Here is a 51,489-nt window from a genome sequence, read left to right as displayed (position 1 = left end):
CATTTTGTACCTTATTTAAAGACAAGGTACCAATTCTGGCTCATCAATTACTGACTTAAATTTCGCTCAAATAAACTTCGAGTAATTTAAACCAATCAATCAATGAAAATTATTTCGATTAATCAATCAGTAAAAATCCACACAAGTTGTTCTTCAATTCTCTTAATGATTTTTCTGCTCTTCGTCAGAGACAGAATTCAACGCAATACTAAGCTTTCATCTTAACCCTGTAAGCTAAGATATTCTCGTGTATCGCGTCGGGATGAGTGCATTATAGGGAAAAAAAACTGGTACGCAAGCACTTTTATAAATATGTACGTTCGACCGGTTCTTTTTCAGCCAAAAAAAATCTCAAAAATACACAAATATATGATTTTTATGATTAATTTATTTTTGAAGAGTTTTAAACTTTATATCTACTATCTTTATAGACTGTTTTGGTACGTTTTGATGCATGCCATAGTTTGATGTAGGGACCTGAACAATACGGTCAACCACATCCATTCCTTTAATTACTTTTCCAAAAACTGCATAACCAGGATTACCCGGAGAGCGATTTAAAAAATTATTATCTGCAACGTTTATGAAAAACTGACTAGTAGCTGAGTCAGGATTTGCTGTACGGGCCATTGCCAAAGTTCCTCGTGTGTTAGCAATTCCATTCCCAGCTTCATTTTTGATAGGTGCTCGCGTAGTCTTTTCCTGCATATTTGCAGTAAGTCCACCGCCCTGCACCATAAAACCAGGAATTACACGGTGAAATATTGTATCTTTATAAAAGCCTGACTTTATATAGTCTTTAAAATTCTTCACACTGTTTGGTGCTTTATCATCATAAAGTTGTATTTCAACATTACCCAAATTCGTTTGCATTTCAACTAAGGTGTCAGCCCATACTGAATGACTGCTTATACCCAAACAACATAACATTAATAATTTTTTCATATCTTCCTACAACAAAATGCCAAACTTAATAAATGATAAATTTAATCATCTATATAAAAGAATTCTAGTGAGTATTTATTATCTTTTATTTAGTGCTTTATATTTTGGATTAAAGTATTAGTCCACGTTCCACGTGAAACATGGACTAAGCTTTTGTTTAACTATTTTTATCCCAGAACTTTCTGAAGTTCTTACTGATCTCGATAGTATATCTTTTTGCCTTTTTAGAAATAGGTGTCAAATTTATAAAACCATGGGTTTGATCTGGATATTCTTCATAATGCATTTTGACGCCATTTTGTCTTAGCTTATAGCTATAAATTTTCGCTTCATCATGCAATACGTCATGACCAGCCGTAATCACGAAAGCTGGCGGGTTCTTTTTCAAATTACCATAGGTTGGAGAAATAATCGGATCGTCTAATTCTACATTATGCTGAGTTGCATAATATTGAGTGACATAATTAATATCGCTATCCGTCAAAACTAATCCTTCGTTATAAGCATAAAAAGAAGGATGTCGGCTTTTAAAATCAACTGTAGGGTAAATGAGAAGCTGTGCTTGTGGAGCATAAGGTTTATTTACTGATCGTTGAGCCACAACCGTACTGATATTGCCGCCTGCACTATCCCCTGCTACAGCAATACGATTTTTTAATATTTTTAGTTGTCTGCGATTTTGATATACCCAAGCTAATGCATCTTCACATGATTGGATTAAATGTTGAGGTGAGACCTCAGGTGCAAGTGGATAATCAATACTGAGTACTTGTACTTTTGCATATTTTGCCAATATACGACAAACCTCATCATGAGTATCTAAACCACCTACAACGAACCCTCCCCCGTGGTAGAAAACAATCAGAGGTAATTTTTTATTCGGTGAAGGATGATAGTGTCTTGCGAAAACAGTTCCACTTTGAAGCGGCAAACGAATGTCTTCTACTGAATCAATTTCAGTTGATTTCTGGCGTATAGCCAACATTTGTGTATCAAACTGCCGTCTAGACTCAATAGGATCTGAACCAATGAAACCAATACGTCCCTGTTTAATTTGTACGGCCATCATACATTTAGTAAACGAGTCGAGCTCTGGGTATTGGTAGGCATATCCAAGGATTTTGGCAAGTGATTCTTGGGCTAATCGAGGTAACTTATCAAGAGCTCGAGCAGCAGGCCCTTGGCACTTATCTAGCAATGTTTGAATTTTTTGATTAAATGCTGTCATGCCTATCTCCATGAATTCCTCTTATCCTTCATATTTTCTACAGAATTCTTTGTTGTTTGACTATATTCGCATACAACTCATGTAATCAAGATACAAAGGTAAAAACCAATCTACGCTAATCTGATTTATAGCAAATGTCATTAACAAATCTGTCGTTTAAAACAGGACTTTTTTGCCAATTATTGTTAACAGACAAAAGGAGATTGTGCTATGTCAGCAAAACTAGTTGTTACTTTATTAGCAACAAGTCTTTTAACTGTAGGTTGTGTTGCTTATACAGATGATCCTTATTACCGCGGTGGTTATGGTTACCATGATCATGATGATGATCGCTATGACCGCAATGATGGACGTCGCTATAGTGACTGGGAAAGAAAACGTTGGGAAGAGCGTAAGAGAATATACGAACAACAACGTAAAGATGCTCGCGAACAGGATAGAAATCGTCGTGAGTGGGAAAAAAGACACCGTGAATGGGAGAAGAAAAGATTAGAAGATCGTGATCACAATCATAGAGATTATCATGATGATGACTAAAATCTATTAGAATATGGAAGCCCCAAAGAAAAAATCTCTTGGGGCTTTTTTGTTGATAAATCCACATTCTCTTGACTATAGAATAATGAGTAGCAGCTCATTTCATATATAAATCGGCATCTTGAATATATGTACTCTATAATCTTTTAACTGTTCTTATCGCTAAGAATTACTGAGCAGTTGCAGAACCTGAAACAGAACCAGAAGCACCAGCATCAACTTGACCTGGTTGTGCTTGACCAGAAACACCTGCATCTACACCAACACCAGCTTGTACGCCAGATGGGCTAGCGCTAGTTTGAGCTGAACCTGATGCATTTAAGCCAGCTTCAGATGCACAACCAACAGCTGTAAAAGCAACACCAGCAAGTACTACAGAGATAAGACCTAATTTTTTCATAATCACTTTCCTTTCATTACGACAAACATTTAAATGCAAAGTTCATCTTCGCGCTGCCTATAATTCACAATTTTTTTTTCTGGCGTGCGTATCATTGGTTGTCTTTTGTAGTAATAGAAGTACAAATTGTGCAATTTTTTATTAAAACCTCTTCCTTAGCCTCACCTCTACCTTTTATATAGAAGCTATAACTTAAGCTTTTGTTTATTTTTATCAATTTCTAATTTTTATCTTAGCCTTTTACTCTCGTTAAAAATTTTCTCTTCATAGAAACGCTATATAAGGCACGTAGAATGTTACAGAGACTTTTTACTTGAAAATACCTTATTTCATAAAAAAAGCCGGGGATAGACCACGGCTTTTTTAAAAATTTATAGTGTTTCGATTTTAATTATGGCCATTGCATCTCGCCTTTTACAACTTTTGCACCTAGCTCTAGGCTATCTACACTCTTTAATGTTGGATATTGTTTCTGCATGAGCTGACTTAGCTCACTCGCATTTTTACTTACTTTGACCGCTTTCTCATAGCTCTTGAGATAGTCGATAGAGAAGTTAACCGCATCCAAACCTTGTGGAGCTCCCTCAACCATATGAGCGGGAACAACAGTTTGAGGTTGGAGTGATTTAATACTTTCTAAAGCTTGAATCACTTCATTGCGATCTTTAACTTTTGGTGTATCTGCCATCCATAAATGAATACCTGAAGATACTGGAATACCGCCTACAACAGCTTTCGAAGAAGGAATCCATAAATAAGTAAGTTCTTTCTTACCTTTAATCTCGATTGACTCATTCTCTAGTTTTAAAGTTTTAGCAGCATAAGCTTGAGGCACAATAATTTGGCTAGGCGCATTTGCACCCATTTGTGGGCTCCAGTATTTTACTTTAAGCGCTTGAGTATCTTGGATATGTTTAACAGTTTTTGGTGTTGCAATGATTTGTACATTTGGGAAGTATTGTTTAAATACATCTAAGCCAAAGTAATAGTCCGGATCGCCATAACTTACGAAAATTGTCTTTAGTGTTTTACCGCTATCGAGAATATCGGCAGCAATACGTAATGCTTCAGATTTTGAGAATTGTGCATTCACCAACAGAACTTCTTTATCGCCTTCAATTAAAGTAGAAGTCACGCCGAAATGTTCGGGTTTAGCCAGAAAACTTTGGATCTTCAAATCTTGCGCAAAAGCTGAGGAAGCTACCGTTAAAGCAGTGGCAGTTGCTAGGGCTGAAGCAGTTAATTTAAAAAATTTCATTATGTATTCTCCAAATTCATGAGAAATACTTTAAATTGCAATTCTTGTAAGGTAAATGCACTAAATTAAGATAAACTGTTGCACATATTGTAACAATGATAAAGTATATGGACACATTAAAAGCCATACACGTCTTTGTTTCTATTGCTCAGCATGGCAATTTAACCAAAGCCGCAGAACACCTAAATTATTCCCGTGCCATGGTTTCACGCTATCTTGAGCACCTAGAGCACACATTCTCAACTCGACTATTTCAAAGAAATACACGAAAAATATCTCTCACACCAGCAGGTGAAAAAGCCCTACTCTACTGTGAGAATATTTTACAACAACAGCAACTTTTACAAGAGCTAGCTGCACCTGAACAACATAATGGTACGATTCGTTTTACCTGTGGTTTATTTTTATTTCAATTAGGGGTTGGAGAATGTATTCGCCAATTTAAACAGCAACATCCACATATTCAATTTGATGTATATCTGACTGAAAATACAATGGACTTAATTGATGCACAGGTCGATTTAGCTTTACGTATAACGCAAAAAGTTGCAGATGGTTTAATTGCGAGACCAGTTTGTCAAATCGAGTCTGTTTTCTGTGCTCATCCTGATTATTTAAAACAGCACAGTCCCCTCTCCCATCCAAGACAACTAATTCAACATGAATGTTTAGCTCACCATAGCCAACATCAATTTTGGACACTTTTTGATACTGAACAGCAACCTCAGAATTATCCTTTGAACGTCACCTTTAAAAGTAATGATGTAAATGCTGTTTATGACATGTGTTTACATGCTCAAGGTGTGGCAATGTTACCGACTTTATTAGTTAAAAAAGATTTAAAAGAAAAACGATTGGTTCCTTTATTTAAAAACTATTCGGCTCCCGAATTAAGTTTGTCGGTGGTATATGCTTCAAGACAACATTTACCCAAAATAACTCAGGAATTTATTGCTTTTATGATCGAAAATTTAGATTTTTACTTAAAACCGCAAAATTAAAAGTTTTAAATTGCCGTGTACGCTTGAATTTTTAGGCAATGCCCATACTTCATCCCTATTAATGAATTACAGCATATGCATGGCAGTTCAGGTTTTACCCAGTAAATGCTGATGCCAAAAGGACTGTACATGTTTAAAAACCCATTTAAACGGAGATCATCAATGGCTAATGAGCAAAATGAGCAAGCTCAAGACATTCAACACGAGCAAGCAGAGCAATCTAATGAGCAAACTCAGGCTGAAGGTGTAGAGCAAGCAAACGACGTTACCGTTGAATCTTTACAAGCGCAAATCACCAAATTAGAAGAAAGCCTAAAACTTGAAAAAGCACGTACTGCAAATGCAGTTTACGAAGCACAAAAAAGTGTAGAGCGTATTCAACGTGAGTCTGACAAGCATAAAGAGACTGTGCTTGAAAAATTTGCAAAAGAGTTACTAGATTCTGTTGATAATTTAGAGCGTGCAATTCAAGCGGCTGGTGATGAAGAAACACCAGTACTTGAAGGTATTAAACTGACCTTGAAGTCGCTGTTAACCACACTTGAAAAATTTGGTGTTGTAGAAGCTGATACGAAAAATGGCTTCAATGCGGATTTACATCAAGCTGTAGGTATTGACCCAAATGCTAAAGCGAATGAAATCGGTAGCGTTTTACAAAAGGGCTATACGTTAAATGGTCGCTTATTGCGCCCTGCTATGGTTATGGTTGGTCAATAAATAATTTTTTGAGAGTTTTTAGATTTTTTTTCGCTAAAACGCTTGAAAAAAATAGATTCACTCTCATATCGGATAACAAGCAAAAACATTGCAAAAGAATTTTTGAGGAAAACGTCACATGGCAAAAATTATTGGTATTGACTTAGGTACTACCAACTCATGCGTTGCTGTACTTGAAGGCGATAAAGTAAAAGTAATCGAAAACGCTGAAGGCGCACGTACAACTCCATCGATCATTGCTTATAAAGATGGCGAGATCTTAGTAGGTCAAAGTGCTAAGCGTCAGGCAGTAACTAACCCGAAAAATACATTATTCGCTATCAAGCGTTTAATCGGTCGTCGTTATGAAGATCAAGCGGTACAAAAAGATATCGGTCTTGTACCTTATAAAATCATCAAAGCAGACAATGGCGATGCTTGGGTTGAAGTAAACGATAAAAAATTAGCGCCTCAACAGGTTTCTGCTGAAATCTTGAAAAAGATGAAGAAAACTGCAGAAGACTATTTAGGTGAAACAGTTACTGAAGCAGTTATTACTGTTCCTGCTTACTTTAACGATGCTCAACGTCAAGCAACTAAAGATGCGGGTAAAATCGCTGGTTTAGACGTTAAACGTATCATTAACGAACCAACTGCTGCTGCACTTGCGTTCGGTATGGACAAAAAAGAAGGCGACCGTAAAGTTGCAGTTTACGACTTAGGTGGTGGTACTTTTGACGTATCAATCATTGAAATCGCAGACCTTGATGGCGACCAACAAATCGAAGTGTTATCAACAAACGGTGATACTTTCCTTGGTGGTGAAGACTTTGATAACGCCTTAATTGAATTCTTAGTTGAAGAATTTAAGAAAGAACAAAGTGTGAACTTGAAAAATGATCCACTTGCGTTACAACGTTTGAAAGAAGCTGCTGAAAAAGCAAAAATCGAGCTTTCTTCATCAAATGCAACTGAAATCAACCTTCCATACATCACTGCAGATGCAACTGGTCCTAAACACTTAGTGATCAATGTAACACGTGCGAAACTTGAAGGTTTAGTTGCTGATTTAGTTGCTCGCACTATTGAGCCTTGTAAAATCGCACTTAAAGATGCTGGTCTTTCGACTTCAGACATCTCTGACGTGATCTTGGTTGGTGGTCAGTCTCGTATGCCACTTGTACAACAAAAAGTACAAGAATTCTTTGGTAAAGAGCCACGTAAAGACGTGAACCCTGACGAAGCAGTTGCAATCGGTGCTGCGATTCAAGGTGCGGTATTGTCTGGTGACAAAACTGACGTTCTTTTATTAGACGTAACACCATTAACTTTAGGTATTGAAACAATGGGTGGTGTATTAACACCAATCATTGAAAAAAACACGACGATTCCTGCGAAGAAATCACAAGTGTTCTCTACTGCTGCTGACAACCAGCCTGCTGTAGACATTTCTGTTTACCAAGGTGAACGTAAGATGGCTCAACAAAACAAATTGTTGGGTAACTTCCAATTAGGCGATATTCCACCTGCTCCACGTGGTGTGCCACAAATTGAAGTATCTTTCGACATCAATGCTGATGGTATCTTGAAAGTATCTGCTAAAGATAAGAGCACTGGTAAAGAGCAATCGATCCAGATTAAAGCGAACTCAGGTTTGTCTGATGCTGAAATCGAAGCAATGATTAAAGATGCTGAAGCGAATGCTGAAGAAGATCGTAAGTTTGAAGAACTTGCAAAAGCTCGTAACGAAGCTGATGCATTAATTTCAAGCTCGAACAAAGCTGTTAAAGATCTTGGTGATAAAGTTACTGAAGATGAAAAAACAGCTGTAAGCACTGCTGTTTCTGAACTTGAAGCAGCAACAAAAGAAAATGATGTAGAAGATATCAAAGCGAAAACTGAAGCTTTACAAAACATCTTGATGCCTATCACTCAACGTGCTTATGAACAAGCGCAACAAGCTGGTGGTGCTGAAGGCTTTGATCCAAATGCATTCCAAGGTGGTGATGCGGGTCAACAAAAAGCAGATGATGGTGTTGTAGACGCTGAGTTCACTGAAGTTAAAGATGACAAAAAATAATTTGTTTCTTTAACAAAAAACCGCGCTTAGGCGCGGTTTTTTATTATTTACAAAAAGTAACAATAAGTTTTTTAATAATATTATTCAAAAATTTCTGTCAGAAAGATCAATGATAAAAACTAAATATTTAATTTTAAATAATATTTTTTTGTTAAAAAACCACTGTTATTTACTACATTAATTATTTGATTATTGCCAAGTCTGAGAACATCTTTTTTAATTTTTCGACGAATATCACAAACGCTACCTAATCTATTGAGATTTTTATCATTTTGACGAATTAAATTAAGTAGCTAACAATAAGATTTATTTATATTTTTTTATTTTGCCATGAAAAAATTTCTATGGTGGGGATTGAGCTTATGCTTATGCATGGGCTTACAAACAACACTTTTTGCTCAAAGCAATCTGCCAATTAATTCATCTCATCAGCCTTTAAAATACCGAATTGCTTTTATTGATCCGCGATTTCAACTCACTAAAGAACAATTAGTTGAGGTAAGCCAACAAGCTGCTGAAATCTGGCAAAAAGAAACTGGGAAGACCTATTTTATTTACGATTCACAGGCTCAATTGTCAATTAACTTAATTTATGATGACCATCAAATGATTAAAGATGAGCAACAAAACAATTTGGATGCACTTTTGCAAAAGCAGGAAGCTTTGCGCATTAAAAATGAAGAAATTGTTCTAAACAAACAGCAAGTTACTCAACTATCAACTGATTTGAACAAGAAAAAGGTCAGTCTAAAAGTTGAGTTTGAACAATATCAACAAGAGGTAACGCGCTTTAATCAAGGAGAACATCTGTACTCTAGTGCCAATAATTTAAAAGAATGGCAAAAACAACTAGAGCAAAAATCGGAAGATTTACAAAATGAATCCAATAGTCTAAATTTTAAAATTCAAGCACTTAACTTAAAGATTAAAGAGCTAAATCGAGAGCAAAGTGATTTAAGCGCTTTAAAAACACAATTCAAGCTAGACCAGAAATCGAGTATTCAACCCTTCCATAAAGGATTATTCAGTCAAAACCAAATCCAGATTTACGGCTATGCTTCTTTAAATGACTTACGTTTGACCCTTGCTCATGAACTTGGGCATGCTTTAGGTCTAAAACATACTACCAACCCAAAATCTTTAATGTATCCCTATTTAAAAGAGCAAGATATTCATAACTTTAAATTAACAGATTCAGATTTAGATTTATTAGGTTCAATTTATAGACCAAATTAAGGAAAAATCATTAAAGTTAAATGATTAAAAAAGCTAAATAAAAAGAAATATATTAAATTTTTTCTAAAAAATAATTTGGCATTTGGTAAAAAATAATGAGACTAAAGTCTCATTTATTTATCCAAATCGTACATTTTTTGATTGATTTTTCATTTTATATTCTTATAATACGTTTTTTTTAAAATCTCCCCCCCCTTCGATTATGCGTTTAACATCTTTGTTATTAGGCGTAGCCTTTGCTTTTTCTAATTTTCAGGCTAATGCTAATCTTGCAACTCCAGCTCATACTCAAATCCAGCAAACAACAGGTCAACATTTGACTTATAAAATTGCTGATATTGATCCACGTTTTGGTTTAAGCCAAGACCAGTTGATTCAAATTAGTCAACAAGCTGCGGACATTTGGAAACAAGGCACTGGACATGATTATTTTACTTATGATCCAAATGCAAAGTTAGAAATTCGCTTAGTTTACGATAATAGCCAAAGCCGTTCTGAACAGCGTCAAAAAATCGCAACTCAGTTCCAACAAGAACAGCAACGTGTAATTGATGAACAGCAACAAATTAAGCAATTGAAGCAAACTTTAAGTCAAACTCAGTCTAACCTTGAAAGTAAAAAGCAGATTTTGAACGAAAAATTGAAAAATTTTGACCAGCAAATGATGCAACTTAACCAAGGAAAATTAGCACCTGAATATAGTGCCAAATCTTTGGCTAAAACTCAAAAAGATTTGCAAAAACAAACTGTTGCTTTAAAGAAAGAAATTGCTGCATATAATCAGCAAGCTAAAGACTTAAATGTCAAAGTTACTCATTTTAATCAGATTAATAATGAGTTTAATAATTCATTGAACCAATTTAAGCAAAATGCTCAAGCGGATGTCTTTAAAAAAGGTATCTACAACGGCAAACAAATTGTGATTTATGAGTTTAAGTCTATTGATGATTTACGCTTAACGATTGCTCATGAGTTAGGACATGCACTTGGTTTAAAACATAGTGATCAACCAAATGCATTGATGTACTCAGTACGTAAAGATGGTGACAAAAAAATCACTGGACTTACTGATGCTGACCGTGATCTATTAAGTGCTTTACCTCAGTAATTAAAAGCTTGATATAAAATGATGTATCTATTTCTAGGTAGATACATCGAAATTGATATCAAAGTCATGTTATTGTGGTCATAAGAGCTAACGAAAATAGAATGGAGATCAAGATGAGTTATTATCATATCCTGATTGAAGTAAATGATCATATCAGCACAATTGAACAGACTCGCGATATTGAACTGTTTGATATTATTGAAATTAAACCATATCTCCATTCTATTCTAATTCCCTTTTTCAATGAGCATGAAATCGAGCTTGAGGATGAAAATATCGAATATAAAGATATTCTTCATCTTGAAGTAAAACAGACTCTGTTACCGATTGAACATTTAATTGAAGAAGAGCAAAAGCAATTACCAAGTGATACTGATGTCACGATCACTGCGTATGAAATCTTTAATGATCGTGATTTAAGCCAAGATGTTACGTCAGTTATTTTTGATATTTTGGAAGCAGTTAAATTAGAGTAATCATCTTATATAAGTACCTATAAAAAAGGTCTGCATAAGCAGACCTTTTTTTATTATTTTCAGCTTATTGCATCATTTTCTGAGCTTGTTCTTGACGGAATGCACGTAAAATTTGTTGCCCTGCCCGTCCCGTTGGATTTAAACCTAAACGAGTTTGCTCCTGACGAATAGCTACGCGGGTTTTATCTCCAATAAGGCCGTCAACTGCACCAATATCATAGCCACGATTAATCAAAAACTGTTGGATTTCACGACGTTCTGCACGTGAAGTTCCCGGATCATCGGTTGGCCAAGACGCAACAAATGGACCAGCACCTTTTAAACGATCAGATAGATGTGCAATGGCAAGTCCATAGCTTTCCGCAGCGTTATAGCTGTAGATAGCATCAAAATTTTTAAATACTAAAAATACTGGACCATTTACACCTGCAGGTGCCATTAAACCCGCTGAAGTATTGCCAGATAAAGCTCCTTGAACAAGTGGAGAACCATCAATTCGGGTTACCCCTCGTGCACTCCAGCTACTTAAAGCTTTCTTTGAACGTCGCCCTTCTCCATCAATTGACATACCTTGGGGAACTTTGACTTCAAAACCCCACGGCATTCCTGTTTGCCAACCTGCTTTATTTAAGAAATTAGCCGTTGAAGCCAGTGCATCAGCTGTGCTGGAAACTAAATCTCGACGGCCATCGCCATCAAAATCAACAGCTAAACGCTCATAGGTAGATGGCATAAATTGGGTGTGTCCAAATGCTCCAGCCCATGAACCTTTCAGTTGATCTTCGGTTAAATCACCACGTTGTAAAATACGCATAGTGGCAAAAAACTCAGTGCGGAAATAACTTTGTCGACGACCTTCACAACTTAAAGTCCCGAGTGCTTGCAATAAAGGATATTTTCCAGAAATATCACCAAAATTACTTTCAACACCCCACACCGCTACAATTGTTTCCGGCGGCACACCGTAGGTTTGAGAAGCACGGTTTAAAACATCTCGATGTTGCGCCAGTTTTTGTTTACCAAGCTCAACGCGCTCTTCATCAACTAGACCAGAAAGATAATCCCAAATTGGTGTCGAAAATTCTGGTTGATAGTTTAATTTATCAATAACTGAATAATCTGGGGTCAAGTTTTGGGTATAACGATCATAAGTTGTACCCGATACTCCAGCAGCAATTGCTTGAGAACGTAAATTTGCCAAACAGCTTTGGAAATTATTATTAGGCGTATAATCTTCGCTCGTCACTACTGGAACAGTAGCACTGCTAGATATTGTAGAACCATTAATTACGAGCTCTGCTTGAGCCTGAGTCATCGCCAAAAATACAGAGCCAACAATACAAGAAAAACGTCGCATATTATCCTAGTTCGATTTTTAAATTTAAATTTGTAAGTACCATACCATTATGAGTCCAAAATTTCAGAGAGAAAACGTAAATTTGAATTCATAATCTCTACTTTAAATTCATTTCCCATGTTTTAAATTCAAATTTCTACTTTATTTTTGAATTTAAAATTCTCTAGATCCAAATTATTAGTTTTAAATTCAAAACCAATACTCAAGTTTAAATTCAAAAGTAACTCTTTAAATTTAAACTACAAGCCCCTCTTTATTGTGGATAACTTTATCCACAACAGAGCAAAAACACTTCTATTTCTTAATCCTATTCTATATCACCTTATTTTTTATTATAGGTTGGAGCCAATCACCACAGAAATCCGTATTTTTTTAAATTTAAAGATCAGCCAAAAATTTTAAATTCAAAACCCCATACCAATAGACTTCTATTTTTGAATTTAAAAAGGCACATCCAACCCTATCATTTAAATTTAAAAATACTTCTATGGATAACTAATTTTAAATTCAAAATCCCCAAAACAGTCATTTATAGTTTTAAATTCAAATTACAGTAACTTTTTTTAAATTCAAAAGTTTAAATCAGAGTTATCCACAAACATAAAATATGCATGTTCTATTATTTTTTAAATTTAAAAGATAAAAAAAGCGATCTGAAGATCGCTTTTTAGAGTATTAAATATACTTTTAGAGGGTCATATCTGCCTTTAAAGCGAGTGGTTCTGGCAAAATTTCTGCCAATTGACGGCATAAATTCGTCAATTCATTACTATCCACGGGCATTAAAGTGATATGGCCTAATTTGCGGCCAGCACGTTCAGACTTGTTATAAAGATGTAGATGAGCACCATTTAAGACAAGTACATCTTCAGTTTTAGGATGCTGACCGATGATATTGATCATGACCGTTGGACGAACAACGTCTGTTGAACCCAATGGAAGACCTGCAACAGCTCGAATATGGTTTTCAAACTGGGAACAGACCGCGCCTTCAATTGACCAGTGGCCTGAGTTATGCACACGTGGTGCCATCTCATTTGCACACAAACCTTGTTCTGTTACAAATAGCTCTAGAGTCAGCACGCCAACATAGTTGAGATGATTCAGCAAACGTGTAATGTAGTCTTGAGCAACAGGTTGCAAAGCTTCACTATTTGGTGCCGGAACAATTGAATGCGATAAAATACCATTATGATGATGGTTTTCAGCCAATGGCCAAGTTTTTACTTCACCATTTTGGCCGCGCACCGCAATAATTGAAACTTCACGAGAGAATTTAACAAAGCTTTCAGCAACCAGACTTTTTGCAGGACCAAGTTCAGCCCAAGCAGTATCAATCTGGTCTTCTGAACGAAGTACAAACTGACCTTTACCGTCATATCCACCAGTTGCAGTCTTAAGTACAATCGGTAAACCAAGCTCAGCAACAGCCTTTTTCAAGCTTTCTAAGCTATCTACAGCACGATACGGCGCAACAGGAATAGTAAGCTCATCAAACAGTGCTTTTTCTGACAAACGATTTTGCGCAGTCGCTAAAGCAACACGGGGAGGGTGCAATGTTTTGGTTTGTGTTAAAACATCCACATCTTCAACGGGTGTATTTTCAAACTCAAGACTGAAAACATCAGCACTTTCAATAAACTGCTTTAAGCCTTGCTCATCTTGGCTAGAAAAGACTTGGCCTAAAACACCTGCTGGACAATCTGTATTTGCTTCAAAAAAAGTACATTGAATATTTAATGGTAACGCTGCTTGAGCCATCATACGGCCCAGTTGTCCACCACCAAAAATACCGATAGTTTTATCCATCTCAGCCTCTTACACCTGACCCGGAATATTTTTGCTTGCAACTTTATCAGTTTGCGCAGCACGGAAATCAGCAACATTTTTTGCGATTTCAGGACGAGTTAAACCTAAGATTTGTGCAGCCATAATTGCCGCATTCGTTGCACCAGCTGGACCAATCGCTAAAGTACCAACTGCAATACCTGCTGGCATTTGTACAATTGAAAGCAAAGAGTCTACGCCATTTAAAATTGATGATTTAACTGGCACACCTAAAACAGGTAAATCAGTTTTTGCGGCACACATTCCAGGTAAATGCGCTGCACCGCCTGCACCAGCAATAATCACTTGAATACCGCGATCACGTGCAGTTTCTGCATATTCAAATAAACGATCTGGAGTACGATGAGCAGATACCACTTCCGCTTCAAATGGGACACCAAGCTGTTTAAGCATATTGGCTGTGTTTTCGAGAGTTGCCCAATCAGATTGAGAACCCATAATAATTCCAACGAGAGGTTGAGCGTCTTGTGCTGCGGCCGCATTCATTGCTAATGTTCCAGAGACAAAAGTAAAAGAAGATAAATCTCGACGAGAGCCAAGTTTTAAATGGTTCGGAAGCCCATTATTATAGACTGATTTTTCATCTCACGAAAATTTAACTGACTAGCTCTGTGAATATTTTTAATATCATCAAAAAATGTCATGGTTTAACAGTGACACATTCTCAATTTTTATTAATATAACGCGCTTAATCAAATCAATAAGAGCTTAATAATGAAAAAATTTCTTGGAGCCCTAACACTCACACTTTGCACAACAACGGGTTACGCGGCTTTAGTAAATTTAAACATCGATGAATTTCAAAAAACCATTAAAACTTTAAATAAAGAAAAAGGTTATAACGGAGAAATCAAAAGTGGAGCATTAACTGGTAAAGTCCAAGAGAAATTTATTGTTACTGGAACATCTGCTACTGATGAGAGAGAACCAGTTCTGATGACTGGTTATTATCTTGGAGCAACTGAGGTAGGAAATTTATATTCAATTACTGAATATCGCATTTACTGTGACGATCAGACCTATGGTTTTGCCATGTCTAATTTTGAGCCTGATGGCGCCTTAAGTTTAACTACAACAGACAGTAATTATGCTTTTGACTATGAAGACCCAACGCCAAGAGATCAGCAATTTTCTAAAATTCTAAAAAAAGCATGTAAGTATTCAGCTAAATAAATAGTTATGTCTACTAACTATGGCTTGTTATTAAATAGAATAAATCATTTAATTCACAAGCCATAGGAGCTTACTGGCTTCTAAATACGAAATAAACACAACCAAATAGACATAACATCGCCCATAAGTAATCGAGTTTAAAGGGTTGCTTAAACAAGAAAATCATAAAAGGTACAAACACGACCAATGTAACCACTTCCTGAGTGATCTTCATTTCACCGAGTAACCAGCCTTGTGCACTTAGCATACGAGTGGCTGGAATCATAAAACTGTATTCAAGTAAGGCAATAATCCAACCGAATAGAATCGCTTGCCAAAGTGGGGCATGGTGCAAAAATTTAAGATGCCCATACCATGCAAGTGTCATAAAGCAGTTAGAAATAATTAATAGCGTAAAAGCTAAAACCGTTGGGCTCAAAGGCACATCCTTCATCATCACGATGATTTAAGTATTTTAACGATACAAAACATTATAAAAGATAAAACTGTAATTCAGCTTAAATCTAAAAAATAAAGCTGTAGTTTTATTAGGGTCTCAAACACATAGAACAACAACGATTTTTGACTATCTTTTCGAGTTTAGCCTTGCTATCGTTGCTGGCAAATTTATCAATAATGCACACACAGCAATTCATTTTAATGTTGTGTACAAAAGCAGTGGAGAAGGCGAGCAATGCATCTGCATATCTTGGGTATTTGTGGCACTTTTATGGGCTCTTTAGCACTTTTGGCTCGTGATTTAGGACATAAGGTAACTGGTTCCGATTTAAACGTTTACCCACCAATGTCTACCCAGTTAGAAAATGCAGGCATTACACTCATGCAAGGCTATGACCGTAGTCATTTACAGCCTCATCCGGACTTGGTTATTGTCGGCAATGCCATGAAACGTGGTATTGATGCAGTCGAATATATGCTGAACGAAGGCCTACCATATATTTCTGGTCCACAATTCCTTGCCGATCATGTTTTACAAGGTAAACATGTACTTGGTGTAGCAGGTACTCACGGGAAAACAACAACTACGACCATGTTGGCTTGGGTACTTGATCAAGCTGGTTTAAATCCGGGCTTTTTAATTGGTGGTGTTCCACTTGGTTTTAGTGAAAGTGCTCGTTTAGGCGGTGGTAAATACTTCTGTGTTGAAGCCGATGAATATGACTCTGCTTTCTTTGATAAACGTTCTAAGTTTGTTCACTATCACCCAAAAACGGCGATTTTAAATAACCTTGAATTTGACCATGCCGATATTTTTGATGACCTAGCAGCAATTCAAAAACAGTTCCATCATCTTGTGCGTACCATTCCAAGTGAAGGCCGTATTATTGCGCCAATTACTGAAACGCATATTGATGAAGTGCTTGAAATGGGTTGCTGGACACCAGTGATTCGTACAGGTTTAGAGACAAATGAAAAAGCTGCTTTATCTGCTGAATTAATTTCAATTGATGGCAGCCATTTTAAAGTACTCGAAAATGGCAATGCCGTTGGCGAAGTGAAATGGAGCATGACAGGGCAACATAGCGTAGCGAATGCTTTAGCAACGATTGCAGCCGCTCAACATGTAGGTGTTGCGCTTGATCAAGCTTGTGAAGCTTTGTCTAACTTTGGTGGCGTGAAACGTCGTATGGAGTTACTCGGCACAGTCAATGGCATTGAGGTTTATGACGACTTCGCGCACCATCCAACAGCAATTGACACAACTTTAGATGGCGCACGCAAACGCTTAGGTGAACGCCGTTTATGGGCCATTATTGAACCACGTTCAAACACGATGCGTATGGGCAGTCACAAAGATGGCTTGGCACATTCAGCACGCTTAGCAGACGAAGTGATCTGGTATCAGCCAGAAGGCTTAGATTGGGATTTACAACCTGTGATTGAAGCTGCTTCTAACCATGCTCAAGTGAGCCGTTCACTTGATGAAATTATTGAGCGTATTGTCAATGAAGCAGGTGAGGGCGATGCCGTTGTGATTATGTCTAATGGTGGTTTCGGTGGCTTACATCAAAAATTAATGAGCGCATTAAAAGCAAAAGCTGCTTAAATTTCGCTTTAGATGATTCAATAAAAAATGGGTTTCAAATTGAAACCCATTTTTTATCAGTGACTTTTAAAGCTTTTCTGGCTCTATATTGGCCATAAATTTATTAGAAACCATTAAACGTAAACTATAGACAATGCCCATCGCAAAAACGCTATATCCCACGTTATTACAAATAAACGGAATACATAAAATAATGAGCGCTGTGATTGGATAAAACCATTTCGTGATTCCAGATAAGCATTGGAACTCATAAAGTATCCAAATACAGGTGGTATAAAGCACTACACTCACCGCAACAACTATTCCCATATATAAATCAGAAATATGCGCATGATGGGTTGTAACATCAACGGCAGCAGCAAGCGCAGCACCTACCGCAGCAATACTGACAAAAACAAAATAATGACCGTATCCCCAAACAAATGGGCGCACACCTTTAACATGATGGTGTTGTTCGCTACGGTCAAAATAAGCCCACCACATTGCGAACATCAACATCAATCCGCCGACCATTAAGAAAATGGCAGGGATATTCATTGACTGAGCGGCTAAAGCATCACGTATGGCATTAAAACTACCGACAATCGACTCACCCAACACAATAATTGTGAGTAGGGCATAACGTTCTACAATATGATGAGGATGCCACGGCGTTGGAGAATATTTTTCTGCATAGATTGGAACAAATAATTCCACTACAACCAGAAATAAAAATAGAGGTATTGAAAGTACATGAGCAAAGTTAGCCACAAGCCAGCCAATTTGTACTAAGACTATACCTATTGCATAGCGATAAGCCGTAACTCGCCGTTCAGGATCATGTTTTGCTGCTCTGAGCCACTGAGTCACTAAGGCCATGCGCATGATCACATAACCGATAATGATTACATCAAAATCCTGACTACGAAATACATCAGGGATACCCGCTGCCATGACCAATGACCCTACAATCTGTACAAAGGTAAGGCACCGATACAATGCATCATCGTTATCGTAAGCAGAAGCAAACCATGAAAAATTCATCCATGCCCACCACAGCGCAAAAAATACCATCAAGTAGCTTGGTAATGCATGCCAGAGGTGATTTTCAATAATTGCATGATGTAACTGCTGACCCGCTGTTGCAATCGCGACCACAAAAATTAAATCGAACAATAATTCGAGTGGAGTCGCTGCTCTATGCTGCTGATCAGGATCTCTTGGGGATAGGGGCCTCAAGCTTAATTTTTTCTGTTTTTCTTGAGTAGTCATAAAATAACGTTCTCGAATAAAGTGCCAACACGTTAACACTTTAATATTAACGCCCAGAACACGCATTAAAAAATATCTAGACCTGCTGTTTAATCTTTACTCACAAACAAACTATATTTCATTTTTGTGACAATTCTTTATCAAGATAACAGGCTTAATTCTTTATCATAGCCCACGTTTTTTGTTCTTGTTTGGAATATGAATGTCTTTAGAAACACTCAACCTTAGCTTATTCCATGTGATTAATGGGGCTCAGGATGCGAGTCAATTTATCATTCGTCTTGCTATCTTTTTTGCTAATGATCTCCTCTATATTCTCTTATTCATCCTTACATTTTTATGGTTTTATGGCGATCAAGATTTAAAAAATAGGGTCATTAAATCTGTCTTTTTAACCTGCGTATCACTTTTAGTCGGTTACGTTATTTCTCTGTTTTACCATCACTCAAGACCGTTTGTCATGGGTGTGGGTACTACGTTTATTGAACATGCGCCAACAGCATCTTTTCCAAGTAATCATATGCTGATTTTCAGCACCATTGCTTTATCTTATTTGTTTGCTCAGCGCAAAATAATTGGAATTATCCTTTTATTTTTATCATTTGTAGTGGCGTGGTCACGTATTTATTTAGGTGTGCATTTCCCTTTAGACATGTTAGGGGCTTTTATTGTCGCACTACTAGTCAATACAGCAGGTTATTACTTCTGGAATGCTTACGGTACAAGTTTGACGGCATTCTGTATTCACCTTTATCAAATTATATGCAAACCACTTTTAGACCGCGGTTTGATTAAATAACCTATAGATCTTTTTTGCATTCAAACCACGACATTAAGTTCAGTTGCGTAATACAAAAAAATCTGCCATTCTATGTGGACTTGGATATGTTTTATCCAAAATAGAATTTAGTTTGACAAGGGGAGTAGCCTCCTCCAAACATAACAGCAATGTTATGTGTCAGGTATCGTCAATACACTTTTATTAAAAAGTCGGTATCTGAGCATCGTGAAATTCATGATGTAGGCAAGACCTTGATCATGTTGATACAGATGTTTATTCATCTGGCAACTGGTCGAGGTTTTTTTATGCCCAATTGCCGGATGTATGGAGGATTTATGGAAACAATCGGTAATTTATGGCTGTACATAGCATTCTTTGGCATTGTCATTGTCATGCTCCTGATTGACTTTTTAGGCTTTAAACAAAAGCAAGGTCAGGATGTCTCAATTAAGCAAGCTGCTTACTGGAGTGTAGCGTGGGTAAGCGTCGCAGCCCTATTTGGTGGTGGTTTATGGCTTTACCTACAACAAACAGTTGGGGTGACCTTAGCAAACCAAAAAACCATGGAATACTTTGCAGGTTACTTACTCGAAAAGTCCCTCGCAATTGACAACGTTTTCGTCTGGTTAATGATTTTCGCAGCGTTTGCTATTCCAGCTGCACTACAACGTAAAATTTTGCTCTACGGCGTATTAGGCGCAATCGTACTGCGTACCCTCTTTATTTTTATTGGTGCATGGTTCGTTCAAGAGTTTTCTTGGGTACTTTATATCTTCGGTGCGTTCTTGGTATATACAGGCTTTAAGTTCTTAAAAGGCCAAGATGAAGAAACCAATATTGAAGATATCAAGCTCTTAAAATGGTTACGTAACCATATGCGTATTACACCACAGCTTGAAGGTGACAAATTCTTTGTACGTCAAAACGGTTTATTGTGGGCAACGCCGTTATTTCTAGTTTTGATTTTGGTTGAAGCTTCAGACGTGATTTTCGCAGTAGATTCTATTCCTGCTATTTTCGCGGTAACTAGCGACCCGTTTATTGTTTTAACGGCGAACTTAATGGCAATTTTAGGTTTACGCGCAATGTTCTTCTTACTTGCTGGCGCTGCAACTAAGTTGCATTACTTACCGTATGGCTTAGGCATCATCTTATTGTTCATTGGTGCAAAAATGTTGCTGCTTGATGTATTCCACATGCCAATCTGGATCTCATTAAGCTTTATCGTCATAGTGTTAGCAATCACTGCTTACCTCTCTTTACGACACAACAAAAAGCAATTACAGTCTTAATTCATCACAACAAGGCATCTACACGTGAGATGCCTTGTTATCTAAATTTTCAAAATAGACTGTACTTTAAAAAAACAGATTAATATCATATGCCAACTTAAAATTTATCTTTCCTAATCAGAAACATAATAGATAACAGCTATTCGGTATTTTATGCCGAACATACTTATTAAAATGTGTGGAGTCTCATGCGTTCTAAAAAAATTAATCTTGTCGTTGTCCCTCTATTACTCACGGCATGTAGCCATAATGATGGTCCTTTAGTACAAGACGTATATAACAACCAATATGACTGTGCTCGCGACTGGAATAATGAAACATGTAAACAAGAAAATAGCTCCAGTGGACATGGTTCTAGCTATATTGGTAGTCGCTATTTAGGGCCTGCGTATTATCGAAATAATCGGGAAGTTTCTTACCACGGCAATACCTTACATCCTTACAGCAATTTGAGTGTAGGCCGACCAATTATTTCAAGTACGGCGAAAAGCGCTTCTTCTTCATCCCCAATTCGTGGTGGTTTTGGTCGTAGCGGTTTTTCTTTTGGCGGCTAAGTCTTTAGGCATTCACTTAATATGAAAAGAAAAATATTTACTCCACGACCAGACTGGCAAGTGGAACATCAAAATATTGGTTTTGATTATTTTAATTTACCTTCTCTTGATGGCTCAATTTACTGGTCTGAAGGAGTTGCTTACGAGTTTACCCTTAAACAGATTGAACAACTTGAGGATGCAGCAAATGAACTGCATCAGATGTGTTTAGCAGTAGTAGGAGAACTCATTCAACGGGGAAACTATCCAGCTTATTTTCAAATTCCTGAAGTCGCCATAAACCATATTGAACATTCGTGGAAACAAAATGCTCCCATGCTCTATGGCCGCTTTGATTTCGCTTACGATGGGCGAAATATCAAAATGCTGGAATATAACGCCGACACACCGACTGGCTTACTTGAAGCTTCTGTCGCGCAGTGGCTGTGGATAGAACAAGTCTCGGGCATTGCAAACCGAGACCAGTTCAATAGCATTCATGAAGATCTGATTAAACGCTGGAAGACTATTTTACCGCGTGGTAGCCATGTACATTTTGCTGCCTGTCAGGAAGCCGGAAGGGAAGACTGGGGTAATTTAGAGTACTTAATGGATACCGCTTATCAAGCTCATCTACAAGTTTCCGAGCTTTCTATGGAGAACATAGGCTGGAACGGGCAAGATTTTGTTGATCTCCATAATCAGCCCATTCAAAACATATTTAAGCTCTACCCATGGGAATGGATCTGGGAAGAAGCATTTTCTCAATATATCCACCCACAAACACAGTGGATTGAACCCTGCTGGAAAATGTTACTTTCAAATAAAGCGATTTTGGTTGAGCTTTGGAAGCGATATCCAAATCATCCCTTATTAGTCGAAACCCATACGTATGACCAGCAACAAGTTTTGTCTGGCAAATGGGTGAAAAAGCCGATTTTGGCAAGGGAAGGAGCCAATATTCGAGTTTTACAAGACGGCCATGACCAAGGCGCGGCTTCTGGTAGCTTTTATTTTGATGACTATGACAAATACGGTTATGTCGTACAGAAATGGGTAGATACCCCATTATTTTCAGGGCAACTACCTACACTCGGTTTATGGATGGTTGGACATCAATGTTCAGGCATGTCTATTCGTGAAGATTGCTATGACATTATTGGTAATGATGCTCACTTTGCAGCACATTATTTTGTCGAGTAATAAGTACCTAGAGGTATTTTAAAAAGCACTTTTTAGGTGCTTTTTTATTATGCTTGATTCGCAATCAAACAGTGCATTTTACGTATATGGCGAATAATGAATATTTATTTTTAAAGCTAAATTAGAACAAAAATTCAAAAATAAAATGACTTAATATTATGTAATTTAATACTTTTATTCTTATTTCTTTAATTAAAAATCAATATTGGCAAGCTCTTTGCATCTACTAAAAAGAAAAAAGTCTAGATTTTAAGGGCTCGCGAGAGCCCTGATTTTTTTAAGGAGTGATGCCATGAATGCGATTCCAACTTTAACGCCCCTTGCCATGCCGTGTAACAGCAGTTTTGAAGCAAAAGATTGGGAAATTCTATCTACTCACTGGTATCCCGTCGCACGTACTCAAGATGTCTCTACTACACCTCAACGAGTCACTCTACTAGACGTCAATATGGCGTTATATAAAACAGAAAGTGGGGAAATTCATCTGGTTCGAGATATTTGCCCACATCGTGGGGTGCCATTAACCAAAGGTTGGGTGGATGGTGAGGAGATTGTCTGCCCTTATCATGGTCTACGCTATAACAGCGAAGGGAAATGTACTCAAATACCAGCTCAGCCCGAACTAACTAAAATTTCTGATCGTTTTTCACTGACCAAATTTCCAGTTGTACAAAGATATGGTCTCATTTGGACCAGTATTCATGGTCGTAATATTGCTAAAGCCAATATTCCTATATTAGATACTTGGGACCACGCAGAGCATCAATCAATTTTACCGCCTTTCGTCGATATTGGTGGTTCTAGTGGACGTCAACTTGAAGGGTTTATCGATGTCGCTCATTTTGCGTGGGTACATCACAATGCCTTTGCGAATCGCGATAATCCCATCGTTCCTAAATATCACACTGAACGTACCGACTATGGTTTAAAAACGGTCTATATCAGCAATGTCAGTAATTATCCACATGAACTAAAACATCTCGAGCCAGAAGGCTTTTTGTGGAAGCGCACCTTTGATGTCTATCCACCTTTTTCAGCCGTCCTTACAGTCGATTTTCCAGAAGGTGGGGTCTTAAAAATCTTGAATGCGTGCTGTCCTATTTCAAGCAATAAAACCCGTTTATTTGTTCCACTCACCCGTAACTTTGATCAGACAGGTGATTTAGAAAAGGTATATGCATTTAATGCCCAAATTTTTGCCGAAGACCAAGATATGGTCGAATCACAAAAGCCAGAAGAACTGCCGCTTGATTTAATGATGGAAGCACATTTTGAAGCAGACCGTTCATCAACAACTTATCGACGGATTTTGGCTGAATGGGGACTAAGTAAACGTTATACCGTTTAAATATTGGCTAACTGGGGTACAATCAATCGAAAAAAGTGAAAATATAAAGGCTTTCCATGTCATTGATCGCAAATACCACCGTTGTGCGTGGTCGTTTTTTAGATATCCAGCAAACCGTCTCTGAGCCAACTGATATTCCAAATCAAGTGCGTTATTTGGAAGATGGTGTATTGGTTAGTGAACATGGAAAAATCAAATGGTTTGGTGCATGGGAAGACGCTCAGGCGTATCTACCTGCTGGGGTTGAGATTCAACATTATCCAGAACAATTGATTGTACCTGGCTTTATTGATACCCATATTCATTTCCCGCAAACCGAAATGGTTGGAGCATACGGCGAACAACTTTTAAGCTGGCTCAATACTTATACTTTCCCAACTGAAATCCAATTTCAGGACAAAGCATATGCAAGTGAAATTGCCCAGTTCTTTGTTCAAGAACTACTGAAACACGGTACAACCACAGCACTGGTTTTCTGTACAGTTCACCCCGAGTCTGTTGATGCCTTATTTGAAGCCGCAGAACACGTTCAGATGCGTTTAATTGCTGGTAAGGTACTCATGGACCGCAATGCCCCTGAAGCGCTTTGTGACACGCCAGAAACGGCTTACAGCGACACCAAAGCACTCATTGAAAAATGGCATGGTAAAGGCCGTGCGCTCTATGCGATTACTCCACGTTTTGCACCAACATCTACACCTGAACAGCTAGAAAGAGCAGGGCAGTTAAAACAAGAATTTCCAGATGTGTATGTCCATACCCATTTAAGTGAAAACAAAGATGAAATCGCTTGGGTGAAATCTTTATTTCCAGAACAAGCTGGTTATTTAGATGTTTATCAACATTATGGCTTGACTGGTAAACGTTCTGTATTTGCGCATTGCGTTCACTTAGAAGATCAAGAATGGCAATGTATGCATGATACGCAATCGGCTATCGCATTTTGTCCAACATCAAACCTGTTCTTAGGCAGTGGTTTATTCCCATTGAAAAAAACATGGGAAAAACAAGTGAAAGTGGGCTTGGGTACAGATATCGGTGCTGGTACATCATTTAGTTTACTGCAAACCGTTAACGAGGCTTATAAGGTTCAGCAGTTACAAGGTGATAAACTTTCAGCTTATGAAGCGCTTTATCATGCAACCCTAGGCGGAGCAAAAGCGCTTGATTTGCAAGATCAGTTAGGCAACTTCAACGTCGGTAAAGAAGCAGACTTTGTGGTACTGAATCTCAAGCCAACAGCATTACAGGAACTTCGCCAGTCTAAATCCAAATCTGTTGAAGATTCATTGTTTGCATTATTCACTTTAGGTGATGACCGTAATATTGAGGCGACTTATATTTATGGAAACCGTGCTTATCAAAAAGAAACAGCCAAATAAAAAAGGCATTGTTAAGTTTTTGTTATTATTTGGAATATGTGCTCTTGCATTAAAGCGTGATCGACATAATCCGCAAAATGATAAAATTTCACAGCCATCAAAGGGTGCATGAAACGTCATTTTGCTTTAAAATTTTACCATTAACTCAGATTTTCGAGGTGTTGCAGGTCAACACCTTTTTTATTTTTTCTTTTATATCTTGTAGGAATCTGCCATGACTGTTGCAATGAGCATCATGATTTCAACCGAAGAAATTCAAGCAAAAGTCAAAGAGCTCGGCGAGCAAATTAACGCTCACTATGCAAATAGTGATAAAGAATTAGTCCTTATTGGACTACTTCGTGGTTCTGTTATTTTCATGGCAGACTTGTGCCGTACAATTAGCAAACCGCATGAACTCGACTTCATGACAGTGTCTAGCTACGGCGGCGGTACGACTTCAAGTCGAGATGTTAAAATCTTAAAAGATCTTGACGGTGAAATTCGCGGTAAAGATGTATTGGTTGTTGAAGACATTATCGACTCAGGCAATACCTTAAGCAAAGTCGTTGAAATGTTGCAAACTCGCGAGCCAAATTCAATTCAACTCTGCACATTAGTGAGTAAACCGTCTCGCCGTGAAATTGATCTTGAAGTGAAATTTTTAGGTTTTGAAGTTGAAGACAGATTCATTGTGGGTTACGGCTTAGACTACGACCAGAAATATCGCCACTTGCCATTTATTGGTGAAATTGGTTTATAAATTTCAGAGAAATAGCACCGCAAGGTGCTATTTTTTTATATAAAGCCTTAGCTTTGAACAAAAAAGACACAAAAAGTCGCAATCTGCTACAGACAAAATAGACAGCTCTACCGCACGATAGAATATGAAGCAAAATCATTAACTTCATCAAAAAAACAACTGGAGAACAAATATGTGGTCACTTATTGTTGCTATTGTAGTTGGTTTCTTTGCTGGCTTAATCGCTCGTGCTTTGCATCCTGGGGATGATAAAGCAGGTTTCATCGTAACGACCTTGATTGGTATTGCAGGTTCACTTCTAGCTACTTATGGTGGTCGTTTACTTGGACTTTACGGCGAAAACTCAGCTGCAGGCTTTATCGCATCCGTGATTGGTGCCATCGTTATTCTTTTTATCTACAACTTGATTGCACGAAAAAGCTAAACTTTAATTCATTTATAAAAAAAGCACCTTATGGTGCTTTTTTTAATTTATTTTAAAGACCTAACTCTTTCCATACGGCCTGAATTTCTTCAGCAGAGCGTGCGCCAACCAGTTTAAAACCATTTGCAAAAATTAGGGTAGGGGTGCCGTTAAAGCCGAGTTTTTTTCCTAATTCCAAATTACGGTCAATTGGGTTTGCACAGCTCGTAACTGTTGGTTTAACACCTTGCTGAATCAGTTTTTTCCATGAGTAAGATTGATTTGGTGCACACCAAACTTGTCTGGAAACCACAATAGACTGAGGTTTTAAAGGATAGATGAACGTATAAATAGTCACATCTTTAAGCTTATCGAGTTCAGGTTCAAGCTGCTTACAATAAGGACAATTTGGATCAGAAAATACTGCTAAAACATGTTGGCCATTACCTTTGACTGTTTTAATCGCATCTTTTAAAGGCAGTTGTTTCCAATCAATTGAGTTCTGTCCTAAAACTAGATCTTTAGTTAAGTTCTTTTGGTCTTTTAACCGAATCATAGAGCCAACAAGCATATGTTGCCCATCTTCACCAACATAAATGATTTGCTGATCAAGATTAGCGCTATATAGCCCGGGCATTTCAGTTTTCTGAATATTGCTAATTTTCAAATTAGGATATTGTTTTTTAATATTTTCCCTAACAGTATCTACATTAGCGAAACTCACACTTGTAGTTAGGCTAAATAACGCCAATATTCCTAATTTTTTAAGCATAAAACTGACTCATAGGTAGGAGAGGAGATCATTTTAATCAGTTCAGCTTTTTAAAACAGAACTGATTACCGAGTTATAACCAAACTTACACTCATTTATGCCAATGTTTCACGTGGAACATAAATAGGTTTTAGAGTATTAATTTCTACAGATATATGCACGATTTCATCATGAATGGACAAAGCATGACGAATCTGATCTGCGGTTAAAGAAATATCATCAGTTTCGAGTGCCAAAATACAAGAAAACTTACCTTTCGCGACTTTCCAGACATGAATATCCGTAATTTCAATATATTTAGGAAACTCAGCAATGACTTCACGGATCTCTTCAACTACCGGATGATCCATTTCTGCGTCTAAAAGGGTTTTTCCTGTCTCTTTCATTAATCCCAGAGACCATTTTGCAACCAAAATAGCACCTAAAATTCCTAAAAGTGCGTCTAAAAAATCCCATCCGAAATACTTACCTGCGAAAAGCGCAATAATTGCAAAAACAGAAGTTACTGCATCTGCAACTACATGTAAAAATGCAGCTTTTTGGTTTAAATCGTGGTGATGATGCCCATGATCATGCTCGTGATGGTGATGGTGATGGTGATGGTGATGGTGATGGTGCCCATCATCGTGAAGTAACCATGCGCAAATCAAGTTAATGACCAAACCTAAAATTGCAATCGGAATCGCTTCATTATAAAAAATTTCAACTGGATTAAATAAACGTTGTATCGACTGAAACGCCATAAAAATGGCGACAACCATCAACAAAATTGCACTGCTATAACCCGCTAAAATCTCGATTTTCCAAGTTCCAAAACTAAACCGACGATCTTTGGAATAATGACGAGCCGCACGATAAGCAAAATAGGCTAAACCGAGAGCCAACATATGGGAACTCATATGCCAACCATCAGCCAGAAGCGCCATTGAATTGAAAAACCATCCACCGAATATTTCTAACACCATCATTGATGCCGTTAAAATCGTTGCAATCAAAATACGTTTTTGTGCAAGTGGATTTCCTTCATCAAACTGATGTTGATGATGACGTGATACACTATGATCCTGCATAATATTTAAACCCAATATACTCCCTACCAGTATATTGAATTATACAAGAGAACACAGATGAGTCACATTGGTCAGGATAAAAAAATACTTAATCGTGTAAAACGACTAAAAGGACAAATCAACAGCATTGAGCATGCTGTTGAACAGCCAGATATTTCATGTATAGAAATACTACAACAAGTTGCTGCAATTAAAGGGGCAATAAACGGTTTGATGAGTGAATTAATGGAACAGCATTTACATCATCACGTGCTCAAAAACGCACAAGTTGATCAAAATGAGCTAGATGAGTTTTTAAAGGTTCTAAAAAGATACGGTTAACAAGGTGACTGAATGACACAGCCATGTGCATCATTCAGAATTTTGTAATTATTTTCCAATACAGAATGAACCAAAAATCTTGCCTAATAGGTCATCGGCACTAAAGTCACCGGTAATTTCACCTAAAGCATTTTGGGCAAGACGTAGTGACTCAGCAACCAGTTCACCTGCGTTAAACACAACAAGTTGCTCGCGTGCTTCTGAAAGATAGAGCTGTGTGCGCTTCATTGCGTCTAAATGACGTGTTCTTGCAATAAAGGTGTCTTCCTCAGGGTGGAAGCCTGCATGCGCTGTAATCGCTTCTACGAGACCTTGTACGCCCATCTCTTGTTTTGCAGAAACGGTTATATGACGGAAACCTTGAAAATCGCTTATTTCAGCTAATTGCCCAGTTAAATCGCATTTATTACCAATTAACATTAAACGACGCGGTTCAATATGTTCCGCAAAATACTCTTGAGCGAGTTTTAATGGGTCATCACCTTGGTTTAAATCATAAACCAGCAATAACAAATCGGCTTGTTCAATTTCTTTGATTGCACGACGAATCCCTTCTTTTTCAACGATGTCACCTGTTTCACGAAGACCCGCAGTATCTGTTAAGGTGATTGGTAGACCATTTAAGCTAATTTTTTCATGTAAAACATCACGAGTTGTACCAGCAATATCGGTCACAATTGCACGCTCAACACCAGCAAGTGCATTCAACAAGCTCGACTTACCCGCATTTGGTTTACCCGCAATAACGACTTGCAAACCTTCACGGAGTAATTGCCCTTGTCGTGCAGAGGTTTGAACGGCATGTACCGACTGCTGAACATCTTCAAGTAAAGCTAAAATTTTGCCATCTGCCAAGAAATCGATTTCTTCTTCAGGAAAATCAATTGCTGCTTCAACATGCAAGCGTAAATGAATCAGTTTTTCTAAAACGGTATTAATTTTTGTTGAAAATGCGCCTTGTAAAGAGCGAACCGCAGAGCGTGCCGCAGCTTGCGAAGTCGCATCAATCAAGTCGGCAATCGCTTCCGCTTGTACCAAGTCCATCTTGCCATTTTCAAAAGCACGCATGGAAAATTCGCCGGCTTTTGCAGCAATTGCACCAAGCTCAAATAGACGCCCAAGCAAGGCATTTTGGATGACTGGACCGCCGTGGCCTTGTAGCTCTACAACATCTTCACCTGTAAACGAGTGAGGATTGGGAAAGCATAGAACAATCCCTTCATCCATAATGCTGCCATCAGCATCATAAAATTTACGGAAACCCGCCATACGCGCTTCAGGCAAGTTTTTTTGTGTCAGGTTTTGAGCAATTTCATAAGCCTTAGGTCCAGATAGGCGAATCACGCCCACACCACCACGCCCAGGTGGCGTTGCAATTGCGGCAATCGTGGTTTGACTTTGCATATTATTCACCTAAAAACCTAAAATCCAGCCAAAGAAAAATCCGCCTAAGATTACCATCTTAAGCGGATTTATTCAGCAAAAGTTCAACGATTAAGAAGCTGATTCAGTCTTATTGATACGACTTTTCTCAACGCTCTTATTAATAAACGACTGCTGTAAAATAGTAATACTGTTGTTCACAATCCAGTACAGTACGAGACCGGCAGGGAAGAACAACATAAATACCGTGAACATAATCGGCATAATGCGGAACACTTTTGCCTGCATTGGATCAGCGGGTTGCGGATTCAACATTTGCTGCGCAAACATGGTAGCACCCATGATTAACGGCAAGATGAACCAAGGATCCATTGCTGACAAGTCTTGAATCCAACCTAACCATGGTGCGTGACGTAATTCCACACTTTCCATGAGTACCCAGTACAAAGCAAGGAAAATTGGCATTTGTAGCAACAATGGTAAACAACCTGAAAGTGGATTTACTTGTTCACGCTTGTATAAAGCCATCATTTCTTGCGAGAAGCGCATACGGTCTTCACCGAACTCTTCTTTCATGCGTTGCATTTCTGGTGCAATCACACGCATTTTCGCCATAGAACGATAACTTTTTGAAGATAAAGGCCACAAGATCATCTTCACCATAATGGTAAGCAAGATGATTGACCATCCCCAGTTGCCCACAATGCTATGGAAGAATTGAAGACCTAAGAACAAGAGCTTAGCAATCGGCCATAACCAACCATAATCAACAGTCTGATTTAAACCAACAGCTAAATCTTTTAATTCAGATTGTACTTTCGGACCTGAATAAAGTTTTGCATCCACTTCCATTGAAGTGCCTGCCGGAACATTAATCACTGGTGAGGTAAAACCAATGATATTCATGTGATCAGCAGATTGACGAGATTCAAGTTTAGCTACATAAGGCTGACCATTAGCTTGAGTCAGCTTAAGGTTTCCAGGAATCCAAGCACTTACAAAATAATGCTGAACAATCGCAACCCATCCACCTTTCGCTTCAGTATTTACTTTTTCTTCTGAGAAATTAGCAAATTTAAGCTTGTTGTAATGTGCATCAGGCGTTCCCCAAGCTCCACCTAAGAAAGTTCCTAGAGTGAAAATACCTTGAGAAGATTTACCCGGATCTTCAGAATTATCGCGCTTTAATTGTCCAAACATCTGACCTTGCCAGCTTTGTTGGCTACGGTTAATGACTTGATGTTTTACAACAATTGGATATTGACCTTGGGTAAAGGTAAAAGTTTTAATAATTTCAACGCCTTCAGGTGTTTTAAATACCATCGGAACGTTTAAAACTTTTTCAGATTGACCCTTTTGGTCCTGTACACCTTTAGCATCAGCCAAAGTATATGATGTCTTTTCAACAGCATATAATGGACGACCACCACGACTACTATCTGGTCCATTCAAACCAATTAAGCCAGATTGAGCAACATATGTACGCTTGGCATCATTTTCAAGCATAACAAAAGGTTGATCGCTGTCTTTGCTTTTGTCGTGTGAGAGTAATTCAATACGAACAATATCACCACCTTTTGGATTGATCCAAATATGGTAAAGGTCAGTTTGTACTGAAATAAGCTGTTGATTCACAGGTGCAGTTGCATCTGTGGTTTGTGACTGCGCAATATTTGCTTGTGGCACATCGGAAGCCACTGTTGCATTTTTAGCATTTGGCAAATCAGCAGATACTTCATGCGAACTTACAGCTGCCGCTTGTTGTTGCGGAGCAGTTGCAGCATTTCCATAATCTTTTTGCCAAGCCAAAATGAGCAAATATGCGGTGACAAACATGGCCCCGAGAATTGCAAACCTGGCCCATTGTTGCATATCTATTACCCCAAATGGTTAGAGAGATTTTGCTTCAGTAAACGATCACGAAAGGGTACAGCAACATGATGCGTTTGAGAATCTATTTGATGAAACGAAATAAAACGAATTGCTTTTGGCGGTACCGGATCATATCCAGATCCTCCCCACGGATGACAACGACATATCCGTTTAGAAGATAACCAAACGCCTTTTATCGCACCATGAGTTTGCAATGCTTCAATCGCATATTGAGAACAAGTCGGGATATAACGACAACGGGGTCCAAGAAGCGGACTAATCGCAATTTGATACAGTCGAATCAACCAACGTAGAAAACGGACCATTGGCTATCTCTTAATTCTGCGAGGTTGTGCCAACTTTAGAATGTTTTTTTGCTAAGCGCTGTAATTTTTGCCAAGCAAAGTCTAATTGTTGATATAGCTCAGCATTCGTAATCGTTTCTATACCAACTTTCGGCATCACCACAACATCTATGTCTGATCCAAAATTCGGCTGATGTAGACGAAAGCTCTCACGAGCAAGACGTTTTATTCGATTTCTTTCATGCGCTCGGCGCACTTTTTTCTTAGCAACAACAATACCCAAACGGCTTTTAGGCTGTTCGGTTAATTTTGCAAGAAATAAAAAATGGGGTTGATGCACTTTAAAAAGCGCACCATCAAATACACTTTTATAATCTGCAGCACAGCGTATTCGCACGTCTGTGCTAAAACTGTAAAGTGTCATCACACCCAAGTCTGGTCAGCGTAACAGTATTAAACAGTTAAGCTATGACGACCTTTTGCACGACGACGAGCTAATACTTGACGACCAGCTTTAGTTGCCATACGAGCACGGAAACCATGAACGCGTTTACGCTTTAATTCAGATGGTTGGAAAGTACGTTTCATATTGAAACTCCCAAAAATGATCTTTCTATAAAGGTCCGCGATTTTATTGTGCAATGTTTACGCTGTCAATGAAAAACCAAGAAAGTTTTGTATTTAACCCAAATTTTTAATCTCTTCTCTTCTTTTTATCACGGTCATAATTCAGTGCAATATATAGCTTTAAAAGTTATGCACAAAGTAATTGTCTATTTTTATTAGAACTTTTAATATATACACGCCTTATATACATACTTATCAACAAAACAAAATACCATCTTGGTTTGGATTTGCTGTATTTGAATTTAAATTCATATTTTGCAGTTATCCACAAAAGATCGCCACCCTATTAAATAAATTCAAATTTAGAAATTTAAATTTATTCTTATTAGGGATAACTTTTTCTGTGGATTTCGCAATTTTAAATTTAAAAAACATATATTTGAGTTGTTGATAACTCTGTTTTTACTATATTTATGAATTGTGGATAAGTTTATGTGTTAATTTATCCACAGGTTGTGCAAAAAGTTATACACAAGCCATTTTGAATTTAAATTTATTCACAAGAGATTTCTTTTTAGACAAAATCAACTGAAATCGTCATGACAGATGTGGATAACTTGGTTAGAATGGCGACCCCTTCTCATCAGGAAGGGTTAATCTTTAGATTATTTGAATTTAAAAAACGCAGACATAGGGGATACACATGCTTTGGACAGACTGCTTAACTCGCTTGCGACAAGAGCTCTCTGATAACGTCTTTGCGATGTGGATTCGCCCATTAGTTGCTGAAGAAGTAGAAGGGACACTGCGTCTTTATGCACCTAATCCTTATTGGACGCGTTACATTCAAGAGAACCATTTAGAATTAATTTCTATATTGGCCGAACAGTTATCAGAAGGGCGTGTACGTCAGGTTGAGATTTTAGTTGATTCTCGTCCTGGTAGTATTTTGTCATCAGGTGAGCAGCCAGCAACTACAACTGCTGCTTTGCAAACTGCGCCCCAACAAAGTATTAAAGTAAAAAAAGAACCAGATTCTATTTCCAGTTCACCTACTACTAATAGTGTAGTGAACGCAAAAACACCGAAAAAGAAACTATTAAATCCCCAATTTACTTTTTCTTTATTTGTTGAAGGCCGTTCGAACCAGATGGCTGCTGAAACATGTAGAAAAGTATTAACACAATTAGGTGCTTCACAGCATAACCCTTTGTTTTTATATGGTCCGACAGGATTGGGTAAGACTCACTTGATGCAGGCAGTTGGTAATGCTTTATTGCAAGCCAAGCCTAATGCACGGGTGATGTATATGACCTCTGAGAGCTTCGTTCAGGATTTTGTAAGTTCTTTGCAAAAAGGCAAAGTTGAAGAATTTAAGAAAAATTGTCGTTCTTTAGATTTATTGTTGGTCGATGATATTCATCTTTTAGCCGGTAAAGAAGCAAGCTTGGTTGAATTTTTCTATACATTCAATGCATTACTTGATGAATCTAAACAGATTATTTTAACTTCAGATCGTTATCCAAAAGAATTGACCGAGTTAGACCCGCGTTTGGTTTCTCGCTTTTCTTGGGGTCTTTCAGTAGGCGTTGAACCGCCAGATATTGAAACTCGTATCGAAATTCTATTGAAAAAAGCCGAAAATAGCGGCGTTGATTTACCTCGAAATTGTGCATTATTTATTGCACAACAAGTAGTTGCCAACGTACGTGAACTTGAAGGTGCACTCAATAAAGTCGTCGCAATTTCTCGTTTTAAAGGTGCACCAATTGATCTTGATGTTGTCCGCGAATCTTTAAAAGATGTGTTGGCAATCCGTGCACGTACAATTAGTGTAGAAAATATCCAACGTGTGGTGAGTGAATATTTCCGTATTCCTTTAAAAGAATTAGTAGGACCTAAGCGGACTCGAATCTATGCGCGACCACGTCAGTTAGCAATGGGACTTGCTCGTGAGTTAACTGGTGATAGTTTTCCCGAAATTGGAATGGCTTTTGGTGGACGTGACCACAGTACAGTGATGCACGCATGCGAAAAAGTAGTAAGTCTACGTGAAGAAGATCCGATTTTTGACGAAGACTATAAAAATTTACTGCGTCTACTCCAGAGTTAATGAAATGATAAGACGTTGTTGCAAAGTCTACGTAAGTGCAGCATAGTACACAGCTAAAAAATGAAATATTTGCTCCAAGTTGCTAGAGGAATGAATCGTGCGTTTGAAAATCGCTAAAGAAAGCTTACTCAATGTTTTATCGCATGTTGTCGGTGCGGTAGAACGTCGTCATACATTGAATATTCTTTCAAACGTCAAAATTCAGACTAATGCTCAGGCACTCACCATTACCGGTTCTGATTTAGAAGTCGAGCTGGTTGCCAGTACTGTTTTAACAGAAGGGGCATGCATTGAAGCAGGTGAAACAACTGTTCCTGCTCGTAAGTTGATGGAAATTTGTAAATCATTGCCTACAGCTGCATTGATTGACTTACAAATTACTGAAGATCAAAGATGTATTTTAAAATCTGGTAATAGCCGTTTTGTATTAGGTACTTTACCGGCAGAAGATTATCCATTATTGACCACTGAAAATAGTCAAGGTACACAAGTACAGGTCACTCAACGTGAGTTAAAGCGTTTATTTGAAAAAACGGCTTTTGCTATGGCCGTACAAGATGTACGTTTCTATTTAACGGGTACTTTGTTAGAAATTGATGAAAATCAATTGCGTGCAGTAACAACAGATGGTCACCGTTTAGCACTTTGTGAAATTACTGCTTCTTCTACATCATCTCAATTGGTCCAAGCAATTGTGCCTCGTAAAGCTGTTGGTGAATTACAGCGTTTACTTAGCATTGAAGATGAACAATTAACGTTGCTGATTGGTCGTGAATTGTTAAATGTCACAATTAATACGCCAAGCCGTGACAAAGAGCAGGGCGATATCACTGTTCGCTTTACTACAAAGTTGATTGATGGAAAATTCCCTGATTATCGTCGTGTAATTCCACGTGGTGGCGATAAACATGTATTAATTAGCCATGATGTGTTCAAACAATCATTACAACGCGTTGCGATTTTGAGTAATGAGAAGTTACGTGGTGTTTTCTTGAATTTTAATCAAGATTCTTTACAGCTACGTGCAAATAACCCTGAACAAGACGAAGCGATTGAAGATTTAGCGATTCAGTATCAAAACATACCGCTTGAAATGTCATTTAATGCGCAATATTTGCTGGATGTTTTAGGTGTGCTTGATGGTGATGATGTAAATATGAGCATGACTGAGGCAAACCAGTCTGTATTGGTCCAAGATCCGGCACATCCTGATCAAACCTATGTCGTTATGCCGATGCGTGTATAATCTGGCTATCTAATATGCATCTTACGCGTTTAAATATTGAACGTGTGCGTAATTTAAAAACGGTTGCACTCCAAGGGTTGCAACCGTTTAATGTATTTTATGGCGCTAACGGTTCAGGAAAAACTTCAATACTGGAAGCAATCCATTTGCTTGCAACAGGGCGGTCGTTCCGCACCCACATACCTAAAAATTATATTCAATACTCTGCTGAAGATGCGATTGTTTTCGCGCAATCTGCAACTGAAAAAATTGGCATGCAAAAGTTGGCCTCTGGTGAGCAGTTGATGAAGGTCAATGGCGATACAGTGGCTACACAAGGACAACTCGCTAAACTGCTTCCTTTGCAGCATATTGATCCACAAAGTACAGATATTATTGACCATGGGGCGAAACCTCGGCGCCAGCTTTTAGATTGGCTGATGTTCCACGTGGAACCTGAGTTTTATTTTGCTTGGCAATATTATTCTCGTGCATTAAAGCAGCGTAATACTTTACTTAAAACCAGACGGAATATTTCTCTAGCGGATTTAGAGCCGTGGAATAAAATGTTGAGTGATTATGGTGAAATTTTACACTCTCAGCGTTTAAGTATTGTGGAACAATGGAATGTCTTTTTTCAAAATGATTTAAGTCAATTGCTACCTGATCTAGAGATTGAACTGGAATATAGTCCCGGTTTTCATACAGAGCAGGGACTCATGCAAGACTTGCTGAATCAACACCAAAAAGACATCGAACGACGCTATACCGAATATGGCCCACATCGTGCAGATTTGCGCTTAAAAACCCCGTTTGGACATGCTGATGTAGTTTTATCAAGAGGTCAGAAAAAACTCTTGATTATTGCCTTAAAACTGTCACAAATTGCAATGTTACATGCGAGTAATAAGGAAACTGTGGTATTATTAGATGATCTGACAGCAGAATTAGACTTAACCGCACAACAACGTTTAATTGAACGATTAAGCCAACTTGGTAGCCAGGTTTTTATGACAACTTTAGATCATGCATCGGTAAAAAAACACTTACATGATCTGTCTATTTCATATCAATTATTCAATGTTGAATCCGGTCAAGTTAGTCTTGCTTCACCATAATTTTTTGATGTTACCCATCTTTGAATAAACCTATATTTGCTAGGGAGAAACCATGAGTTCAGAGTCTCAATCAGCCTCTCAAACAGAACAAACCAATGAAAAGGCTTATGATTCCTCTAGTATTAAAGTATTACGTGGATTAGATGCAGTTCGTAAACGTCCGGGTATGTATATTGGGGATACAGACGACGGTACCGGTTTACACCATATGGTATTCGAGGTTGTCGATAACGCAATCGATGAAGCTTTAGCTGGGCATTGTGACGAAATTATTGTCACGATTCACGAAGATGAATCGGTAAGTGTTTCTGATAATGGCCGTGGTATTCCAACCGATATCCACCCTGAAGAAGGGGTGTCTGCAGCGGAAGTAATTCTTACGATCTTGCACGCAGGCGGTAAGTTTGACGATAACAGCTATAAAGTTTCAGGTGGTTTGCACGGCGTAGGCGTTTCAGTTGTAAATGCGCTTTCAAGTAAATTGCATTTAATTATTAATCGCGCTGGCCAAGTGCATGAACAAGAGTATCACCACGGTGATCCGCAATATCCATTACGTGTGATTGGTGAAACGGATAGCAGTGGTACAACTGTACGTTTTTGGCCAAGTGAACTAACTTTTAGTCAAACTATTTTTAACGTTGAAATTTTAGCGCGTCGTTTACGTGAGCTTTCATTTTTAAACGCCGGCGTGCGTATTGTTTTACGTGATGAACGTATTAACCTTGAGCACGTATATGACTACGAAGGTGGTTTATCTGAGTTTGTAAAATACATTAACGAAGGTAAAACTCATCTAAACGAGATTTTCCATTTCACTGCTGATACAGAAAACGGTATTGGTGTAGAAGTTGCATTGCAGTGGAATGAAAGTTATCAAGAAAACGTGCGTTGTTTTACCAACAATATTCCTCAAAAGGATGGTGGTACTCATTTAGCAGGTTTCCGTGCGGCTTTAACACGTGGTCTTAACCAATATCTTGAAAACGAAAACATTCTCAAGAAAGAAAAAGTCAATGTAACAGGTGATGATGCACGTGAAGGTTTAACGGCGATTATTTCGGTCAAAGTACCTGATCCGAAATTCTCATCTCAAACTAAAGAAAAACTAGTATCGAGTGAAGTAAAACCAGCGGTTGAGCAAGCAATGAACAAAGAGTTCTCTGCTTACTTACTTGAAAACCCGCAAGCTGCAAAATCAATTGCCGGTAAAATTATTGATGCTGCGCGTGCACGTGATGCTGCACGTAAGGCACGTGAAATGACGCGTCGTAAGAGTGCACTTGATATTGCTGGTTTACCGGGTAAATTGGCAGATTGTCAGGAAAAAGACCCAGCACTTTCTGAATTATATCTAGTCGAGGGTGACTCTGCTGGTGGTAGTGCTAAGCAAGGCCGTAATCGTAAAATGCAGGCTATTTTACCGTTGAAAGGTAAAATCCTGAACGTTGAACGTGCACGCTTTGACAAAATGATTTCTAGTCAGGAAGTCGGTACTTTAATCACTGCACTTGGCTGTGGTATTGGCCGTGAAGAATATAACCCTGATAAGCTTCGCTATCATAAAATCATTATCATGACCGATGCCGACGTCGATGGTTCGCACATCCGTACCTTGTTGTTAACGTTCTTCTTCCGTCAAATGCCAGAATTGGTTGAGCGTGGGCATATTTATATTGCTCAGCCACCTTTGTATAAATTGAAGAAAGGTAAGCAAGAACAATACATCAAAGATAATGATGCGTTGGAAACTTATCTCATCTCAAATGCAATTGATGAGCTATCTCTACATACCAATGCTGAAGCACCTGCAATTACTGGTGAAGCACTGGCGAAAGTGATTCAAGACTATCAAGTTTCACAAAAGAGCTTACAGCGCTTAACTCTACGTTATCCAGCTAGCTTACTGGATGCTTTACTTGAAGTAGAAGCATTCAAGAGTGATCAAAACCATGATGAAGCTTATGTACAACAATGGGCAGATCAGGTACGCGATATCATTACCAGATTACAGCCAAGTTTACGTCCAGAAATCTCTTTAGAGGCATTTGAGCGTGAAAATGCTCAAGGTGAAAAATCTGCACATTACTGGCCACGTATTACGGTGTATGTACATAACCTGCCACATGCGTACTTGCTTGATGCAGCTTTATTGAATTCGGCTGAATATGCACGTTTGTTGAAAAACTCGAAGAGTTGGTTCACTTTACTTGAAGAGGGTGCTTTTTTACAAAAAGGCGACCGCCGTATTCAAGTGGCTAACTTCCATCAAGTTTGGCAACATATTTTGCAAGATTCTCGCCGCGGTATGATGATCCAACGCTATAAAGGTCTTGGAGAGATGAATGCTGAACAGCTGTGGGAAACAACAATGGACCCTGAAAACCGTAATATGTTGCAGGTGACAATTGATGATGCGATTGAAGCAGATCGTATGTTCTCTTGCTTAATGGGTGATGATGTTGAACCACGTCGTGCATTCATTGAAGAGAATGCTTTAAATGCGGATATTGATGCTTAATTCATAACATGATTCTAAATCAGTCTAGGGAGAGAATGATGAGTCAGAAATTATTAGCTAGTCTTTTAATTTCATGTGCGGTTTTAGGAAGTTCTGCTGTTTCGGCGGCAGACCTAGAAACGAATATGAAAACTTTAGCTAAGAGTACTAAAGCATTTGCCGAAGCGAAAGATGCTGATAACGCGAAACAACAGCTTGTGGTAATGCGTGAAGCAGCAGTTTCTTCTAAGCAATATTTGCCGCATAAACTCGAAGGTTTGCCATCAGAAAATGTAAAGGTAAAAGAGTACCAAGCTGGTTTAGATCAGCTTGTTGCCGAAATTGATAAAGTAACTGTTTTAGTTGAGCAAGGACAATTAGATCAAGCCAAAACTGAAGCAATTAATTTAGTCAAAATACGAAATGAAAATCATAAAAAATTTAGATAATTGATTTTTTATGGTAACGGGCTAATCATCATTAGCCCTTTTTTGTATCCGAAAAAAGTATTTTGTTTAACAAGTAAACTATTCGAAGTTATATTCTCTATGCGGTACTTACTAATAACAATAGGAAATATAATTATGAAAAAAATACAAAAACTCTTATGCATTGGAATCATATTTTTTAATTGTTTATTTCAACTGCATGCTGCGATAGCCCCCACCTTTTATGGAAAATTAGTATTTCATCGTTATAGTGATTATGAGGCATGGGACAGTAAGCTTTATCTTTATAACTTCACAACACAGCAGATCACATTACTCGGTGCAAATTGGAAAATTGATCATATGATGAATGGTCATTTTTCTCCAGATGGAAAATGGTTGACGTTCATGGGAGTTAACTCTGGGGAGCATTATGGTGATGCATGGGATGTATATGTATGGAAGGCCGGAAGCACTGAGTTACCCATTAACCTAACTCAGGGCAATAATAAGCGCGATGAAGACCCTAAATTTATAGATAACCAGCGTATTATTTTTAAACAAAATGGCGATCTAAAAATCATTAAAATGACGGATCGGACGATGACTTCTGTGACTCAAAATGGTTGGGATATAGAAGAATCGATGCCTTATCCGATGGTGAATACCACTCAAATTTTATATGCAAAAGGTGCTGGAAATAATTCTAGAATTTTTAGTATTGATCAGTCGGGTGCTTATAATACACAGCTGACCAATATCGCTTCATATTATCCAGTATGGTGGCAAGGAAGTCGGTTCTTATATGTGCGCTGGTATAGCCTAACAAATCCTCATGACCAGATCTATATTTATGATATGGCTAATAAACAAACTACACGTTTGCCATTTAACAATATTAATTATGATACTTCCGATCCAGCTCCTTTAGATCAGCGTTACATGGTGGTATCTCTTGCAGGACAAACAGGGAGTCGAGGCGGGTACGATTTATATATTGCTGACAGCTTATCAAGCAATATTTGGCCTTTACCTGTAAATAGCAATTTAAATGAATTAGGGGCTTTTTATACCCCTTACTAATTAATAAAAAAGCCGATTAAGAAATCGGCTTTTTTATTTTAGAAAACAGATTAATCAAAAGAAGCTTCCATTTCTTCTAACTCCATCATGAGTTCCAAAAGCTGCTCTTCGTGTTGCTCAAGTTTAGCCTTCAGCTCAGTCTGTTCATTCATAAGTTTGAGTAGATCATCCTTACGTGCAGCCTCATATAAAGATGTGTCTGCTAAGGATTCTTCAATTTTGGCGAGCTGTGGTTGTAGCTTTTCAATTTGTGATTCAACTTTTTCAATATTTTTACGAATAGGTCGAGTCTGTTCACGACGGCGAGCTGCTTCTTTACGCTGTGCTTCTTTATCAATTTTAGCAGGCGCTGGAGCAGCAGAGGAAGAGTTGTTCTGTGCCACAGCAGTCTGAGCATTGATTTGTTGCTGACGTGCTTCACGTAGCCATTTAGCATAGTCCTGTAAATCACCCTCGAACTCAGTACATTTACCGCCGTGTACTAAAAGAAGCTCATCACATACACTTGCAAGAAGTTGACGTTCGTGGGAAACCAGAACAACGGCACCTTCAAAATCTTGTAATGCCATGCTCAGTGCATGACGCATATCAAGATCTAAATGGTTTGTTGGTTCATCGAGAATTAAAACATTTGGACGCTGCCATACAATGAGTGCTAGGGCTAAACGCGCGCGTTCTCCACCAGAAAAGCTTTCGCATGGTGTATCCATGCGTTCACCACTAAAGCCAAAACTACCTAAGAATGAACGTAAAGTGGCTTCACTAATTTGTTTATCTGCTATACGTGCAAGCTGTAGCATTGGGCTAGCATGACCATCTAAAGCATCCATCTGGTGCTGCGCAAAGTAACCAATATTAAGCAGCTCGGAAGCTTTACGTTCACCTGCCAAGAGTGGTAAATCACCAACCAAGCTCTTAATCAATGTTGACTTACCTGCGCCGTTCATCCCAAGCAAACCAATACGTGAGTTCGGTGTAATTTGTAATCTAATTTTTTCGGCTATTTGCTTATCACCATAACCAATGCTGGCATTATCTAAAGTCAGCAACGGTGAACTCATTTTAGTCGGTTCACGGAAACTAAATGTAAACGGCGTATCTACATGGGCTGGTGCAAGTTGCTGCATGCGCTCAAGTTGTTTAATACGACTTTGTGCTTGACGAGCTTTAGTCGCTTTTGCTTTAAAACGATCAATAAACTTTTGTAAGTGAGCACGTGTTTCTTGCTGCTTTTCAAAAGCTTGTTGTTGCTGGGCAAGACGTTCACTACGTGTGGTTTCAAATGTAGAGTAGTTTCCGGTGTAAAGTGTGAGTTCTTGATTTTCAATGTGAAGAATATGATCTGTAATCGCATCTAAAAAGTCGCGGTCATGCGAAATTAGAATGAGTGTACCTTCATAGGCTTTAAGCCAATCTTCTAACCACAGAATTGCATCCAAATCTAAGTGGTTTGTTGGTTCATCCAGTAAGAGTAGATCAGAACGACTCATCAATGTACGCGCCAAATTTAAACGCATACGCCATCCACCCGAGAAGCTCTCAACGTTCAAACGTAATTGATTTTCTAGAAAACCAAGGCCTGCCATGAGCTGCGCAGCTTTAGAGGGCGCTGAATAACCATGGATTTCATCAAAACGGCCATGCAATTTAGCCAGTTCAAAATCAGTCAGTTGATCTGGTTGAGCAAGCTTATTTTGAATATCCCAAAACTCTTCATCACCTGAAAGAACAAAATCAATTGCAGGCATATCTAGGGCTTTTACTTCTTGCGCCATATGCGCCACGGTCCAGCCTGTCGGACGAGTAAGTGAACCTTCATCTGCACCTAAACTTCCAAGTAATGCAGCAAATAAAGTCGATTTACCTGCGCCATTTACACCAGTTAGACCAATCTTCCAACCTGGGTGTAATTGCATAGACGCTTTTTGAAATAGAACACGTCCACCGCGGCGTAAAGAAACTTGGTCAAATTGAATCATCTTATTGTATCGAGGTGAGTTAGGGATGCTGTATTTTAAAGAGAACTGCCGATGAAAACAAAACTTTCCGGATTTTAGTGAGCAGGTATTAATAATTAGATATATCCAGACATTCTAAATTTCGCTATTCATCCGAAATTTTCAAAATATTGAACAAGATAGAATACTTTTAAAAAAATATGGCTAAAATAAAAACAGTTTGAAATTTGGTTGATTAATGAGCTGCTAATAAAACTAGACTAAGGAAAGTCAAATGAAAAAAAGATTGGGGATAATTGGTGCAGTATTTTGCTGTGCTGTGGGGACAGTACATGCTGGGCAAAGTGTCTGTGTGTTTGATTTATTAGGAAAGTCAGGTGAATCCTATAAAATGATGGAAGAGTGGGCGCTTGCAGCGAAAGAATGGCAAGCAGATATCACTTTAATTCCATTTCAAGATGAAGGCTTAGTTGACCGTAGACTGCGTGAAGGAAAATGTGACGCCGCTTATATGACCTCCATGCAGGCGCGAAATTATAATAAATTTGCAGGTTCAATTGATGCGATTGGAGGGGTAACCAGTAATGCAATCGCCCAAAAAGCTATTAGTTATGTTTTAGATAAGCGTAATAAACATCGCATGGTGACTACACAAACTGGAACCAATTACGAGGTCGTTGGTATTGTTCAGATTGGATTGGCTTATTTATTTGTAAGAGATAAAAACCTCAACTCAATTGAAAAAGTACGTGGGACTAAGTTTGCTATTTTGCAATATGACGCAGCACAAAAAATTATGGTGGAAAGCGTTGGCGCTCAGCCCATTCCTTCAGAAATTACCGATTTTGTGAAAAAGTTTAATAGTGGCCAAGTCGATGCAATTGCGGCACCAGCCTATGCTTATAAACCTTTAGAGATTGGTAAAGGGGTCGGCGTGAAAGGGGCAATGTTTACTTTCCCCGTAGTTAACGTTACGGGTGATTTAATTGCCCGAAGTGATAAGTTCCCCACAGATTTCGGTATAAAGTCACGTGCTTGGTTTATACAAAAATTACCTCAGAATTTTGCCATGATAAAGCGGCTAGAAATGGGTGTACCCTCAAAAATTAAAATTAATTTTTCAGCAGAAGACAAAACTAAATATCAAAAAATTTTACGTGAAGGCCGTCTCAATTTAACAAAACAAGGCGTATACGATGCAACAATGATGAGTGTACTGAAACGTGCCCGCTGTACAGTTGAACGGACAAATTTTGAATGTACTCTTAGTGGTGAGTAGTTTATTTTTTAAACACAAAAACGCTACATATATTTCAAAGCTGAATATGGGTATGAAAATTGTGAATATAAAAAGTAACTTACGGAAACTTAGTGATTTTTACTGCTAATAAATAAATTAAATCGAACAAACAATGGTTCAATGAGATAAAAATATTTGAGTAAAAGCTCTATTTTTTTCTAAAAAACATGATTAATATCTGTGTTTGAAAGGAAACTTCAAACAAAAAATCTGTTCCGTGGAAGGATGAAGAAAATGAAAAAAATCGTACTTGCTATGGCTGCCGCTTCTGTTGTTGGTTTTTCTGCTTCAGCGCAAGCAGCGAGTACCGTATGTGTATTCGACCTCTTAGGAAAAGCAGGCGACTCATATAAAATGATGGAAGAATGGGCTCTTGCTGCAAAAGGCTGGGGTACTGAAATTAACTTAGTTCCTCGTCAGGACGAGGCTGTTGCTGATAATGATTTTAAAGCGGGTAAGTGTGATGCTGTGGCAATGACAGCAATGCGTGCACGCCAATATAACAAATTCGCAGGATCTATCGACTCACTTGGTGGTGTTCCAAATAACCAAATCGCTCAACGTGCAATTACCTATGTATTAGATGCGCGTAATGCAGCAAAAATGACCACAAATATGGGTGGTAAAAAATACGAAGTTGCTGGTATTTCTCCACTAGGTTCAGCATTCATTTTCGTACGTGACAAAAATATCAACTCTGTTGAAAAAGCTGCGGGTAAAAAATTCGCTGTACTTGGCTATGACGATGCACAAAAAATTATGGTGCAACGTGTAGGTGCTCAAGCAGTTCTTTCTGATATCTCAAACTTTGCTGCTAAATTTAACAATGGTCAGGTAGATATGGTAGGTGCGCCTGCTTATGCTTACAAACCATTAGAATTAAATAAAGGTTTAGGCGCAAACGGTGTAATGTGGAACTTCCCTGTATTACACGTTACAGCAGATCTAGTATTACGTTCTGATAAATTCCCAGCTGGTTTTGGTCAAAAATCTCGTGACTGGTTTGTTAAACAGTTACCGAAGAGCTTTGCAATGATCAACCGTTTAGAAGCGCAAATTCCTGGTAAATACAAAATGAACTTAAGTGCAGAAGATAAACTTAAGTATCAAAAAATGTTGCGTGATGGCCGTATGGACTTAACTAAACGTGGTGTTTACGATGCTGGAATGATGTCTGTACTCAAAAAAGCACGTTGTTCTGTAGACAAGGCTAACTTTGAATGTTCAATGCCTGGTGAATAATCCTAATTTCCTTCAGAAAGCCTAGACTGAGTTCTAGGCTTTTTGTTTTCTATGTCCTGTCAATTCTGCCATTGTGGTTAGTTAGAAAGACGTTAAGCTAAATTTAGATAAAAACTTCATAAGGAAATATGAAGGTATAAAAATGGATCAAGGACTTGAGTGATTAAAATAATTGCTAATAGGTAGGTTAATCGCTATCTATTTTTCATGGAAATAAAATCATAAAAGCAAATTCGGTCTATAAAAATATTCCAACATGATTTTTATATGAAGACTATCCGATTCACTCCTTATCGGTGTGAAATTTCTTGGTATCGAAAAACAAAAACTCCACAAGGAAAGGAAAAAGAATATGCAATTTTCCAAAACGCTATTACTTGCGCTGGGACTTACAACAGTTTCTTTTGCAGCCGAGGCTAAACAAACAGTATGTGTTTTTGACTTCGTTGGTAAAAATGGCGATGTCTATGCGCTGATGAAGGATTATCAGCTTGCCGCTAAAAACTGGGGAGCTGATATCGAGCTTAAAGTAAACCAGAATGAAGCCGTGATTGCTGAAGATTTTAAAGCGGGTAAATGTGATGGTATTAGCGTGTCAGGAATGCGCGGGCGTCAATTCAACTCATTTACTGGTTCATTAGATGCAATTGGTGCGATTCCAGATCTCAAACTTGCTGTTAAAATCATGCAAGGCTTAGCGAGCCAAACTTTTAGTAAATATATGGTTAATGGACGCTATGAGGTCGTCGGTATTATTCCCGTTGGTGATGCTTACCTTTTAGTAAATGACCGTAGCATCAATACAGTAGCGAAAGCTGCCGGTAAAAAAATCGCTGTGCTTGACTATGATGAAGCACAAAAAATTATGGTTCAGCAGGTCGGGGCACAGGCTGTTAGTGCTGACGTAACAAATTTTGGTGCGAAATTTAATAATCATCAAGTTGATATTATTGGTGCGCCAGCAGCAGCATTTAAACCTTTGGAACTACAAAAAGGTTTAGGCACAAAAGGTGCGATCGTGAATTATCCGATCTTACAGGTCACAGGAAATATTATTATTCGTCCTGATAAGTTCCCAGCTGGTTTTGGCCAGAAATCTAGGGAATGGGTTTCGGGTCAGCTGCCACGTGCTTTTACTATCTTGGGTAAAATGAAAGCTGATATTCCACAAAAATACTGGATGGATGTCCCAGCAGCCGATAAGCCAGGCTACCAAAAGCTTATGCGGGAGTCTCGAATTAACCTTACACAACGTGGTGTATACGATAAACGTATGATGAAACTCCTTTGGCAATTCCGTTGTAAGCAAGATGCTAAAAACTTCGAGTGTGGCTTACAGGATGAGAATTACAAATAATCTTGATACAAATACTCAAGATTCGCTTTAAACTTCGAAGACAGACCCTATATTGATTATGCTATACTCAATATAGGGTCTTTTTTATTTTGAAAGGCACAGCAAAATCCGAGGAACAATCATCATGAATGCCCAAGCTCTAGTTTTGACAGATAATGCTGCCAATAAGGTACGCCAACTCCGTGATAGTGAAGGGAATGACGATCTCATGTTACGTGTATATGTAACAGGAGGCGGGTGTTCTGGGTTTTCGTATGGCTTCAATTTTGCTGAAAGCGTAAATGAAGATGATGCAGAATTCGTAAATGGCGATGTAAAAATGCTGGTTGACTCACTTAGCTACCAATACCTCATTGGCTCAGTAGTTGACTATGTAGAAGGTCTTGAAGGTTCGCGTTTTATCGTACAAAACCCGAATGCAACAACAACATGTGGTTGTGGTTCTTCATTCTCGATTTAAAAGAATTTTAAAATTTAAAAAACCTCTCTATTTTGAGAGGTTTTTTTTTATTGATCAGATCATTATCTTTTACAGACAGATTCTAAAAAATATTGTACGAGTTCAGGTGCATTCTGATATGGAATCCAATGCGATGCATCCATAAAAACTGCTTCATAACTATTTTTAAAATAATGTGAGTTTAGCTCCGCACTTTTTTCTGTAACGGCAATATCATGTTTACCCCAAATAAAAAGGGTGGGGACATCTATGGCTTTAAACGGATTTTGAGGTTTGTCCCAAAAAAAGCCACGATACCAATTCAACGCCGTAGTTAATCTATTTTCTTTTATAAACTCAGTCTCGAATATAGCAATTTGCTGTTCAGTCATGCCTGATGACTTTAGAAACTTACGACCCAATTTAGGTATCTTTTTAAATAAAAGTTCGGGCAGAATGGGTAGCTGAAAAATTGCAAAATAATAAGATTTAAAAAGTTGTCTGCTGCTTAAACAAGCTTTTAAAAAAGCAGCTTGATGGGGCACAGAAACTAAAGTGAGATGCTGAATATATTGTGGATACTTCATCGCAATGCCCGAAGCGATTGCCGAGCCCCAGTCATGCCCAATTAAATAAACTGGCTGGCCAAGCTGCTCAATGAAACTTGCCACATCTTCTACAAGTTCACTCAATGAATATTGAAATCGGCTTTGAGGCCTAGCATTTAAACTATAACCACGTTGATGAATCGCAAGCGTTCTAAATTGATGCTGATGCAATAATTCAGAGGTTTGCTCCCAACTATGAGCAGTTTCTGGAAAACCATGCAATAAAACAACGAGTGGACCATCTATAGGGCCTGAATCAATTACATCGAATGTCCAAGCCCCACGTGTATATTGATGAATACGTTTGGTCAGATCCATGAAAACATGCCTTAAATTATTTTTGTTGGCATTTATCATGAGTTTTTATGCTCATTTAAATAACAGCATTTCGGGTCAGTAAATGTGTTATGAGGTCGAATCTGACCAATCAAATCGATAAATAGCTTTATACCGCCGTGATCGTACCTAGAATTCTGAAATCCGAAGCACCTGTTACTGCTGGCAAATTACCACTTAAACCATCTACAAAGCGCATTGCTAACCATGCAAATGCTGTAGCCTCGACCCAAGTAGGGGAAAGTCCTAACACATCGGTAGGTTGAACAGACCAATTATGTTTACGTAATCGCCAACGTAATTGCTCTAGTAAATAAGAGTTATAAGCACCACCACCACAAACATACACTTCGCCTGTTTCCATCTCAGAGCGATAAATTGCTTTTTGAATTGCACGCACAGTGAGTTTTAATAGGGTTGCTTGGATGTTTTCAGGTGTATCTTCTAACTCATCATAAGTTAAATCATTTCGCCAATCGATTAACTGATCATCCAACCAGTCAATATTAAAGTCTTCACGTCCTGTGCTCTTAGGCGGTTCTTTAGAAAAATACTCGTGGGCATGAAGACGGTCGAGTAAAGAGCGAATAGGGTGACCATAAGCAGCCCAATCACCATTTTCATCATATGGATGACCTGTATGGCGATGGCACCACGCATCCATTAAAATATTTGCAGGACCTGTATCAAAACCAAATACGCCGTCACTGTTATTTGCAGGCAGCATACTCACATTAGCAATACCACCCAAATTCAAAATTACACGATGAATACTTGGATGTTGAAATAATGCTTGATGGAAAGCCGGAACCAATGGCGCGCCCTGACCGCCTGCTGCCATATCTCTACGACGGAAATCTGAAACAACCGGAATCTGAGTAATTTCAGTAATGATATTGGGATCGCCAATTTGTAACGTAAATCCATGTTCTGGACGATGACGAATAGTTTGCCCATGCGACCCAATTGCTTTAATTTGGCTACGGTCTAATTGGTGCTTTTCAATGAGAGTATTAATCCCATGACCAATCATTTGGGCTAGAGCAACATCAGCTTTACCCATGCGGTCAATTTCATTATCATCAGGTAAAGTTAATGCCATAAGCTCATCACGTAACTCGGGTTCGAATGGAACTGTAAGAGTGGCATGAAGCTGTAGTGGCCCAAATGAAGCCGCTACAATATCCACACCATCCATACTAGTGCCAGTCATTACGCCGATATAGATTGCGCTCATATGCAACTTCCCCTGCAAGACGCTGAAAAAATGTTAGTATATCGCACAAATTGAATAACTGATGTGTTTAGGTTTTGTGATGTCAAATTTCTTGCCCGCCGAAGAACAGCTTGCCCTCATCCAACGAGGCACGCACGAAATTATTTCAGAAGAAGATTTACTGAAAAAGCTTAAAGAGAATCGCCCTCTTAAAATTAAAGCTGGTTTTGACCCTACAGCACCAGATTTACATTTAGGACATACGGTTCTTATTAATAAATTAAAAACTTTCCAAGATTTGGGCCATGAAGTTACCTTCTTAATTGGTGACTATACAGCGATGATTGGTGACCCAACTGGTAAAAGCGCAACTCGTCCGCCGTTGTCACGTGAACAAGTAGAAGCTAACGCTAAAACTTATCAAGAACAAGTATTCAAGATATTAGACCCGAATAAAACAAAAGTACGTTTTAACTCAGAATGGTTTAATCAAAAGTCTGCTGCTGACCTTATCCAATTAGCAAGCCAGCAAACCGTATCACGTATGTTAGAGCGTGATGACTTTACAAAGCGTTATAGCAACCATCAGCCGATTGCAATTCATGAGTTTTTATATCCTTTAGTTCAAGGTTATGACTCAATTGCGCTTGAAGCTGACGTTGAGTTAGGCGGTACAGACCAGACCTTTAACTTACTTATGGGTCGTACTTTACAAAGTCGTTATGGCCAAGAATCTCAAGTGTGTATCACTGTGCCGATTCTAGAAGGTCTAGATGGCGTAAATAAAATGTCTAAATCTTTAGGTAACTATATTGGTGTATTTGATACACCAGGGGCAATGTACCAAAAAGTTTTATCAATGCCAGACTCTTTAATTGAACGCTATTTCGATTTATTAAGCTTTAAATCTCTTGATGAGATCAAAGCTTTATTAGATGAAATTGCTGGTGGTCGTAATCCGCAAGAAGTAAAACGTATCCTTGCGCTTGAGCTAGTTGAACGCTTCCATGATGCAGAAGCTGCAGCTAATGCCCATAAGAGTGCTGGTAACCGTATTACAGAAGGTGAAGTACCTGAAGACACACCAGAAGTGACTATTTCACTTGGTGAGTTTGGAGGAGAAATCTTTATTGCTACGATTTTACGTGTAGCGGGACTAAACCCAAATGCAGCTGCGGCAAAAGATGCGGTAGCTCGTGGTGCGGTAAAAGTTGACTGGAATGCTGTTGATGCAAGTTTCTCTGTAAAAGAAAACGGAAGCTTTATTATTCAATCAGGTAAAAAAGCAATTGCACGTGTAATTTTCACTGACTAATAAAATAAAGTTATAGAGTAAAAAGCAGGAGTAATCCTGCTTTTTTTATTTCTGATCACAAAATCAATTAAGCGTTCCACGTGGAACAATTTGTAATTAACTTAATAAGTAGAAAAATAGAATAAGTAAAGAATAGAAAGTATTAATTAATAAATAGAGTATTTGCTCTAGTCTGTCTTTGGAGTCTTTGGAGTCTTTGGAGTCTTTGGAGTCTTTGGAGTCTTTGGAGTCTTTGGAGTCTTTGGAGTCTTTGGAGTCTTTGGAGTCTTTGGAGTCTTTGGAGTCTTTGGAGTCTTTGGAGTCTTTGGACTTAAGGGATTATATATGTCTATAAACTCTATTAAAGACATAGGAAATTAAAAATGTCCCAAATTTTTAAATATAAAACTAATTAGAAGGCAGTGAAAATGCCTAAAAAAAAGCCACATATATCACTTTTTTCGCAAAATAGTAGAAAAAAACGGCACTCAAGTGAAAAAGGCTGAAATACCCCTTGCAAAGGGAATGTAATGGTCTATAATGCACATCCATCGGCGGTGATGCAGATAGAAACTTGTTGAAAAACAGTTACTTGTGATTAGGTTGATTGCTTTAAGTGATGAATTTGATGATAAGTTGGTTTGAGAGATAAGTTTT

General features: G+C 38.2%; 47 protein-coding genes and 1 pseudogene. 29 read left to right on the top strand and 19 right to left on the bottom strand.

Annotated elements, in window-relative coordinates; all coding sequences use genetic code 11:
* Positions 1–387: 387 nt before the first annotated feature.
* Together JGE69_RS17725 and JGE69_RS17720 are read right to left on the bottom strand one after the other, a co-directional pair.
* Positions 388–945, bottom strand: coding sequence for a peptidylprolyl isomerase (locus tag JGE69_RS17725; protein WP_199114242.1), 558 nt, complete (start codon positions 943–945; stop codon positions 388–390).
* 157 nt (positions 946–1,102) lie between these two features.
* Positions 1,103–2,173, bottom strand: a complete 1,071-nt coding sequence (locus tag JGE69_RS17720) for an alpha/beta hydrolase (RefSeq protein ID WP_199114244.1) — start codon at positions 2,171–2,173, stop codon at positions 1,103–1,105.
* A 210-nt stretch (positions 2,174–2,383) separates the two neighbouring features.
* Here JGE69_RS17720 and JGE69_RS17715 point away from each other — a divergent pair, with 210 nt between their 5' ends.
* Positions 2,384–2,710: a hypothetical protein gene (locus JGE69_RS17715; RefSeq protein WP_017399657.1), complete on the top strand. Its 327-nt coding sequence runs from the start codon at positions 2,384–2,386 to the stop codon at positions 2,708–2,710.
* Between the two features lie 169 nt (positions 2,711–2,879).
* Here the strand turns inward: JGE69_RS17715 and JGE69_RS17710 are convergent, their stop codons facing one another.
* Entirely contained in the window at positions 2,880–3,110 is a 231-nt protein-coding gene (locus JGE69_RS17710; RefSeq protein ID WP_000733015.1) for a hypothetical protein, read from the bottom strand.
* Between the two features lie 391 nt (positions 3,111–3,501).
* A complete protein-coding gene (locus JGE69_RS17705; RefSeq protein WP_199114246.1) occupies positions 3,502–4,368 on the bottom strand; it encodes an MBL fold metallo-hydrolase in 867 nt (288 codons plus the stop codon).
* Positions 4,369–4,475: 107 nt separating this feature from the next.
* On the opposite strand from JGE69_RS17705, the gene JGE69_RS17700 reads away from it, so the two are divergent.
* The 6 genes and pseudogenes from JGE69_RS17700 (at position 4,476) to JGE69_RS17675 (ending at position 10,965) form a co-directional block, all read left to right on the top strand.
* Positions 4,476–5,369 carry a LysR family transcriptional regulator gene (locus tag JGE69_RS17700; RefSeq protein WP_227602458.1) on the top strand — a complete coding sequence of 298 codons (894 nt, stop codon included), beginning with the start codon at positions 4,476–4,478 and terminating at the stop codon, positions 5,367–5,369.
* A 162-nt stretch (positions 5,370–5,531) separates the two neighbouring features.
* A complete protein-coding gene (gene grpE, locus JGE69_RS17695; RefSeq protein ID WP_002115470.1) occupies positions 5,532–6,086 on the top strand; it encodes a nucleotide exchange factor GrpE in 555 nt (184 codons plus the stop codon).
* Between the two features lie 118 nt (positions 6,087–6,204).
* Positions 6,205–8,145 (top strand): molecular chaperone DnaK, encoded by a 1,941-nt coding sequence (dnaK, locus tag JGE69_RS17690; RefSeq protein WP_002115449.1) that lies wholly within the window; start codon positions 6,205–6,207, stop codon positions 8,143–8,145.
* Positions 8,146–8,475: 330 nt separating this feature from the next.
* Positions 8,476–9,381: a matrixin family metalloprotease gene (locus JGE69_RS17685; protein ID WP_199114248.1), complete on the top strand. Its 906-nt coding sequence runs from the start codon at positions 8,476–8,478 to the stop codon at positions 9,379–9,381.
* A gap of 95 nt (positions 9,382–9,476) precedes the next feature.
* Positions 9,477–10,489: pseudogene (locus JGE69_RS17680) on the top strand (M57 family metalloprotease).
* 101 nt (positions 10,490–10,590) lie between these two features.
* On the top strand, positions 10,591–10,965 hold the full coding sequence (locus tag JGE69_RS17675) for a hypothetical protein (RefSeq protein ID WP_014207668.1): 375 nt from the start codon (positions 10,591–10,593) through the stop codon (positions 10,963–10,965).
* 64 nt (positions 10,966–11,029) lie between these two features.
* On the opposite strand, the gene JGE69_RS17670 is transcribed toward JGE69_RS17675, so the two are convergent.
* From JGE69_RS17670 to purE, 3 genes are all read right to left on the bottom strand, one after another.
* On the bottom strand, positions 11,030–12,322 hold the full coding sequence (locus JGE69_RS17670) for a lytic murein transglycosylase (RefSeq protein ID WP_199114252.1): 1,293 nt from the start codon (positions 12,320–12,322) through the stop codon (positions 11,030–11,032).
* A 687-nt stretch (positions 12,323–13,009) separates the two neighbouring features.
* A complete protein-coding gene (locus JGE69_RS17665) occupies positions 13,010–14,131 on the bottom strand; it encodes a 5-(carboxyamino)imidazole ribonucleotide synthase (RefSeq protein WP_199114254.1) in 1,122 nt (373 codons plus the stop codon).
* Between the two features lie 9 nt (positions 14,132–14,140).
* Complete coding sequence (gene purE / locus JGE69_RS17660; protein ID WP_002115451.1) at positions 14,141–14,656, bottom strand: 5-(carboxyamino)imidazole ribonucleotide mutase; 516 nt, start codon at positions 14,654–14,656, stop codon at positions 14,141–14,143.
* 228 nt (positions 14,657–14,884) lie between these two features.
* Here purE and JGE69_RS17655 point away from each other — a divergent pair, with 228 nt between their 5' ends.
* Entirely contained in the window at positions 14,885–15,343 is a 459-nt protein-coding gene (locus JGE69_RS17655; RefSeq protein WP_032005988.1) for a hypothetical protein, read from the top strand.
* Positions 15,344–15,413: 70 nt separating this feature from the next.
* On the opposite strand, the gene JGE69_RS17650 is transcribed toward JGE69_RS17655, so the two are convergent.
* Complete coding sequence (locus JGE69_RS17650; protein ID WP_075384089.1) at positions 15,414–15,776, bottom strand: DMT family protein; 363 nt, start codon at positions 15,774–15,776, stop codon at positions 15,414–15,416.
* A gap of 240 nt (positions 15,777–16,016) precedes the next feature.
* Here JGE69_RS17650 and mpl point away from each other — a divergent pair, with 240 nt between their 5' ends.
* Positions 16,017–17,390, top strand: a complete 1,374-nt coding sequence (mpl, locus tag JGE69_RS17645) for a UDP-N-acetylmuramate:L-alanyl-gamma-D-glutamyl-meso-diaminopimelate ligase (RefSeq protein ID WP_199114256.1) — start codon at positions 16,017–16,019, stop codon at positions 17,388–17,390.
* A gap of 66 nt (positions 17,391–17,456) precedes the next feature.
* On the opposite strand, the gene JGE69_RS17640 is transcribed toward mpl, so the two are convergent.
* Positions 17,457–18,707, bottom strand: coding sequence for a low temperature requirement protein A (locus tag JGE69_RS17640; RefSeq protein ID WP_046812934.1), 1,251 nt, complete (start codon positions 18,705–18,707; stop codon positions 17,457–17,459).
* Between the two features lie 136 nt (positions 18,708–18,843).
* Between JGE69_RS17640 and JGE69_RS17635 the strand changes: the two genes are divergently transcribed.
* The 8 genes from JGE69_RS17635 (at position 18,844) to JGE69_RS17600 (ending at position 26,346) form a co-directional block, all read left to right on the top strand.
* Positions 18,844–19,440 (top strand): undecaprenyl-diphosphatase, encoded by a 597-nt coding sequence (locus tag JGE69_RS17635; RefSeq protein ID WP_032056183.1) that lies wholly within the window; start codon positions 18,844–18,846, stop codon positions 19,438–19,440.
* Between the two features lie 317 nt (positions 19,441–19,757).
* Positions 19,758–20,714, top strand: a complete 957-nt coding sequence (locus JGE69_RS17630) for a TerC family protein (protein WP_000447689.1) — start codon at positions 19,758–19,760, stop codon at positions 20,712–20,714.
* Positions 20,715–20,902: 188 nt separating this feature from the next.
* Entirely contained in the window at positions 20,903–21,268 is a 366-nt protein-coding gene (locus JGE69_RS17625) for a hypothetical protein (protein ID WP_199114258.1), read from the top strand.
* A gap of 21 nt (positions 21,269–21,289) precedes the next feature.
* A complete protein-coding gene (locus JGE69_RS17620; RefSeq protein WP_199114260.1) occupies positions 21,290–22,450 on the top strand; it encodes a glutathionylspermidine synthase family protein in 1,161 nt (386 codons plus the stop codon).
* A 292-nt stretch (positions 22,451–22,742) separates the two neighbouring features.
* Complete coding sequence (locus JGE69_RS17615; protein ID WP_199114262.1) at positions 22,743–23,798, top strand: aromatic ring-hydroxylating oxygenase subunit alpha; 1,056 nt, start codon at positions 22,743–22,745, stop codon at positions 23,796–23,798.
* 56 nt (positions 23,799–23,854) lie between these two features.
* A complete protein-coding gene (gene guaD / locus JGE69_RS17610; RefSeq protein WP_017386220.1) occupies positions 23,855–25,180 on the top strand; it encodes a guanine deaminase in 1,326 nt (441 codons plus the stop codon).
* Positions 25,181–25,394: 214 nt separating this feature from the next.
* Positions 25,395–25,922: a hypoxanthine phosphoribosyltransferase gene (hpt, locus tag JGE69_RS17605; protein WP_126645899.1), complete on the top strand. Its 528-nt coding sequence runs from the start codon at positions 25,395–25,397 to the stop codon at positions 25,920–25,922.
* A gap of 172 nt (positions 25,923–26,094) precedes the next feature.
* Positions 26,095–26,346 carry a GlsB/YeaQ/YmgE family stress response membrane protein gene (locus JGE69_RS17600; protein ID WP_002115476.1) on the top strand — a complete coding sequence of 84 codons (252 nt, stop codon included), beginning with the start codon at positions 26,095–26,097 and terminating at the stop codon, positions 26,344–26,346.
* Positions 26,347–26,398: 52 nt separating this feature from the next.
* Here the strand turns inward: JGE69_RS17600 and JGE69_RS17595 are convergent, their stop codons facing one another.
* Both JGE69_RS17595 and dmeF read right to left on the bottom strand, forming a co-directional pair.
* Positions 26,399–27,097, bottom strand: coding sequence for a DsbC family protein (locus JGE69_RS17595; RefSeq protein WP_199114263.1), 699 nt, complete (start codon positions 27,095–27,097; stop codon positions 26,399–26,401).
* Between the two features lie 95 nt (positions 27,098–27,192).
* Positions 27,193–28,167, bottom strand: a complete 975-nt coding sequence (gene dmeF / locus JGE69_RS17590; RefSeq protein WP_199114267.1) for a CDF family Co(II)/Ni(II) efflux transporter DmeF — start codon at positions 28,165–28,167, stop codon at positions 27,193–27,195.
* Between the two features lie 57 nt (positions 28,168–28,224).
* On the opposite strand from dmeF, the gene JGE69_RS17585 reads away from it, so the two are divergent.
* Entirely contained in the window at positions 28,225–28,488 is a 264-nt protein-coding gene (locus tag JGE69_RS17585) for a metal/formaldehyde-sensitive transcriptional repressor (RefSeq protein WP_068929946.1), read from the top strand.
* A gap of 48 nt (positions 28,489–28,536) precedes the next feature.
* Here JGE69_RS17585 and mnmE read toward each other — a convergent pair whose 3' ends face one another.
* The 5 genes from mnmE to rpmH form a co-directional block, all read right to left on the bottom strand.
* Positions 28,537–29,892: a tRNA uridine-5-carboxymethylaminomethyl(34) synthesis GTPase MnmE gene (mnmE, locus tag JGE69_RS17580; protein ID WP_057070381.1), complete on the bottom strand. Its 1,356-nt coding sequence runs from the start codon at positions 29,890–29,892 to the stop codon at positions 28,537–28,539.
* A 90-nt stretch (positions 29,893–29,982) separates the two neighbouring features.
* Positions 29,983–31,743 (bottom strand): membrane protein insertase YidC, encoded by a 1,761-nt coding sequence (yidC, locus tag JGE69_RS17575; RefSeq protein ID WP_002115440.1) that lies wholly within the window; start codon positions 31,741–31,743, stop codon positions 29,983–29,985.
* 5 nt (positions 31,744–31,748) lie between these two features.
* Positions 31,749–32,069 (bottom strand): membrane protein insertion efficiency factor YidD, encoded by a 321-nt coding sequence (gene yidD, locus JGE69_RS17570; RefSeq protein WP_003656027.1) that lies wholly within the window; start codon positions 32,067–32,069, stop codon positions 31,749–31,751.
* Between the two features lie 10 nt (positions 32,070–32,079).
* Complete coding sequence (gene rnpA, locus JGE69_RS17565; RefSeq protein WP_005063921.1) at positions 32,080–32,472, bottom strand: ribonuclease P protein component; 393 nt, start codon at positions 32,470–32,472, stop codon at positions 32,080–32,082.
* 29 nt (positions 32,473–32,501) lie between these two features.
* A complete protein-coding gene (gene rpmH / locus JGE69_RS17560) occupies positions 32,502–32,636 on the bottom strand; it encodes a 50S ribosomal protein L34 (protein WP_000831329.1) in 135 nt (44 codons plus the stop codon).
* A gap of 682 nt (positions 32,637–33,318) precedes the next feature.
* Here rpmH and dnaA point away from each other — a divergent pair.
* The 6 genes from dnaA (at position 33,319) to JGE69_RS17525 (ending at position 41,082) form a co-directional block, all read left to right on the top strand.
* Positions 33,319–34,728 carry a chromosomal replication initiator protein DnaA gene (gene dnaA, locus JGE69_RS17555; protein WP_017399672.1) on the top strand — a complete coding sequence of 470 codons (1,410 nt, stop codon included), beginning with the start codon at positions 33,319–33,321 and terminating at the stop codon, positions 34,726–34,728.
* 97 nt (positions 34,729–34,825) lie between these two features.
* The gene (dnaN, locus tag JGE69_RS18105) at positions 34,826–35,974 is read left to right on the top strand and encodes a DNA polymerase III subunit beta (protein ID WP_002115478.1); all 1,149 of its coding nucleotides are present in this window, start codon (positions 34,826–34,828) and stop codon (positions 35,972–35,974) included.
* Positions 35,975–35,988: 14 nt separating this feature from the next.
* On the top strand, positions 35,989–37,071 hold the full coding sequence (gene recF / locus JGE69_RS17540; RefSeq protein ID WP_002115479.1) for a DNA replication/repair protein RecF: 1,083 nt from the start codon (positions 35,989–35,991) through the stop codon (positions 37,069–37,071).
* A 52-nt stretch (positions 37,072–37,123) separates the two neighbouring features.
* On the top strand, positions 37,124–39,592 hold the full coding sequence (gene gyrB, locus JGE69_RS17535; protein WP_032063553.1) for a DNA topoisomerase (ATP-hydrolyzing) subunit B: 2,469 nt from the start codon (positions 37,124–37,126) through the stop codon (positions 39,590–39,592).
* A gap of 35 nt (positions 39,593–39,627) precedes the next feature.
* On the top strand, positions 39,628–40,020 hold the full coding sequence (cybC, locus tag JGE69_RS17530) for a cytochrome b562 (RefSeq protein ID WP_199114269.1): 393 nt from the start codon (positions 39,628–39,630) through the stop codon (positions 40,018–40,020).
* Positions 40,021–40,155: 135 nt separating this feature from the next.
* A complete protein-coding gene (locus tag JGE69_RS17525) occupies positions 40,156–41,082 on the top strand; it encodes a hypothetical protein (RefSeq protein WP_199114270.1) in 927 nt (308 codons plus the stop codon).
* A 50-nt stretch (positions 41,083–41,132) separates the two neighbouring features.
* Here the strand turns inward: JGE69_RS17525 and JGE69_RS17520 are convergent, their stop codons facing one another.
* Positions 41,133–43,061 (bottom strand): ATP-binding cassette domain-containing protein, encoded by a 1,929-nt coding sequence (locus tag JGE69_RS17520; RefSeq protein ID WP_199114271.1) that lies wholly within the window; start codon positions 43,059–43,061, stop codon positions 41,133–41,135.
* Positions 43,062–43,314: 253 nt separating this feature from the next.
* Here JGE69_RS17520 and JGE69_RS17515 point away from each other — a divergent pair, with 253 nt between their 5' ends.
* The 4 genes from JGE69_RS17515 to erpA all read left to right on the top strand — a co-directional run bounded on the left by JGE69_RS17515 (position 43,315) and on the right by erpA (position 47,399).
* Positions 43,315–44,319, top strand: coding sequence for a putative solute-binding protein (locus tag JGE69_RS17515; RefSeq protein ID WP_199114272.1), 1,005 nt, complete (start codon positions 43,315–43,317; stop codon positions 44,317–44,319).
* A 255-nt stretch (positions 44,320–44,574) separates the two neighbouring features.
* Entirely contained in the window at positions 44,575–45,582 is a 1,008-nt protein-coding gene (locus tag JGE69_RS17510) for a putative solute-binding protein (protein WP_002115480.1), read from the top strand.
* Between the two features lie 352 nt (positions 45,583–45,934).
* Positions 45,935–46,939 carry a putative solute-binding protein gene (locus JGE69_RS17505; protein ID WP_199114273.1) on the top strand — a complete coding sequence of 335 codons (1,005 nt, stop codon included), beginning with the start codon at positions 45,935–45,937 and terminating at the stop codon, positions 46,937–46,939.
* Positions 46,940–47,063: 124 nt separating this feature from the next.
* Complete coding sequence (gene erpA / locus JGE69_RS17500) at positions 47,064–47,399, top strand: iron-sulfur cluster insertion protein ErpA (RefSeq protein ID WP_002115421.1); 336 nt, start codon at positions 47,064–47,066, stop codon at positions 47,397–47,399.
* A 62-nt stretch (positions 47,400–47,461) separates the two neighbouring features.
* Here erpA and JGE69_RS17495 read toward each other — a convergent pair whose 3' ends face one another.
* Together JGE69_RS17495 and JGE69_RS17490 are read right to left on the bottom strand one after the other, a co-directional pair.
* Complete coding sequence (locus tag JGE69_RS17495) at positions 47,462–48,304, bottom strand: alpha/beta fold hydrolase (protein ID WP_199114274.1); 843 nt, start codon at positions 48,302–48,304, stop codon at positions 47,462–47,464.
* A gap of 127 nt (positions 48,305–48,431) precedes the next feature.
* Positions 48,432–49,559: an anhydro-N-acetylmuramic acid kinase gene (locus JGE69_RS17490; RefSeq protein WP_199114275.1), complete on the bottom strand. Its 1,128-nt coding sequence runs from the start codon at positions 49,557–49,559 to the stop codon at positions 48,432–48,434.
* Positions 49,560–49,620: 61 nt separating this feature from the next.
* On the opposite strand from JGE69_RS17490, the gene tyrS reads away from it, so the two are divergent.
* Positions 49,621–50,853 (top strand): tyrosine--tRNA ligase, encoded by a 1,233-nt coding sequence (tyrS, locus tag JGE69_RS17485; RefSeq protein ID WP_199114276.1) that lies wholly within the window; start codon positions 49,621–49,623, stop codon positions 50,851–50,853.
* Positions 50,854–51,489: the final 636 nt, after the last annotated feature.

Source organism: Acinetobacter sp. C13, assembly GCF_016809775.1.
Taxonomy (GTDB): Bacteria; Pseudomonadota; Gammaproteobacteria; order Pseudomonadales; family Moraxellaceae; genus Acinetobacter; species Acinetobacter pittii.
Note: the sequence above shows the minus strand (reverse complement) of the source record. Positions and strands in the feature narration are given on the sequence as shown.

Excerpts from the sequence above, each read along its gene's own strand:
- JGE69_RS17700 (WP_227602458.1), top strand. The coding sequence starts at position 4,476 with ATGGACACATTAAAAGCCATACACGTCTTTGTTTCTATTGCTCAGCAT.
- guaD (WP_017386220.1), top strand. The coding sequence starts at position 23,855 with ATGTCATTGATCGCAAATACCACCGTTGTGCGTGGTCGTTTTTTAGAT.
- JGE69_RS17720 (WP_199114244.1), bottom strand. The coding sequence starts at position 2,173 with ATGACAGCATTTAATCAAAAAATTCAAACATTGCTAGATAAGTGCCAA.
- JGE69_RS17685 (WP_199114248.1), top strand. The coding sequence starts at position 8,476 with ATGAAAAAATTTCTATGGTGGGGATTGAGCTTATGCTTATGCATGGGC.
- JGE69_RS17620 (WP_199114260.1), top strand. The coding sequence starts at position 21,290 with ATGAAAAGAAAAATATTTACTCCACGACCAGACTGGCAAGTGGAACAT.
- JGE69_RS17635 (WP_032056183.1), top strand. The coding sequence starts at position 18,844 with ATGTCTTTAGAAACACTCAACCTTAGCTTATTCCATGTGATTAATGGG.
- mpl (WP_199114256.1), top strand. The coding sequence starts at position 16,017 with ATGCATCTGCATATCTTGGGTATTTGTGGCACTTTTATGGGCTCTTTA.
- grpE (WP_002115470.1), top strand. The coding sequence starts at position 5,532 with ATGGCTAATGAGCAAAATGAGCAAGCTCAAGACATTCAACACGAGCAA.
- dmeF (WP_199114267.1), bottom strand. The coding sequence starts at position 28,167 with ATGCAGGATCATAGTGTATCACGTCATCATCAACATCAGTTTGATGAA.
- JGE69_RS17595 (WP_199114263.1), bottom strand. The coding sequence starts at position 27,097 with ATGCTTAAAAAATTAGGAATATTGGCGTTATTTAGCCTAACTACAAGT.
- JGE69_RS17725 (WP_199114242.1), bottom strand. The coding sequence starts at position 945 with ATGAAAAAATTATTAATGTTATGTTGTTTGGGTATAAGCAGTCATTCA.
- JGE69_RS17670 (WP_199114252.1), bottom strand. The coding sequence starts at position 12,322 with ATGCGACGTTTTTCTTGTATTGTTGGCTCTGTATTTTTGGCGATGACT.
- JGE69_RS17640 (WP_046812934.1), bottom strand. The coding sequence starts at position 18,707 with ATGCGTGTTCTGGGCGTTAATATTAAAGTGTTAACGTGTTGGCACTTT.
- JGE69_RS17600 (WP_002115476.1), top strand. The coding sequence starts at position 26,095 with ATGTGGTCACTTATTGTTGCTATTGTAGTTGGTTTCTTTGCTGGCTTA.
- JGE69_RS17665 (WP_199114254.1), bottom strand. The coding sequence starts at position 14,131 with ATGGATAAAACTATCGGTATTTTTGGTGGTGGACAACTGGGCCGTATG.
- JGE69_RS17710 (WP_000733015.1), bottom strand. The coding sequence starts at position 3,110 with ATGAAAAAATTAGGTCTTATCTCTGTAGTACTTGCTGGTGTTGCTTTT.
- JGE69_RS17585 (WP_068929946.1), top strand. The coding sequence starts at position 28,225 with ATGAGTCACATTGGTCAGGATAAAAAAATACTTAATCGTGTAAAACGA.
- gyrB (WP_032063553.1), top strand. The coding sequence starts at position 37,124 with ATGAGTTCAGAGTCTCAATCAGCCTCTCAAACAGAACAAACCAATGAA.
- JGE69_RS17650 (WP_075384089.1), bottom strand. The coding sequence starts at position 15,776 with ATGAAGGATGTGCCTTTGAGCCCAACGGTTTTAGCTTTTACGCTATTA.
- purE (WP_002115451.1), bottom strand. The coding sequence starts at position 14,656 with ATGAATGCGGCCGCAGCACAAGACGCTCAACCTCTCGTTGGAATTATT.
- JGE69_RS17625 (WP_199114258.1), top strand. The coding sequence starts at position 20,903 with ATGCGTTCTAAAAAAATTAATCTTGTCGTTGTCCCTCTATTACTCACG.
- yidD (WP_003656027.1), bottom strand. The coding sequence starts at position 32,069 with ATGGTCCGTTTTCTACGTTGGTTGATTCGACTGTATCAAATTGCGATT.
- JGE69_RS17715 (WP_017399657.1), top strand. The coding sequence starts at position 2,384 with ATGTCAGCAAAACTAGTTGTTACTTTATTAGCAACAAGTCTTTTAACT.
- JGE69_RS17515 (WP_199114272.1), top strand. The coding sequence starts at position 43,315 with ATGAAAAAAAGATTGGGGATAATTGGTGCAGTATTTTGCTGTGCTGTG.
- JGE69_RS17505 (WP_199114273.1), top strand. The coding sequence starts at position 45,935 with ATGCAATTTTCCAAAACGCTATTACTTGCGCTGGGACTTACAACAGTT.
- JGE69_RS17655 (WP_032005988.1), top strand. The coding sequence starts at position 14,885 with ATGAAAAAATTTCTTGGAGCCCTAACACTCACACTTTGCACAACAACG.
- rpmH (WP_000831329.1), bottom strand. The coding sequence starts at position 32,636 with ATGAAACGTACTTTCCAACCATCTGAATTAAAGCGTAAACGCGTTCAT.
- JGE69_RS17510 (WP_002115480.1), top strand. The coding sequence starts at position 44,575 with ATGAAAAAAATCGTACTTGCTATGGCTGCCGCTTCTGTTGTTGGTTTT.
- erpA (WP_002115421.1), top strand. The coding sequence starts at position 47,064 with ATGAATGCCCAAGCTCTAGTTTTGACAGATAATGCTGCCAATAAGGTA.
- dnaK (WP_002115449.1), top strand. The coding sequence starts at position 6,205 with ATGGCAAAAATTATTGGTATTGACTTAGGTACTACCAACTCATGCGTT.
- mnmE (WP_057070381.1), bottom strand. The coding sequence starts at position 29,892 with ATGCAAAGTCAAACCACGATTGCCGCAATTGCAACGCCACCTGGGCGT.
- JGE69_RS17675 (WP_014207668.1), top strand. The coding sequence starts at position 10,591 with ATGGAGATCAAGATGAGTTATTATCATATCCTGATTGAAGTAAATGAT.
- JGE69_RS17615 (WP_199114262.1), top strand. The coding sequence starts at position 22,743 with ATGAATGCGATTCCAACTTTAACGCCCCTTGCCATGCCGTGTAACAGC.
- JGE69_RS17525 (WP_199114270.1), top strand. The coding sequence starts at position 40,156 with ATGAAAAAAATACAAAAACTCTTATGCATTGGAATCATATTTTTTAAT.
- JGE69_RS17630 (WP_000447689.1), top strand. The coding sequence starts at position 19,758 with ATGGAAACAATCGGTAATTTATGGCTGTACATAGCATTCTTTGGCATT.
- dnaA (WP_017399672.1), top strand. The coding sequence starts at position 33,319 with ATGCTTTGGACAGACTGCTTAACTCGCTTGCGACAAGAGCTCTCTGAT.
- JGE69_RS17490 (WP_199114275.1), bottom strand. The coding sequence starts at position 49,559 with ATGAGCGCAATCTATATCGGCGTAATGACTGGCACTAGTATGGATGGT.
- cybC (WP_199114269.1), top strand. The coding sequence starts at position 39,628 with ATGATGAGTCAGAAATTATTAGCTAGTCTTTTAATTTCATGTGCGGTT.
- hpt (WP_126645899.1), top strand. The coding sequence starts at position 25,395 with ATGACTGTTGCAATGAGCATCATGATTTCAACCGAAGAAATTCAAGCA.
- rnpA (WP_005063921.1), bottom strand. The coding sequence starts at position 32,472 with ATGACACTTTACAGTTTTAGCACAGACGTGCGAATACGCTGTGCTGCA.
- tyrS (WP_199114276.1), top strand. The coding sequence starts at position 49,621 with ATGTGTTTAGGTTTTGTGATGTCAAATTTCTTGCCCGCCGAAGAACAG.
- JGE69_RS17705 (WP_199114246.1), bottom strand. The coding sequence starts at position 4,368 with ATGAAATTTTTTAAATTAACTGCTTCAGCCCTAGCAACTGCCACTGCT.
- yidC (WP_002115440.1), bottom strand. The coding sequence starts at position 31,743 with ATGCAACAATGGGCCAGGTTTGCAATTCTCGGGGCCATGTTTGTCACC.
- JGE69_RS17495 (WP_199114274.1), bottom strand. The coding sequence starts at position 48,304 with ATGGATCTGACCAAACGTATTCATCAATATACACGTGGGGCTTGGACA.
- JGE69_RS17520 (WP_199114271.1), bottom strand. The coding sequence starts at position 43,061 with ATGATTCAATTTGACCAAGTTTCTTTACGCCGCGGTGGACGTGTTCTA.
- recF (WP_002115479.1), top strand. The coding sequence starts at position 35,989 with ATGCATCTTACGCGTTTAAATATTGAACGTGTGCGTAATTTAAAAACG.